Consider the following 56,944-nt stretch of genomic DNA (forward strand, 5'->3'; position numbering starts at 1 on the left):
GCAAGTGCCGCGATGTTCCGTTCAGCGTGTCCTCACATTCCGTCGACATCGTTGAAAAACGCAAATAGACGTCTGGACGGCTGATGTTTCAGGCGGGCCAGCGTTCGATGGTTGTCATCAGTAATGAGTCGTCGCCGTCGCCCAGCGTGATGTTGTCGTCGATGGCGTTATCGACGACGTCATCGCTGAGCACAACCAGTGCTTCGATGGTGTCGCCATTGACGACGTTCAGTACGATGCCGACTTCCTGTTCGCCACGACGCAACGTTTCGCCGGGGGCGATGGCACGCGATGCCGTGACGCTGCAGAGATGGCGTTTGCAACCGCCACGAAAATGTAGCCGCGCCACGATTTCCTGACCGGGATAGCAGCCCTTGTCGACGGCGACGGCCTGCAGCCGTTGCAACGACAGCATCGGTGCGAGGCACTTGTTCAAGGCCTCATCGGGCAACCATGGCCAGCCAAGCTTCAACTGCACGGGTTGCCATTGCACGTCGCCGGTCGTCGTGGACGGCACGATGCGCAAGGCGTGCGAGCCACAGCCCAGCGATATGGTCTCGCCTTCGATATGAACATCGTGCAGCGTCTGTGCTTCGCCGGTGGCCAGGGCGGCGGCGGGTGCTTCGCGAAGCGTTACGCGTGAACGGAAGACGAAGCGGCGCAGGCCGTCGGCCATGTCCGCTGCCTTGCCGCCGCGCAACAGCAGAAGCAGTTTGCCGTCAGCGATGCGGGCGAGGTGAAAAAGGGCGCGCACGCGTCCCTGCGGATCGAGCCACGCACCGAACGCCCATCGGCCAACGGCCAGTTCATTCACCTTGCTGCTGAATTGCGCATGCGCAAATGCAACCGCATCGGGGCCTTCGATCAACAGGGTTTGGGCGTCGCGGGTATTTGATGGCATAGGTCGTCGATGTGTGGGCGTGCGTGGCGCGACACAAGCGTTCGCCCGCGGTGCGGGGCAGGGGTCCAGGTTGTGCTGGTTTTGCGCAAGTATTAACCTTCGCTGGCTAACAAGACGACCATGTCCGAAACCCATCCCCCAGCACCGTCCTCACCTGCATCCGCTCCGGCGGAGGCTGTTGTGCCGGCGAAACCGGATGCGGACAAGGCCCCGCCGGAACGGCCGGCGCCGGATCCCACCCGCTACGGCGATTGGGAAAAGAACGGGCGCTGCATCGACTTCTGAATTCCGCTGTGGCGTTGTCGCCGCTGGCAGCGGCGGTACGGCACGGACATCAGCGATTCCACACAGGATAGCCGCCATGGCAGATATGCAACGACCGCTCTCTCCCCATATCCAGGTCTATCGATGGCAAGTGCAGATGGTCAGTTCCATCTTGCATCGCGCCACCGGCATCGCCTTGTCCGTTGGCAGCCTGGTCGTGGTGGGAGGCTTGCTGGCGCTGGCCGCCGGCGAAGAACAGTTCGGCTGCTTCAAGACCGTCGCCGGCAACCCGCTGGGGCTGGTGTTGCTGTTCGGCTGGAGCTGGTCGCTGTTCTATCACCTGTGCAACGGCATCCGTCACCTGCTGCAGGATGCCGGCGCCGGCTACGAGATCGTGCAGTTCGTGCGCTCGAGCTGGTTGTCAGCGACGGGCAGCATCGTGTTGACCGTGCTGGTCTGGGCCTATGTGTTGATGGCCGGAGGTGCGGCATGAACGCGAAGAGTGATGTCGTGAAGGATCGCCGCCATCCGCTGAAGGCCGCACGCGGCCTGGGTTCTGCCAAATCGGGCGTGGACCATTGGTGGGTCCAGCGTGTAACCGCCGCGGCGCTGGTGGCGCTGGGCATCTGGTTCGTGATCCTGGTACTCGGTCTGCTGCATGCCGACTACGCCACCGCGCGCGCTGCGGTGGCACGGCCGTGGAATGCGCTGCTGCTGATCGCGTTCGTGCTCACCATGTTCTGGCATGCGGTGCTGGGCCTGCAGGTGGTGGTGGAAGATTACGTGCACACCCGCTGGAAGGAAGTGGTGCTGTTGGTGGCGATCAAGTTTCTCGCCGTGCTCGGCGCGCTCGCCAGCGTGCTGGCCGTACTGCGCATTGCGCTGACCCCTTAAGACGAATACGCGAGGCCGCCATTTCATGGAAAGCTACAAGATCCAGCAGCACCTTTATGACGCGATCGTGGTCGGCGCCGGCGGTGCAGGCCTGCGCGCCACCTTCGGTCTGGCCGAGAAGGGCCTCAAGGCCGCCTGCATCACCAAGGTTTTTCCCACCCGCTCGCACACGGTGGCCGCGCAGGGCGGTATTTCCGCTGCGCTGGGCAACATGGGCGAGGATGACTGGCGTTTCCATTTCTACGACACCGTCAAGGGTGGCGACTGGCTGGGCGACCAGGACGCGATCGAGTACATGTGCAAGCACGCACCCGAAGCGGTGATCGAGCTTGAGCATTACGGCGTGCCGTTCTCGCGTACCGAGGAAGGCAAGATCTACCAGCGCCCGTTCGGCGGCATGACCACGCATTACGGCAAGGGCACCGCGCAGCGCACCTGCGCCGCGGCCGACCGTACCGGTCACGCGATCCTTCATACGCTGTACCAGCAGGCGCTGGCACACGACGCCACGTTCTTCGTCGAATACTTCGCGATCGACCTGATCTTCGATGAAGAAGGCGTTTGCCGCGGCGTGCTGGCGCTGGACATGAACGAGGGCACGCTGCACTTCTTCCGCGGCCAGGCCGTGGTGCTGGCCACCGGCGGTTACGGTCGCGCCTATTTCAGTGCCACCTCGGCGCATACCTGCACCGGTGACGGCGGCGGCATGGTGCTGCGCGCGGGCCTGGCGTTGCAGGACATGGAGTTCGTGCAGTTCCATCCCACCGGCATCTATGGCGCGGGCTGCCTGATCACCGAAGGCGTGCGCGGCGAAGGCGGCTTCCTCACCAACTCCTCCGGTGAGCGCTTCATGGAGCGCTACGCGCCGAACGCCAAGGATCTGGCCTCGCGCGACGTGGTCAGCCGCGCGATGACCATCGAGATCCGCGAAGGCCGCGGCGTGGGCGAGCACAAGGACCACATCTTCCTCAACCTCATGCATCTAGGCCCCGAGGTGATCCACGAGCGGCTGCCGGGCATTGCCGAATCGGCGCGCATCTTCGCCGGCGTGGACGTCACCAAGGAGCCGATCCCGGTGTTGCCCACCGTGCACTACAACATGGGTGGCATCCCCACCAACTATCACGGCGAAGTGGTGCAGAAGCGCGGCGACGACGTGGATGCGATCGTGCCTGGCCTGTTCGCGATCGGCGAGGCGGCCTGCGTCTCCGTGCATGGCGGCAACCGGCTGGGTTCCAACTCGCTGCTGGATCTGGTGGTGTTCGGCCGCGCGGTGGCGCATCGCTGCGCTGAACTGATCGAACCCGGCGCGGCGCACAAGGATCTGCCCACCAACGTGCTGGATAAGTCGCTGGCGCGCTTCGACGCGCTTCGCAACGCCGATGGCGGCACGCCGACGGCGCAGATCCGCATGGCCATGCAGCGCACGATGCAGAAGGATGCGGCCGTGTTCCGCACCGGCGAGACGCTGGCCGAAGGCAAGCAGAAGATCTCCGAAGTGTTCGACATGTTCCAGGACGTGAAGGTCAGCGACCGTTCGCTGGTGTGGAACTCCGACCTGATCGAGACGCTGGAGCTCTCCAACCTGCTGGCGCAGGCGGTGGCGACCATGCATTCGGCCGAGCAGCGTCCGGAAAGCCGCGGCGCGCATGCGCGCGAGGATTTCCCCGAGCGCGACGACGCCAACTGGATGAAGCACACCCTGGTGTGGGTGGATGAAGCGGGCAAGTCGCGCTTCGATTTCCGCCCGGTGCACATGAACCCGATGACCGATGAGGTCAAGGCCGTGCCGCCGGCGAAACGCGTTTACTGATCCTGCGTTTGCAGGTGGCATCACATCACACGTTGCGCGGCCGGATAGTGGTTCCGGCCGCCGAACCGAAGGGTCGAGGACATGGGTGAATTCGCGCTACCGAAGAATTCCAAAATTCAGCCGGGCAAGCATTACCCGGCGAAAGATGCGAAGAAGCCACGCACCTTCCGCATCTATCGCTGGTCGCCGGACGACGATCAGAACCCGCGCATCGACACCTACGAGGTCGATCTGGCCGCCTGCGGCCCGATGGTTCTGGACGCGTTGCTGAAGATCAAGAACGAGATCGATCCCACGCTGACCCTGCGTCGTTCGTGCCGCGAAGGCATCTGCGGCAGTTGCGCGATGAATATCGACGGCACCAACACGCTGGCGTGCACCTGCGCCATTGCCGATGCCGGCAAGGGTGGCGGCGACGTGAAGATCTACCCGCTGCCGCACATGCCGGTGGTGAAGGATCTGGTGCCCGACCTCACCCATTTCTATGCGCAGTTCGCTTCGATCAAGCCGTGGATCCGCACCCAGAGCCCGGCCCCCGATCGCGAGCGCCTGCAGTCGCCCGAAGAGCGCAAGAAGCTCGACGGCCTGTACGAATGCATCCTGTGCGCCTGCTGCTCCACCAGCTGCCCGAGCTACTGGTGGAACGGCGACAAGTACCTGGGCCCGGCGATCCTGCTGCAGGCCTACCGCTGGATCGTGGACTCGCGCGACGAGGACACCGGTGCGCGCCTGGACGACCTGGAAGACCCGTTCAAGCTGTATCGCTGCCACACCATCATGAACTGCACGCGTACCTGCCCGAAGGGCTTGAACCCGGCCAAGGCGATTGCCGAGATCAAGAAGCTGATGGTGGAGCGGCGCTCGGCATGATCCCTTCTCCCCGTTTGGGGAGAAGAAGGTGCCCTAAGGGCGGATGAGGGGTGGGTGCTCGCGGGAAAGTCGATCGAAGGGCGGTTTTTTGATGGTGGCTCCGCGCAAGATTGTCCCCCTCTCCTCAATCCTCTCCCCAGAGGGGAGAGGAAGCAAAGGCGGCTTCGCGGCGTTTCCTCATTGGAGCGCCCTCTCCTCAATCTCTCCCCGGTGGGGAGAGGAGGCAAACGAGGCGCTGCGCGCGGATTTGTTATGAATAAGGGCAGACTCCAATGGCGTGCCCGCCGAGGCACTCGCGAACTGGACGCCTTGTTCGGCGGCTGGCTCGACGAACGTTTCGACAGCGCCAGTGAGGCCGAACAGCAGGCGTTCGACGAGTTGCTCGACGTGCAGGACCCGGACCTGTGGGACTGGGTGATGGGCCACGCCAGGCCCGAGCGGCCCGACTGGCAGGCGATCATCGATGACATCCGCGCCCGCCATCGGCTTTGAATACGCACCATCGCGACTGCTGCGACGCTCCCTGATGGTGGTCGCGGCACTGGCCACGCTTGCCGTCGCGCTTTCGGGCCTGGCCATCAGCCTGAAGCTGATGTTGATTGCGGCGGTGGTGCTGGCCACCTGGCAAAGCCTGCAGCCTGCAGCGCAGTCGCCGCTGGCCGCCGCGGGTTGGGATGCCGAAGGCGACTGGACCTTGCGCACCGCCGATCACGAGGACATCGCCGCCACGCTGGCCACGTTCCGCGTGTTCGGCGGCTTCATCCTGTTGCGTTTGCTGACGGTGGAACGCGGCATGCAGATCCTGCTGCTGGCGCCGGACAACAGCGATCGCGATATTCGTCGTCGTCTGCGCATGCGTCTGGCCACCGTGCAGCCTGGCGAAGCACTGCCGCGAATCTGACTGGCGCGCAACGTGTCACAACCCCGGGTTTCGGCGCCCCTGCCGCCGCTGTGCGCCATGCGCTAACGTATACCGTTCCGGCGGCCGTCCGTATCGGCTTTCCCTGCCGCTCCCACGAATCAGGTTGCCATGTTCCGACCGTTAGAACTCTTCATCGGCCTGCGCTACACGCGTGCCAAGCGACGCAACCAGTTCATCTCCTTCATCTCCACCGTATCGATCGTGTGCATCGCGATCAGCGTGATTGCGTTGATCACGGTGATGTCGGTGATGAACGGCTTCGACTACCAGATGCGCGCGCGCATCCTGGGTGCGATCTCGCACGCCACCGTGTCCGGCGTGAACCAGAGCATGGAGGACTGGCCGCGCGCACTGAAAGTCGCCAGCACCAATCCGCATGTGCTGGGCGCCGCGCCGTATGTGGAAAGCGAGGCGATGTTGCTGGCGCGGCGTTCCAGCGGTGCGCTGGTGCGTGGCATCGAGCCTTCGCTGGAACCCAAGGTGGTCGACATCGACAAACACATGGTGGAGGGCTCGCTCGATGCGCTGAAGCCGGGCAGCTGGAACATCGTGCTGGGCAAGGAGCTGGCGATGACGCTGGGTGTCAGCGTGGGCGACCGCGTGACCATGGCCGTTCCCGAATTGCGCGCCACACCGATGGGCGGCGTGCCGCGCATGCGCGGTTTCCATGTTGCGGGCGTGTTCGAGCTGGGTATGGAGCAGTTCGATTCGGGCCTGGCGCTGGTCAACATGAGCGATGCCGAAAAGCTCAACAGCCTCACCGGCCCCACCGGCATCCGGCTGCGCCTGGACAATCTTTTCAATGCCCGCCCGGTGGCGCGCGAGCTGGCCGATCAGCTGGGCCAGGTGTATCGGGTGCAGACCTGGATGGACACCAACGCCAACCTGTTCGCCGCGCTGTCGATGGAAAAGATGGTGATGTTCGTGATCCTGTCGCTGATCATCCTGGTGGCGGTGATCAACCTGATCTCGATGCTGATGATGCTGGTCACCGACAAGCAGGCGGACATCGCGATCCTGCGCACGCTGGGTGCCACGCCGCGCAGCATCATGGGCATGTTCATGGTGCAGGGCGTGCTGGTGGGCTTCGTGGGAATCGGTTTCGGGGTGGGGCTGGGCTCGCTGTTGTCGTGGAAATTGCCCGGCATCATCAAGTGGATCGAGCACACCTTCCACGTGACCTTCCTGTCGCCCGACGTTTATTACATCAGCGAGGTCCCCAGCCGGCTGGACTGGCATGACGTGGGCTGGGTCGCCCTGCTCACGTTTACGTTCTCGCTGCTGGCCACCTTGTATCCCGCGTGGCGCGCTTCGCGCACGCAGCCGGCGCAGGCGCTGCGCTATGAATAAGGCCGTCATGAATTCCACGACTGAAAACGTGCTGCGCGCCAGCCACGTCGCCAAGACCTACCAGGAAGGCGGCTTGCGCACCGACGTGCTGAGCGACGTCAGCTTTGAACTCAAGCGCGGCCAGACGATGGCGATCGTGGGCGCGTCGGGCTCGGGCAAGAGCACGCTGCTGCACATCATCGGCGGGCTCGATACCTTGAGCGCGGGTGAGGTGGAGGTGGATGGACGCCTGCTGTCCACGCTGTCCGATGCCGAGCGCGGCCGCGTGCGCAACCGTTCGCTGGGTTTCATCTACCAGTTCCATCATCTGCTGCCCGAGTTCACCGCGCTGGAAAACGTGTGCATGCCGCTGCTGATTCGCGGCACCGCGATTGCCGAGGCGCAACGCCAGTCGGCCGCGCTGCTGGAGCGGGTGGGGCTGGGCAAGCGCCTGCAGCACAAACCCTCGGAGCTTTCCGGCGGCGAACGCCAGCGCTGCGCGGTGGCGCGCGCGCTGGTGACGCGGCCCGCCTGCGTACTGGGCGACGAGCCCACCGGCAACCTCGACGAAGACAACGCGGCGCAGGTCTACGGCCTGATGCTGGAGCTCAACCAGGAGATCGGCACCAGCTTCGTGCTGGTGACGCACGACACGCGCCTCGCCGCCCGGATGGATCGCACGCTGGTGTTGCATAACGGTATGTTGCAGGAAAAAACTGCCACCTGACCGAAAAGGCCACCACGCCTGTGGGAGCGACTTCAGTCGCGATGCTTCTGCTCTGGAACCCCAAAGCAAGAGCATCGCGACTGAAGTCGCTCCCACTTGAAGGCCGCTCCGACAATTGATATCCCATGCCAAGGCGGGGGCCTACACGTCTTTCGTCCGCTGTGTGGTTGGCGTCGCGCTACGCTCGTTGATCCGACCGCATGGAGCGCAGCGTGGCAAGAATGGGGGCAATACCCGCGGCAAGTATGGGTCTCGCCTTGCTGGTGGGCGTACTGGTCGTCCAGTGGTTGCCGTCGTTGCCGCCCCGTTGGTTCGCGCTTCTGCTGTTGGCTCTCGCCTTGTTGTTGGCGTGGCGGTGGCCACAGGGGCGGTGGGTCGGCTGCATCCTGATCGGTGTGGCGTGGGCGATGTTTCGCGGCGGCCTGGCCGTGGATGCGCGCCTGCCGCGTTCGCTGGAAGGCCGCGACCTGATCGTGATCGGCACCATCGTGGACCTGCCGTTGAAGCGCGATTACGCCAGCAGCTTCGAGTTGCGGGTGGATCGCGCCACGCTGGATGGTCGGCTCCTTCCATGGCGCGGGCGCGTTGCGGTGAGTTGGTACGACGATCCGCCAGTGCTCCATCCCTGCAGTCGCTGGCGCCTGCAATTGCGCCTGAAACGGCCGCGCGGGCTGCTCGATCCGGGCAGCGCGGACAGCGAGCGCACCGCGCTGCAGCGGGGCATCGTGGCGCATGGTTATGTGCGCGACGATGTCGACAATGCGCAGCTCGGCAAGCCCTCCTTGTGCGTGGATGGTGCCCGCGATGCGATCGCCCGTGGCATCGCGGCGCGGGTGCGCGACCCGCATGATGCGGCCCTGTTGCGCGCGTTTGCCGTAGGCGACACGCGTGGCTTGCAGCAGCGTGATTGGGCGGTGGCGCGTGCCAATGGCGTATCGCACCTGATCGCGATTTCCGGCTTCCATGTGGGCGTGGCGGCGGTGTTCGGGCTGGGCCTGGCGACGCTGCTGTATGGCCTGCTGCCACAGTTGGGCCACCGCTTGCCGCGGCCGCAGGCGCAGGCGGCCGCCGCCTTGCTGGCGGCCACGATCTACGCCGCGCTGGCGGGGTTCGGCCTGCCCACCGTGCGCACCTTGCTGATGATCGCGGTGGTCACGCTGGCCCGCTGCGGGCGACGCGGCAGCACCGGCGCGCAATCGCTGGGGCTGGCCATGCTGGCGATCCTGCTGGTCGATCCGCTGGCCGTGCTGGCGGCGGGATTCTGGCTGTCGTTCGTGGGTGTGGCATTCCTGATGTTGTGCCTGCAGGCGCGCGGTCGCGGGCTGCGCGCGTTTCTGCACGAGTTGTCGGCCGGGCAGATGGTGATGACGGTGGGGCTGTTGCCGTTGAGCCTGTGGTTCTTCGGGCAGGCCTCGCTGGTGGGCGCGTTGTCCAACCTGGTCGCGGTGCCGCTGGTCAGTTTCGCGATCGTGCCGTGTGCGCTGGGTGGCACGCTGTTGTTGGGGTTGTGCCCGCCTGCGGCCACGCCAGTGTTGTGGGTGGCCGCGAAGCTGGCCCATGCGCAATGGTGGTTGTTGGAGCAGACGGCTGCCTGGCCTGGCGCGCAGTGGTATCTACCTTCGGTACAACCCTTTGCATTGTTGCTGGCACTGGCCGGCGCGCTATGGTTGTTCATGCCGCGCGGTGTGCCGCTGCGCTGGCTGGGTGCACTGTTGTTCCTTCCGCTGCTGTATCCCGCGCTGGCGCCACCGCCGGCGGGTGCGTTCCGGGTGTGGGTGCTGGACGTGGGGCAGGGCCTGTCGGTGTTGCTGCGCACGCAACACCATGTGCTGGTTTACGACGCGGGCGCGCGTTATCCCTCGGGTTTCGATCTGGGCGAGGCGGTGGTGTTGCCGGCGATGCATGCGCTGGGCATCGGCGAGCTCGACATGCTGATGATCAGTCACGGTGACAACGATCACGCGGGCGGTGCGGAAACAGTTGCCACGGCGTTCCCGCAGGCAACGCGCTACGCCGGCGAACCGTCGCGGATGCAGATCCCGATGCAGCAATGCGTCAGCGGGCAGTCCTGGCGCTGGGATGGCGTGGATTTTCGCGTGCTGAACCCGGCACCCGGCCAGGGTGATCGCGACAACGACAGTTCCTGCGTGCTGCTGGTGCAAGGTCCGCGCGGCCGTCTGCTGCTGGCCGGCGACATCAGTTCGCGGGTGGAGCCGCAGGTGGCTGCGGCGGTCGGGCTGGGCATGGCGCCGTTGCTGGTGGTGCCGCATCACGGCAGCAAGACCTCGTCCAGCGCGGCGTTCATCGCCGCGATCCATCCACCCCTGGCGGTGGTTTCGGCCGGTTGGCGCAACCGTTTCGGGCATCCGAAACCCGAGGTGGTGGCGCGCTATGCGGCGGCTGGCGTGCCGCTGTTCAATACCGCGACCCAGGGCGCCATTCCGCTGGAATTTCCGGCCGATGCGCCCGCGCGGCGCGAACCGGGCTGGCGTTTGCGTCAGCGCCGCTACTGGCGCGAGTGAGCCACTTACTGCCACCTGTGCCGCAGTCGGGCGAAGCGGGACTGCTATCATGCGCGCTCTCGACAGGTCGTCCGATGGGGGCGCAACGTGCTGGAAATCCTGATGGCTGGTGGCTGGGCGATGGTGCCCATCCTGATCTGTTCCGCGGTGGCGCTGGCGATCGTGCTGGAGCGTTGTCTGACGCTGCGCCGCAAGGCCGTGCTGCCGCCCGGGTTGGGTGAGGAGGTACGCCAGTGGGCGCGCGCGGGACAACTGGATCCCAACCATCTGCAGACGCTGGCCAACGGCTCGCCGCTGGGCGAACTGCTGGCCGCGGCGCTGGCGGTGCGCAACCGTCCGCGCGAGCTGATCAAGGAGCGCATCGAGGACACCGGCCGCCATGTGGTGCACCGGATGGAGCGCTACCTCAACACGCTGGGCACGATCGCGCTGATCGGCCCGTTGCTGGGCCTGTTCGGCACCGTGGTCGGCCTGATCCGCATGTTCATGGAGGTGATGGGCGGCGGTATTGGCGACCCGGCAAAAATGGCCGGCGGCATCGGCGAGGCGCTGATCTGCACCGCATCGGGCCTTACCGTGGCGATTCCCGCGTACGTGCTGCATCGCTATTTCCGCTCGCGCGTGGCCGGTTATTGCGTGGATATGGAAAGGCAGGCCACCGCGCTGCTGGACGACCTGACCCTGACCACGCCCGCCGCCACGCCGCGGCCACGCCGCGCACCGGCTCCTTCGGCCACGGGCGCGGGCTGAGGTCACCACGATGCGTATCGGCAACGACCGTCGGCAGGACGATTTCGAGATCAACGTGATCCCGTTGATCGACGTGCTGCTCACCCTGCTGATGTTCTTCGTGCTCACCAGCACCTTCATCCAGCACTCGCGGCTGCAGGTGACCCTGCCCAACGCCAGCACCTCCGATCGCGACATGAACGCGCCCACGCTGACCGTGATGATCGATCGCGAAGGCCGCTTCTATGTCGGCAGCGACGAGGTCATGGGCGAGGGCATCGACCCGCTCAAGCAGGCCATCACCAGCCATGCGGGCAGTGACCGCGAGCGGCCGGTGACGATTCGCGCCGACGCCAACACGCCGCACCAGGATGTGGTGACGGCGATGGATGCGCTGGGCCAGCTCGGCTTCAGCCGGCTGTCGATCGCCACCACGCCCACGGCGACGGGCGCCACGGAGTGAAGCACCGCCCGGCCATGGCACCGGTGGCCGACAGCTGGGGCGTCTATCGCCGGCTGCTCGGTTACACGCGACGGTACTGGCCGGTCGCGCTGGTGGCGGTGGTCGGCATGCTGGTCGACGGTGGCGGGCTGGCGCTGTTCACCGGCCTGCTGCAGCCGATGATCGACACGTTGTTCACCCGCAAGGACCCGTACCTGATCTTCTGGATGCCGATCTGGATCATCGGGATCTTCCTGGTGCGTTCGTTCGGCACATTCGTCAGCGATTACGGCGTCTCCTATATCGGCCGGCATGTGGTGCAGGCGATGCAGCACGATGTCTTCGACGCCTATCTGCGGCTGCCCGCGCCTTATTTCGGCAGCGAGCCCTCCGGCGAGCAGGTTTCGCGCGTCACCTATACGAGCGAGCAGGTGGCCGCCGCTTCCAGCAGCGCCGCGAAGATTGCCATCACCGACGGTTTCACCGTGATCGCGATGCTGGGCGTGATGCTTTATTACAGCCCCTATCTCACGCTTTCGCTGCTGGTGATGGTGCCGGCGATCGCGCTGGTGGCCACCGTGGTGAGCCGCCGTTATCGCCAGATCAGCCGCCGCATCCAAGGCACCATGGGCTCGGTCACGGGCACGGTGGAGGAGTCGGTGGGCGCGCATCGCGAGGTGCGGATCTATGGCGGCCAGCAGCACGAGGCGCAGCGCTTCGACGAGATCACCCGCCACACCCGCCGGCTCAATCTGAAGATCGCCGCCACCAATGCGGCGTCCAGTTCCACCGTGCAACTGGTGGCCGCGATGGCGCTGGCGGCGCTGGTCTACCTGGGCACGCGACCGCAGGTGCTCAACGTGATGTCGCCGGGTGTGTTTTTCTCCGTGCTCACCGCGATGGGCACCATGCTGCCTTCGCTGAAGCGCCTCACCAGCGTGCAGGCGAACATCCAGCGCGGGCTGTCCGCGGCCGATGACATCTTCCAGGTGATCGACCTGCCGCCGGAAGTGGACCAGGGTGTTCGCGAGCTGTCGCGCACCCGCGGTGACCTGCGTTTCGAGGCAGTGCGGCTGGTCTACCCGCGCAACGGTTTCGAGGCGCTGCGCGGCGTGGATCTCCACTGCGCACCAGGTAGCGTGACGGCACTGGTGGGCCGCTCGGGTAGCGGCAAGAGCAGCCTGGTGGGCATGCTGCCGCGCTTCTACGAACCCAGCGCCGGACGCATCGTGCTCGATGGCGAGGACTACCGCGATTACACGCTGGCCTCGCTGCGCCGGCAGATTGCCTGGGTCGGCCAATCGGTGGTGCTGTTTGACGACACCGTGGCCAACAACATCGCCTACGGTGAACTGGCTGGTGCCAGCGAGGCGGAAATCATCGCCGCGGCCGAGGCGGCCAATGCGATGGAATTCATCGCGCGCATGCCCGAAGGCATCCATACCCGCATCGGCCAGAGCGGCAACATGCTCTCCGGCGGCCAGCGCCAGCGCATCGCGATTGCGCGGGCGATCCTGAAGAACGCGCCGATCCTGGTGCTGGACGAAGCGACCAGCGCGCTGGATACCGAATCGGAGCGGCTGATCCAGCAGGCGCTGCAGCGATTGATGCGCGACCGCACCACGTTGGTGATCGCCCACCGCCTGTCCACGGTGGAGGATGCCGACCAGATCGCGGTGATGGATCAGGGCTGCATCGTGGAGCGCGGCACGCATCCGGAATTGATCGCACTGGGTGGCCACTACGCCGCACTGCACCGGATGCAGTTCAGCGAGCAGACCATCGCCCAAGGCAGCGACTGAGGGTTCGTCATGGCGCTGGTCGACACGCTCGAAGCGGCCTGGTACGGCGATGCCCGCGCCCCTTGGTGGACGCGGCCGTTGGCGGCGCTTTACAGCACGGTCATCCATCTGCGCCGGGCGCTCTACCACCTGGGCTGGCTGCGGCGCGTGCAACTGGATGCGCCCGTGATCGTGATCGGCAACATCAGCGTGGGCGGCACCGGCAAGACCCCGCTGACGATCGCGGTGGTCGAGGCGCTGCGCACGCAGGGTTATCGGCCGGGCGTGGTAAGCCGCGGCTATGGCGGCAGCCAGCGCGAGCCGATGTTGCTGGGCGACAAACCCGATCCGGCGCAGGTGGGTGACGAGCCCTGCCTGATCCACGCCAGCGGCGTGCCGGTGGCGGTGGGGCGCGATCGTCCTGCCGCCGCGCAGTTGCTGCTCGACGCCGGCTGCAATGTGCTGGTTGCCGACGACGGCCTGCAACACTACGCCCTGGCGCGTGACGTGGAGATCGGCGTGGTGGACGGCACCCGCCGCTTCGGCAACGAGCGCCTGTTGCCCGCCGGCCCGCTGCGCGAACCGATGCAGCGCTGGGAGCGATTGAATTTTCGGGTATGCAACGGCGGCACGCCGGTAGCGGATGAATATCCGATGCGGTTGCGCGGCCAGGTGGCGATGTCGTTGACCGATGCGCGCAAGCAACCGCTGCGCGACTTCGGCGGCCAGCGGGTGCATGCGGTGGCGGCGATCGGTCACCCGGAGCGCTTCTTCGACAGCCTGCGGGCGGCGGGTATCGAGGTGATCGCGCATGCGTTCGCCGATCACCACGCCTTTGCGGCGGCGGAGCTGGATTTTGCCGATGGCCTGCCGGTGTTGATGACCGACAAGGATGCGGTCAAATGCCGTGCGTTCGCCCAGCCGCACTGGTGGCGCGTGCCGGTGCGCGCGGAGTTGCCGGCGGCGTTTTTCAAGGCGCTGGCCGCGCGCATGAGCCGGCTGTCACGCCACTGATTCACCACCCACAAGGACGGTCCGCACCAGCGCGCCGCCGATCCAGTAACACAGCGCCGCCGGCTGCTTCACGTTCCATATCACCAGGTCGGCCCGTTGCCCCGGCGCCAGCGTGCCGCAATCGTCCATGCCCAGCGCGCGCGCCGCGTTGACGGTGACGCCGCGCAGCGCTTCCTCCGGTGTCAACCGGAACAAGGTGCAGGCCATGCCCGCGGCCAGCCGCAGCGACAGCAGCGGTGAAGTGCCGGGGTTGCAATCAGTGGCGATCGCCATCGGCACGCCGTGCTGGCGCAGCAGGTCGATCGGCGGGCGCTTCGTTTCGCGCAACGCGTAGAACGCGCCCGGCAGCAACACGGCCACCGTGCCGGCGACGGCCATCGCCCGGATGCCGGCTTCGCCGAGGTGTTCCAGATGGTCGGCGGAAAGCCCGCCGTATTCGGCCACCAGCGCCGCGCCGTCCAGGTCGGACAACTGCTCGGCGTGCAGCTTCACCGGCAGGCCCAGTTGCTTCGCGCGCTCGAACAGGCGGCGGGTTTCCTCGCGGCTGAAACCGATGCTTTCGCAGAACGCATCCACCGCATCGACCAACCCTTCGGCGGCCAGCGCCGGCAGCATGGTGTCGCAGACCAGGCCCACGTAGGCATCGCGCCGGTCGCGGTATTCCGGCGGCAACGCATGCAGGCCCAGGAAGCTGGTGCGCACGCTGATGCCCAGTTCGCGGCCGATGCGCCGGGCCACGCGCAGCATGCGGCGCTCGCTGTCCAGATCCAGCCCATAACCGGACTTGATCTCCAGCGTGGTGACGCCATCGGCCAGCAGCGCCTGGGCCCGCGGTAGGGAGTGGGCGAACAGTTGCTCCTCGCTGGCGGCGCGGGTGGCGTTGACGCTGGCGACGATGCCGCCGCCGGCGCGGGCGATCTCCTCGTAGCTGGCGCCGTTGAGCCGCAAGTCGAATTCATGGACGCGATCGCCGCCGAACACCAGGTGGGTGTGGCAGTCGATCAGGCCCGGCGTCACCAATGCACCGTCCAGCGATTCCACGGTCACCGCCAGGGCACCGGGCGCGTCGGGCAACGCCTCCATGCGACCCAGCCACGCGATGCGGCCATGATGCATCGCGATGGCGCCGTGCTCGATCAATCCGTATGGCGCATCGCCGGCAAACGTGGCCAGTGTGGCGTTCAACAGCAGCCGATCCCAGCGTGATTCGCTCATGGTGGTGCGGACTCCGTGGCTGACTCAGGGCTTGTGAAGAAAACCACGTCCTGTGGTTTTCTTCTATTGGGTGTCCGATGGTTGGCGGCGAGCCGCGTTTTCGCCGGGTGCGGCCGGCTCCTCGAAGGCGCTGGTGCGCCCGACCGGCGTGGATTCGCTGTCGGCGTCATCGGCGTCGTCATCGCTTTCGGCGGCCGGGTGGCGCGTGGCGTGGCGTTGTTCGTAATCCTGCACCATGCGCTCGGCGAAATCGCGATAGACCGGGGTAGGGCAGAACAGCGATGCGGCCGCGCGGGCCAGCAGGCAGGCGGCCATGATCGGTATCACCATGTCCTGGTTGTCGCAGAGTTCCATGGCGATCACCGCCGAGGTCAGCGGTGAGCCGGTGACGCCAGCCAGGTACGCGCTCATGCCCAGCAACACCACGGCGGCGGCGGGTACGTCCGGCAGGAACTGGGTGATGTTCTGGCCCAGGCCGGCGCCGACCGCCAGCGCCGGCGAGAAGATGCCGCCCGGGATGCCAGCCCAGTACGACACCACGTTGGCCAGCAACTTGGCGATGCCGAAGGATTGCCCCGGCGTGTTGACGGCGTCCTGCACGATGGCGCGGGCCTGGTCGTAGCCGGTGCCATAGATGGCGTTGTGCGAACACAGCCCCAGCAGCGCCAGCGCCAGTCCGCAGCCCACTGCAAACGGCACAGGCCAGCGCGCGCGCAGGCGTCCGATCCGGGCCAGCGGACCGTGACGGCTGAGCAGGATCAGGCGCGCGAACAGGCCGCCAAGCAGGCCGCAGATGGCGCCGGTAAGCAGCACCGCCAGCCAGGCGCGCCCCAGCGGCAGGCTGGCCTCGACTTCGCCGAAATACGAGTAATTGCCCATGATGCCCAGCGAGACCACGCCGCCGATGATCACGGCCGTCAGCAGCAAGCCGCTGAAGCGATGCTCGAAGGTGCCGGCCAGTTCCTCGATCGCGAACACCACGCCGGCCAGCGGTGTATTGAACGCCGCCGCGATGCCTGCCGCGCCACCGGCCAGGATGAAGCGCGAGGCCGCCTTGGGATCGGTGAAGCCGAAGCGGCGACCGATCGAATAGAACAGCGCTGCACCCACATGCACGGTCGGCCCCTCGCGGCCGATCGAGGCGCCAACCGCCAGCGAGATCAGCGTCAGCACCATCTTGCCCACCGCGATTGGCAGCGACAGCATGCGCGCGCGGAAGCCCTCGTCCTCGATGTGCAGTGTGCCGATGACCTGCGGAATGCCGCTGCCGCGGGTCGCGCGCAGCCGCCCTTCGGTCACCCACGCCAGCAGCCCGAACACCAGCGGAGTGAGGATCAGCGGAATCCACACGCCGAACGCGAGGATGCGCAGGAACAGGTGGTACGACCACACACTGGCCTTGGCAAACAGGATCGCCGCCAGCGCCACCAGCACCGCACCCACCCACAGCACCAGTCGCCGTTTCCACTGGTGCGGTGCGAAGAACTCGTGGCCAAGCAGCGCCTGCAGGCGTGGATTCGACGAGGTGGCCACGGGTTCGGGAGAATCATCCATCGCGTGATTATCGCAGGCTGGCGTGGCCGGCGAGGTGGAGGCGCGTGTGTACGATCAGGTGGCGCCGGGAAGCGTGCGCCAGCGGGTCTCGTACAGATCGAAGCGGCGGTCCTTGAGGTTGGTCACCGCGCCCGCGTTGCGCGCGCGGGCCAGGCCTTCCAGGCGCAGGTCGGCAAACAGCACGGTTTCGATGTTCGGCGTCGAATCGGCCGCCACGCCATCGCGGGCGAAGCCGAAATCGCTGGGCGTGAGGATGCAGCTCTGGCCGTACTGGATATCGAAATTGTTGACGCCGGGCAGGTTGCCCACGTTGCCCGACATCACCACGTAGCACTGGTTTTCGATCGCCCGCGCCTGCGCGCAGTACCGCACCCGCAGGTAGCCTTCGCGCACGTCGGTGCAGAACGGCACGAACAGGATCAGCGCGCCCTGGTCCACCAGGTGCCGCGCCACCTCCGGAAACTCGCTGTCGTAGCAGATCATCACCCCGATCGGCCCGCAGTCGGTCAGTACCGTGGCCGCGCTCTCGCCGCCGCTGATGTTCCACACATTGCGTTCGCTGGGCGTGGGGTGCAGCTTCTCGCGCTCATGGATCGAGCCATCGCGCAGGCAGATGTAGCAGACGTTGTGGATGTCGCCGTTGGCCTGCTCGGTGGGGTGCGTGCCGGCGATGATGTTGATGTTGTAATGGACGGCCAGACGGCTGAACAGCTCCTTCACCTGCGGCGTGTAATGGCTCAGCTTGCGGATCGACTCCACCGGCGACAACTCGGTGTTCTCGATCGACAGCAACTGCAGCGTGATCAGCTCGGGGAAGGTGACGAAGTCGGCGTTGTAGTCGGCAGCGATGTCGGTGAAATACTCGACCTGGGTGGCGAATTCCTCGAACGAGGCAATGCGCCGCTGCAGGTATTGCACCGACGCCACCCGCACGGAATCGGGCAGGTGCTGGGTGGAGGGGATGGAAGGCACGTCCGGCTGGTTCAGCAAGCGCGGATTGCGCCACACCAGGTGCACGGCGAAGCCCAGCGATTCATGGTCGGACGGCACGTAGGCACGCAACAGCCCGATCATCTCGAAACCGTTGGACAGCTGGAAACTGAGCGTGGGATCGCGCCGCTGCCCGTCCAGCACCGCCTGCACATACGCGTCGGCGCTGCCATAACGAGTGATGTATTTGGCCAGCCCGGGAACGCGCCCGCCGAACACGATGCCGCGCAGTTTCAGGTCGGTGCACAACCGCTTGCGTGCGTGGTACAGCCGCTGGCCGATGCGCATGCCGCGGTAATCCGGATGCACCACCACTTCCATGCCGTACAGCCAATCGCCATCGGGCTTGTGCCGCGAGGCCATGCCGCCGCCGGTGATCTGCATCCACGTATGCGGTGCCAGCGCGGTGGCCTCGTCGATGCGGAAGGTGGCGCAGTAACCCACCACCTTGCCCTCGTACTCGACCACGAACTGGCCCTCGGGAAAGTGCGTCTGCTGGGACCGCAGCATCTCGCGCGAATGACCCCATTCGTCCGAATAGACACGGGCGGTGAGGTCGGCCAGTTGCGGCACGTCGGCCAGCACGGCCTGGCGCAGCGTCAGTTTTGGCGTGTTTTCATTGGGTTTCTTGGCCATACGGCGATTATGCACAGCGCGTTCCACGTGCGGGTGAAGATCGGTCGACGCCGCTACACTGCCGGCGATGCCTGTGGAGTCCACCGATGACTGATCACCATGGTTCCTATCGGGCCGGCCACTTGTGGCGGGCCGACGGCTGGCAGCAGGCGGCCACCTTCGGCGTCGACGGCGGGCGCGTGGCGCGCGCTGCGGACGCGACTGGCGAAGCCCTGGGTGACTGGGTGTTGCCCGGCATGCCCAACCTGCATTCGCATGCCTTCCAGCGCGCAATGGCAGGCTTGGCCGAGCGGCGTGGCAGCGCCGACGACAGTTTCTGGAGCTGGCGCGAAACGATGTACACCTGCGCCGTGGCGATCGGCCCGGACGCCTTGCAGGCCATCGCCGCCCAGCTTTACGTCGAGATGCTCAAGGCTGGCTACACCCAGGTCTGCGAGTTCCACTACCTCCACCACCAGCCCGACGGCACGCCCTACGCGCAGCCCGAGATCATGTCGCTGGCGCTGATCGAAGCCGCCCGCGAAGCCGGCATCGCGCTGACCTTGCTGCCAGTGCTTTACATCAGCGGCGGTTTCGACGGCCGTGCGCTGACCGCGCGCCAACGCCGCTTCGGCCACACCGTGGACAGCTATCTGCGGTTACTGGAAACGCTGCGCCGGCATCAGAGTGACGACCTGCGCGTCGGCATCGCCCTGCACTCGTTGCGCGCGGTACCGGAACACGCCATGCGCGAGGTGCTGGCCAGCGACGACGCGAAGGAAGCGCCGATCCACATCCACATCGCCGAACAGATTGGCGAAGTGCAGGATTGCCTGGCCCTGCGCGGCGCACGGCCGGTGGAATGGCTGTTCGACCATGCGGACGTCGATGCGCGCTGGTGCCTGGTGCACGCCACCCACCTCACGGCGGCGGAGACCACGCAGCTTGCCCGCAGCGGCGCGGTGGCCGGCCTGTGTCCCACCACCGAGGCCAACCTGGGCGACGGCCTGTTCCCGCTGGCCGCGTTCCAGGATGCCGGCGGCACGCTGGGCATCGGTTCGGATTCGCACATTTCGATCTCGCCGGTGGAGGAGTTGCGCTGGCTGGAATATGGCCAGCGTGTCGTCACGCGGCACCGCAATGTCGCCGCCCGGCAGCCGGGCGACAGCGTGGCCGAAACCCTGTGGCGCGCGGCGTTGCGCGGTGGAGCGCAGGCGTCCGGGTTTGCGGCCGGCGAACTGCGCGAAGGCGCGCGGGCCGATCTGATTGTGCTGGACGAAACGTCGCCGCTGCTGGCGGGGCGTGATGCGCGCGCGTTGCTCGACAGCTTCATCTTTGCCGGCAACACGCCATTGGTGCGCGATGTGTTGGTGGGTGGCTGCTGGCAAGTGCGCGGTTTTCGCCATCGCGATGAGGAGCGCATCGCCGCGCGCTACCGGCGCACCGTGGCACGACTCTCGTAACATGATGTAGGAGCGACTTCAGTCGCGATGCTCTTGTCGGATGTATCGAAGAGCATCGCGGCTGAAGCCGCTCCCACAGGGACATGCGGTCAGGCCGCGGCCATCCAGGCGGTCGTATCATGGGTCGGATGGAATCCCCCACGACGCCTGTTTCCGTCGCTGCGTCAGCCCCACATGACGCGGCGCACGCACCCTTCATCCACCACGGTACGCCCGCCTTCCGCCAGACCAACCTGGCGCTTTTCGCAGCCGGGTTTGCCACGTTCGGCCTGCTCTACTGCGTACAACCGCTGATGCCGGAATTCAGTCGCGACTATGGCGTGAGCGCGGCGGGCAGCGCGCTGTCGCTGTCGCTGACCACCGGCGTGCTGGCGGTGGCGATGTTGTTCGCCGGGGCGTTGTCGGACGCCTGGGGGCGCAAGTCGGTGATGGTGGCGTCGTTGCTGTCGTCGGCGCTGCTGGTGCTGGTGACGGCGGTGATGCCGAACTGGACGGCGCTGCTGGTGGTGCGCACCTTGCTCGGTTTGACCCTGAGCGGATTGCCGGCGGTGGCGATGACGTACCTGGGCGAGGAAATGCACGTCGAATCGATCGGCCTGGGCATGGGGCTGTACATCAGCGGCAGTGCAGTCGGCGGCATGGGCGGGCGGTTGATCACTGGCGTGCTGGCGGACTTTTTCGGATGGCGCGCCGGTGTCATGGTGGTTGGCATCATCGGCGTGCTGGCCGGCGCGATCTTCTGGCGCGCGCTGCCGCCTTCGCGGCATTTCGTGGCGCAGCCGTTGCGCTGGCGGCTGGTGGTCGGCCGCTTTGCCGGCATGTTCCATGATCGTGGCCTGCCGTGGTTGTTCGTCGAGGGTTTCTTGCTGCTGGGTGCCTTCGTCACCGTCTACAACTACCTGGGCTATCGCTTGCTGGCGGCGCCGTACAACCTCAGCCAGGCGGTGGTGGGGTTGATCTTCGGCATCTATCTGGTGGGCACGTTCAGCTCGGCGTGGATGGGCCACTTGGCCGGCAAGCTGGGGCGGCGCAAGGTGCTGTGGACGGCGTTCGCCCTGATGCTGGCCGGGGTGGCGTTGACGATGTGCCGGCCGTTGCCGCTGATCATGTTGGGCATCGTGGCGGTGACGTTCGGCTTTTTCGGCGGCCACTCCATTGTCAGCAGCTGGGTGGGGCGGCGTGCCGGGGCGGCCAAGGCGCAGGCGTCGTCCGTGTACCTGTTCTGCTACTACATGGGTTCGAGCGTGGCGGGCGCCAGCGGCGGGCTGTTCTACGCATCGCACGGATGGAACGGCGTGGCTTTGTTCGTAGGCGTGCTGGTGCTGGCCGGGTTGCTGATCGCGCTGCGGCTGGTGCGGCTGGCGCCACTGGTGAACGTGGCGACGCCGCCCACGCCGATGAGCCGGGGGGCGATGCCCTGAGAGCAGGGAATCGGGAATGGGGAATCGGAGAAGCGCGGGTCAGCGCGGCTTGGCGGGTTTGCCCAAGGTCAGGGAGATCTGTGCGGTACCCGGTTCGCTGGGCAGCAGTCGACGTACGAAGCCGAGCTCCTTGCACAGTTCCAGCATGGGGCGGTTTTCCAGCAGCACGTAGCCCCAGATCTCGGCCAGGTTGCGGCGGCGGCAATCGTCCACCAGACGCTGCATCAGCAGCGCGCCCAGGCCCAGGCGGGTCCAGTCGTGCTCCACCAGTACCGAGAACTCGGCGTTGTTGGCGGACTGGTCGACGTAGATGCGGCCGACGCCGCGCATCTCCGCCGGCGTGGTGGATTCGTCCATCAGCACGAAGGCGGTTTCCAGCGCAGGATCGACCTGGCACAGGCGCTGCGCCATCAGCGCGGGAAGCTCCGACATGGCATGCAGGAAACGGCGCCGGATGTCCTCCGGCGACAGTCGCGAGAAGCAGCGTTGCAGGGCAGCCACGTCGCCCGGCTCGATCGGGCGCAGTACCAGTTCGCGGCCGTCGCGGGTGGCGACGTGTTCGCCACGCGGATCGTCGTTGGCGGGGCGGCGGGCGAAGCGCTCGCTGCTGCGCGGTGGCAGCGGGGCGAAACGCAGCGGCGCGGAATACGTGATGGCAAGGCTCATGGGGAACGTCCGTACTTTCGCGTATTGTGTGCAATGCAGCATGAAATTGCAATGTCACTACAAGGCGTGACGAGCCAGATATGCTGCCGATTTGCTGCAATACGGAAAGGTTTGAGCAGCGCCGGCGCGTTACCAGATGAGGTCGTCGGGCACCTCGAACTTGCTGTAGAACGCATCGTCCGCGTCGGGCGTGCCGCCCGGTGCGGGCTGGCCGTGATCGAGCACGATCACCGTGGCATCGCGCTCGTACACCTTGTCGGCCGCCACGCGCGGCAGCAATTCGTAACCCTGGCCGTGGCGCACGATCACCAGCGTGCCGGCGGCCAGTTGCGCGCGCAGCGCCTCGTTCACCAGCACGTCGCGGATGCGGTCGCCATCGGTAAAGCGGTAGGCGATCTCGCCCTCGCGCTTCACCTTGTGCGCGTCCACGATCTGCTGCACCTGTGCCCGCGCCTCGGCAGCGCGCAACTGCGCATTGCGCTCGGCGGCGATGGCGCGGTCGCGCGCGGCCTTTTCCGCCTGCAAGCGCTGCGCTTCCAACTGTTCGGTGCTCGGCGCTGACGGCTGCTTGCCCTTGTGCTTTTTCGCCTGCTCACGCACCGCCTGGGCCACCTGGTTTTTCTTCACCAGCCCGGCTTTGAGAAGTTGTTCTTGCAAAGGGTTGCGCATGGGTCGCTTGCTGGCGTCGGAGGCCGCCATTGTAACGTGCCGCCTGCGACCGGCCCTGCGGCGTCAGGTCACGCCGGTCAATCCGCGTTGTCGGGCTCGAAGAAGCTCCACTTCACGTCGGTGAAACGGGCTTTCATCGCCGCTTCCACGGTGTTGATCGACGCGATCAGGGCCTGATCGCCGGATGTCCGCTGCATCCGCGCCTTGATCGCCACCATCACGTCCGGGCCCATCTGCAGGGTGATCAGGTTCAGCACCTCGGCCACTTCCGGACGCTGGCGCAGGAAGTCGAGCAGTTCCTCGCGACGACGGGGTTCCATGCCCTGGCCGATCAGCAGCGCCTTGACCTCGATGGCCACCAGTACGGCCACCACGATCAGCAACACGCCGATGGCGATGGTGCCGGCCGCGTCGAACATCAGGTTGCCGGTGAGCATGGTGGCGCCGACGGCGAGCGCGGCCAGGCACAGGCCGACCAGCGCGGCCAGATCCTCACCGAAGATCACCAGCAACTCGCTGGAACGGGTCTGGCGAAACCACGTCCACAGGTCCTGCTCGCCGCGGGCCTTGTTCACCTCCTGCAGGCAGCCGCGCATCGAGAGGCCTTCGGCGATGATGCCGAAGCCAAGCACGCCCAATGCCAGCCACGGCCATTTCAACGGTTCGGGATGGCTCAGCTTGTGCACACCCTCGTAGACCGAGAACATGCCGCCCACGCTGAAAAGCAGGATGGCGACCAGGAACGACCAGAAGTACAGCGCGCGCCCCCAACCCAGCGGGAACTCATCCGACGGCGGCCGCTTGGCCTGGCGGATACCCAGCAGCAACAGGCCCTGGTTGCCGCAATCGGCCAGCGAGTGCACGGCTTCGGCCATCATCGCGCCCGAGCCGGTAACGATGGCGGCGAACAACTTGGCCACGAAGATGGCGAAGTTGGCGCCCAGCGCCAGGAAGATTGCTTTGCGTGAGTTGGCGTGACCGGACATGCGTATCCATGCGTGGGAGTGGAAGCGAGGGCGGCAATTCTAGCGTCGCCCGACGGCTCTCAATCAATGCGTCAGTCGTGGACAACGGACTGGGGAACGTTGTCCCGACAGCCTTCGTCAGCGTATTCCCACGCCCAGCCCCACGCCGAAATGCACGTTGCTGTGGCCCTTGCGCATTTCCTCCGCGGTCCACACGTGCGACTCGTTCACGGTGACCAGCGGGAACACGTAGCTGGCTTCGCCCACCTTGCCGCTGCGGCTACCGTTGAGCGTGCCGCTCAGCGTCATCAGGGCGCCCGGCGGATAACTGAGCGGTTCGACATAGCCGGGCATCACCGCGATGAAGCGACCGTTGCCGGTGTCGTTGGCCTTGGGTCGCTGGGATGAATCCAGCGGGTAGGCCAGCAGTTCGATCTCGCTGTGATCGGCCAGGTTGCTGACGGCCACTACGCGGCCACCCCAGATCAGGCTGTTGCCGGTATACCGCTCGGGCGACTGCGCCACCTGGGCCGGCGTGGCGGCGATGGCGCTGGTGGTGTTCTTGTAGATCGGCGCCGGAGCGCAGGCGGCCAGCGCGAGCGCCAGCAGCGGGGCGGAAAACAGCAAGGAGCGGGCGGCGATACGCATGGTCGAACTCCTGTGGCGTGACGGCGTGGTTTTCGCGGACAACGGTATGGCGCAACGTGTGGCGGAAATGTGTGGCGACGGCTCAGCGTGGGCGCGACGGGCGCTCGCGGATGGACAGGCGCGATGCGGGCAGCGGGCTGGGTGCCGGCGGCTCGGCGCCTTCCTGCAGGATCCAGTCCAGTCGCGTCGTGGCCGGTTTGTCCTGCGCCAGCAGCTCACCCAGGGCGCGCAGCGGTTCGCGCAGCACGTCGTCCAGGTTCCACGGCGCGTTGAGGATGGCCATGCCCGAGCCGTTGAGGCGCAGCGGGGAATCGTCCGGGTGCACCAGCAATTCCACCCGCAGCACGCGACGGGCGCCGATGCGCTGCAGGCCACGCAGGAACGGTTGCACCTGGCTGCGCAGCTTGATCGGGTACCACACGGCATAGATGCCGGTCGGCCAGCGCTGCAGCGCGGTCTTCAGCGCCTGCTCGATCACCTTGTATTCGGCTTCCTGCGCCTCGTACGGCGGATCGATCAGCACCAGGCCGCGCTTTTCCTTCGGTGGCAGCAGGGCTTTCAGCGCCTCATAGCCATCGCGCTGGTGCACGTGCATGCGCGGGTCGCGGTGCAGCAGGTGGCGCAGTTTGGTCGCTTCCTCCGCATGCAGTTCGCACAGTTGCGCGCTGTCGTTCGGGCGCAGCAGGCGGGCCACCTGCAGGGGGGAGCCGGGGTAGAACTTCAGCCCGTCCTCGTTGCCTTCGCCCGACAGGACACCGGCGCGCCAGCGTTGCAGCAGTGCGGGGACTTTCTCGGCCGGATGCAGCCGCGTGATGCCGTCCTTGTGTTCGCCGGTCTTGCGCGCCTCGAAGCCCTCCAGCGGGTAGTTGCCACTGCCGGCATGGGTATCGATGTAGCAAAACGGGGCAGGTTTGGCCTGCAACGACTCGATCAGCGCGTGCAGCACGGTGTGCTTCAGGACATCGGCGAAGTTGCCGGCGTGATAGGCGTGGCGGTAATTCATGGGTGGTCACGGCAGGCGGGGAGTGGCCCAGTATAGGGGCGCGGACCAATCCTCTCCGTGACTTCACATGCGTGAAGACGCGTGTTTCCGGCGCATGGCACGTTACCTGCTTACACGGCACGTCTGCCTTTGGCTGAAGTGAAGGGATGGTTGATGAGGTTGTCCGGGCGCCGTCTGCTGCTGGCGATGGTCGCGCTGCTTTTGCTGGCAGGCGCGCCGCTGCGTGCGCAGCAGTATTCACTGCAGAACTACGACCGCAAGGCCGGGCTGGAAAGCCTGACCATCACCGCGCTGCTGCAGGATCGGCGCGGCTTCGTGTGGGCGGGTACCGAAATGGGCCTGTACCGGTTCAACGGCGGCAATTTCGAGCGGATGGGCGTTGCGCAGGGATTCGACAAGGGTGAGTACGTCACTACCATGGCGCAGGACCCGCGCGACGGGCTGCTGTGGGTGGCCACCCAGTCGGGGCTGCGACGGGGTGATGGCATGCATTTCACCAAGGTCGAGCCGAACGGCCAGCCGCTGGTGGTCGATGTTGGGCGCCCGCTGGTCATGTTGGATGACGGGCGCGTGCTGCTGGTGCGCAATGACGTGCTGATGGCGCTTTCGGGCGATGGCCGAGGGAAGGATGGCCAAGGACAGCCCTGGCGATTGCAGCCGATGTTCGACGCGGCGCAGCTCGCCGCACTGCCGGCGTTGCGTCGCATCACCACCGCCTATCTGGCGCAAGGCCGGTTGTGGCTGGGCTGTGGCACGGCGGTGTGCAGCCTCGATGCGTCCGGCCATGGGCAAGTCGTGTTGCACGGGCCGCGGCAGGGTGTGCCCGCGGATGGCTGGATGGGCATGCTGCTGGATCGGGCGGGCAACCTGTGGCTGCGCGGCACGCGGCATGTCAGCGTGCGGCTGGCCGGGGCGACGCGTTTCACCGCGCGTGACCTGCCCGAGAGCGCGACCGGCGTGGTCAAGGACGATGGCCGTTTCGTCGAAGACCGCCAGGGCCGCGTACTCACCACCGTCAATCATGGGCTCGCGCGCTGGAGCGACGCGGGCTGGACGCTGATCGACAGCCGCAACGGCCTGCCCGACATCAACATCAACGCGTTGATGTTCGACACGCAGGGAAGTTTCTGGCTGGGCACCTACGGGCGCGGCATCGCGCGCTGGGCCGGTTACGGCACGGTCGAGGGCTGGGGAGAAACACAGGGCATGCAGGGTCTGCCGAACTGGTCGATCCTGCGTGCCGACGCCACCCACATGTGGTTCGGCAACGAATTGGGCGGCAGCGTGCTGGAGCACGGAAAAACCCGGCTCCAACCCTGGCCGGTGCGCATCGATCCATTGCCGCGACAGGCGCTGTCGCTGGCCAAGGCGGCCGACGGCGGCATCTGGATCGGTTTGTACGATCACCGGCTGCTGCGTTTCGACCCGGCCAGCGGTCGCACCCGGCTGGTGGCGCGGCTGCCCGCTTTCATCAAGACGCTGCGCGTCGATCGGCAACAGCGTCTGTGGATCGCCACCGTCAACGGCATCTACTACCTCGATGGCGAAGACGCCGCCGTTCAGCGCGTTGCGGCGGCGCAGACCACCGATCGCCAATGCTCCGACATTGCCGAGGGCGACGATGGCACGCTGTGGTTTGCCTGCAATACCGGCGTGCTGCGCTATGCCGATGGGCAATGGAGCCGCATGCAAACCCGCGGCAAGGGCCCGGTGGCCGGGTTCAGCGCAGTGGCGGTGGATGCCGATGGCAGCCTGTGGCTGGGCGCCAATGAGCCGGGTGTCTGGCGCGCGTCGGTGCAAGGCGACCAACTGGATATTGCCCCGATCGTGGACGCCTGGCTGGACAACACGCTGGCGTATTTCATCCGGCGCGATCAGCGCGGATGGATTTGGGTGGGCGGTGGCGGTGGCGTGGATATTTTCGACGGCCGCTACTGGACCCACCTGTCACGCGATGAGGGCCTGCTGTGGGACGAGGCCGACCAGAACGCGTTTTTCGAGGATACCGACGGCTCGGTGTGGATCGGTTCGCCCGTCGGCGTGAGCCACATTCTGCATCCGCAGGAGATGGTCGCGCGCAGCCCGCACACGGTCGCCATCACCTCGGTGACGCAAGGCGACGCGCCGGTGGAAGCGGGCGGTGAGGTGAGCATGGATGGCCACGCCGCGCCGCTGACCGTGCGCTATGCCGTGCTGGGTGGGTCCGCCAACGGCAATCCGCGTTTCCGTTACCGGCTCAGCGGGTCGGACTGGGTCGACACGCATTCGTATGTCATCAATTTCACCGGTTTGTCCTCCGGCAACTACCGGCTGGAAATCCAGGCGTTGGACGACGACCATCGCACGACCTCGGCGTCGACCTATGTCGATTTCCACATTCCACGGCCGTGGTGGGAAATGTGGTGGGTGTACCTGGTCGAAATGCTGTTGCTGGCGCTGTTGCTGGCCATCATCTGGCGCTGGTATTCGCGCCGCTTGCTGCGCCAGAACCGTCAGCTCGAAGCCCTGGTGAGCGGGCGCACGGCCGAGCTCACCGAGGAGAAGCGCGAGCTCGAACGCACGCGTGCCGAGCTCTACCAGCAGGCCACCCACGACAGCCTCACCGGGCTGCACAATCGCCGCGCCATTCTGGAACGCCTCGCCGCCCGGCTGGAGTCGCCAGGGCGGCATGCCGCCGGGCTGGCGGTGGGTCTTGTCGACGTCGATCACTTCAAGCGCATCAACGATACGTTCGGCCACCAGGCTGGCGATGCCGCCTTGCTGACGATCGCCCAGCGCCTGCAGTCGCAATTGCGCGATGGCGACCGCGTGGGCCGCTATGGCGGCGAAGAGTTGCTGGTGGTGTTGCCGAACATCAGCCGGAAAGCGGCGATCGAGCGCATGGCCACCATCCAGTCGGCGGTGAGTGCCCAACCGCATCGCTGGGGCGCGCAACACTTCACGGTGACGCTGAGCATCGGCATGGTGTGGATCGGCGACGAAGCGGCGTCCGTCGAAGACGTGATCCGCCGCGCGGATACCGCGCTGTACCAGGCCAAGCACCGCGGCCGGGATCGCGTGTCGGAGTTCATGTCCGGTTGATGCGCCGGTACGGTCCGGCGGCTCAATCCACCATGCCGTGATGCTCGGCTGTGGCCAGCAGCTCCGGCTGCTTGGTGGCGCGTTGGCGCCGGTGCAGCAACGGGTGCACGAACACTGCAGCCAGAATCACCACCACGCCCGCATAAAATCCGTGATCCAGCTCGCGCTGCTCGCCCAGCAGCACGATCGCCAGCACGATCGCGTAGACCGGTTCCAGGTTCGTCACCATCTGCGTGCCGAACGCGCTCATGTGCCGCAACGCCACCAGCGCCAGTGCAAACGGCAACAAGGTGCAGCCGAACGACAGCACCAGCAGCAACAGCGAATCATGTAGGCCTGGCAGCACGAACGCCGGCCCGGCGTGCGGCAGCAGCGGCGCCAGCGCGGTGAGAAACACCGCGCCGGTACCCAGCTCGATGCAGGTCACCGTGAGCGGGTCGCCATGATCCACCAGCCGTTTGTTGAGTGAGCCGAACAAGGCCACGAACAGCGCCGACAGCACACCGACCGCCAGGCCAATGCGCATCTCGTGCGGCACGCCACCGACCACCAGCGCCACGCCCGGCACCACCGCCACGCCAATCAGCAATTCGCGCGGGTCGAACCGGCGCCGTGCCAGCCACGGTTCGATGAACGCCAGAAACACTGGCCCCAGCGCAATGCAGGTGGCGCCCACCGACGCGTTGGACAGCTTGATCGCGGCGTAGAACGTGAGCCAGTGCAGCGACACCAGCACGCCGATGCCGGCGTAGGCCCAGCGCAACCGCGCCGGCATCGCGCGCAAGCCGCGCCACACCCGCGGCATCGCCAGCAGCGCCGCCGCCACCAGCACCATGCGCCACCACACCAGCGGCAGCGCGGGCAGCGTGATCAGCTTGCCCAGGATGGCGGTAAATCCCCACAGCACTACGCAGAAGTGGATCTGCAGGCGGGCCCGGCTGACGGCTTGCATGGGGATTTCACAGGGAGAGGTGGCGGCATTCTAGCGCCTGGTCTGGCGGGTTGGCGGCCTTTTGTGGGAGCGACTTCAGTCGCGATGCTTCTGCTCTGGGACTACAAAGAAAGAGCATCGCGACTGAAGTCGCTCCCGCCGGTCTGGCCGCTATTTTGTGCCCTTGGTCGACGGCATCTTGCCGGATTGCCGAAGCTGTTCCAGCACCGCGCGGCAGGTGTTCTCGCCTTCCTCGTCGTGGCTGGGCGCAATCAACGCCAGCAGCGTGGCGGCCGGGGCCGCCACCACGCCCAGCGCGACTGCGCCGGCGCCACGCGCCAGCAGCGGGCCGGCCTGTACGCCCACGTCCGGATTCTTCAGCGTGCCCTTGACGTAGAGCGGCGAGCGTAGCGACAGGATGCGAAAACCCTTGGTGTGGGGTTTGACGTCCAGATCGAGTTGCTCGGTGGCGAAGTTCACCGTGCCGTCCACGTTGATCACCGCGTCGCTGGTGTCGAACACGAACAGCCGCATGTCGAACAAGCCGTCCTTCGCCGCCATGTCGGCGGCGGCGCAGTTGATCTGCACCGTCTTGTCGCCGAAAAGTTTCGCGATGATGACGTTGCCCACGTTGAGGCCGGCCGTTTCCAGCAGGGTCTTGCTGATCGCACCGTCATTCATCAGCAGCTTCAGCTCGCCGTCGGCGCTGCCCAGCAGCGCGGCCACCGAATTGCCATGCGCCTTCAGCGCGGCGTCGCCATTGATTTCGCCGAAGCTGGTGCGCATCGGTTCGAAGGTGGGAAACAGTTGTTTCAGTTTCAGGTGGCGTGCGTTGAGATCGATCGCGCCCTGCATCGGCGACTGGCTGCCATCCAGCATCAAGGTGCTTCCGACGCTGCCGCCAGCCAGGCCGAAGCGCAGCGGGTTGAGCCGGAGCAGGCCATCGTTCAACTGCAGGTGCGTGCTCAGCGAATCGATCGGCAGGCTTTCGCCGTGCACGATGCGATCGGCGCTGAACTTCACGTCCGCGTCCATCGCGCGCCAGCGATCCGTGCGGAACGGTTCCATCGGCAGCAGCTTGCCCGCCGGTTGCGCGGTGGCGTCACCACGCCGCTGCTTGGATGCGTTCGAATCGGCACCGATCAGCGGCGCCAGGTCGGCAAACTGCAGCAGCCTGGAATGCAGGTCGCCGCTGAGCTTGGGCCGCTCGCCGCCGGTGACGAACAACAGGTTGCCGGCCAGGTCGCTGCCGCCCACGCGGCCGCGGAAATCCTCGTAGCTATAGCGGCTGTTGCCCTTCTTCAACGTGGCTTTCAAATGGCCCTCGGTGGCGTAGGGCGGCGTGTCGGGCAGGGTGATGCCGGTCAGCGGATAGAGCTTGGCCATGCTGGTGCCGGAGAACCACAGCCGCACGTCGAGCGCGCCCAGATGCATCGGGTCGGTCAGCGTGCCGACCAGCGCGATATGGCTATCGCCGATATGCGCGTCGGCCTGCAGCGGAAACGGCTCSCTGGCGTCTTGCAGCGCCAGCACGCCGCCAGTCTTGCCGTGGCCCTTGGCCGGGTTGCCCTGGTAAGTTCCGGTGGCCGTCCAGCCAAACAGATAAGCGGTGGAAGCGCGCGGCTTGCCGATCTTGTGGTCGGCGTCGTCCTTGTCTGCGCTGATCGCCAGGGTTTTCTTCGCGGCGGCACCAACCGTCTTGCTGGCTTGGTCGCGCGCTTCGGTGGATTGCTGGGCCACGATCTGGTCGTACGGGATCGCGTCCTGCAACGGCTCGATCGCCACCTTCAGCTTGATGCTGCTGACCGCGTCATCCAGTGTCACGTTGCCGCGGTCGAACCCGATCGTGCCCAGGTTCAACTGCCACGCCGATGGCGCACTGCTTTTCGGCAGGGTGAAGTCCCACGTGGCACGTGACTGCTTGTCGCGCTGCAGGTCCACGGTCGGTTGAACGAGTTGCAGCCACGGCACGTCGATGCGATGCGCCAGCAGCGGCAGCGGCGACAACCGGAAGCGCAACGCCTGCAATGTGGCGAACCGCGGCTGCTCGGCCCATTCGGGGTTGGCGATGGTGATGTCGCGCGCAGTGAATTCCGGCCACGGCACCCACGCGGCGATCCCGCCGCCACCGCGCTCACGCTTCCAGTCCACGGTGAGGTCGCCATTGATGGCGAACGGTCGCCCGATCGCCTGGCTCACCTTGTCGTTGATGAACGGCTTCAGCCGGTTCCAGTCGAACAGCGCGATCACGATGACCAGCACCACGATCAGCGCCAGCAGCACGCCCACGATCCAGGCCACGATTTTCCGGCTGCGCGTCATCGCCATCTCCTGTTGCCGGCCGCCGGCGAATGTGCCGCGGCCTGCACGAAGTCAACGAATAGCGTGTGGCGTGAAAAAATTACGTGGTGAAGGGATGGGCGTGCTCAGGGGGGATTCATCACGGCGCGGTGAGTGGTGTGCAGCGTTGATGCTTCGGATTGCATGAGCCCTGCAGGAGCACACACCGCGCGCGATGCTCAGGGTCTCGGTAGGAGCGACTTCAGTCGCGATGCTTTTGGCTCGAGAGCCACACACAAAAGCAAGAGCGTCGCGACTGAAGTCGCTCCTGCAGAGATCAAAAGCATGGTGCACAGGAAAGCTGAGCAGGCCGCCATCACTCGCCGGGAGCACCACTGGCGATGTCCCTGGCAGCGGTTTCCAGAATGGCCGCCACGCGCTGCGCCTCGGCCTTGTCCCAGCGGGTGCCGCGCATAAGCAAGGCGTACTTGAGCGTGTGCATCGCCTTGCGCACCGTCATCGGTGCGGACATCTTTGCGGCCATGCGGGCGCTCTGCTCGGTGCGCGAGGTCACCGCTTCCACTTCGGCGCGGTTCTCGTCGAGAAAGCTGCGGCCCTCGTCGGTGATCGCATAGAGCTTGCGGTTGCCGGTGGTGTCCTCGACCTGTGCGTAGCCCAGTTCCTCGAGCATCGTGAGGGTGGGGTAGATCGCGCCGGGGCTGGGCGAGTAGTGGCCGTGGAACATCTCCTCGATGATGCGGATCATTTCGTAGCCGTGCCGAGGCTGTTGTTCGATCAGCGCCAGCAGCAACAGCTTGAGGTCACCGTGGCCGAACATCCGGCCACCGCCGCCCCGCCGGCCGCCGCCACGCATGTCGTCCCATCCACCGAAGAAACCGCCACCGCGGTGGCCGCCGAAACCGGGGCTGGCGTGGCGCTCGTGGCCGGCGTGCCCGGCGTGACCGCACCAGTCGACGTGGCGGCGATGATGCATGGCGCGAAAGAAGTGGTGCAGGCCCATGATGAGTTCCCATTCGTATCAAGAGTGTTCTACGATATATCGCAAGAATGTCTTGAACAATACCCCGGCGGTCGATTTCCCCGGGCCGCCTTCGCGCCGGCACCACGCCTTTTCGCATGAAATGGCATGCTCGCCCGGTTGCCACATCAAGGATGCCGAATGCCACGTGAGTACAGCATGGGAGGGCGGGTTGGCCGTGGCGCGGCGCAGCCGGGCAGGCACGGTGAGCCGCCGCCGGCGCAGAGCCTGCGCGAGCGGTTTGCCGCGTTGCGCAATCTGCCGCCGTTCCTGAAGAGCATCTGGCAGACCAGCCGGCTGCTCAGCACATCCAGCATCGTGCTGCGGCTGCTGCGCGCTCTGCTGCCGGTGGCCACGTTGTATGTGGGCAAGCTGATCATCGACGAGGTGGTGCGTTTGCTCGCGATCGGCAACGTGCACGCCAGCGTGGGCGACTGGCTGGCCAGTGGCGTGCTCGATCACCTGTGGCTGCTGCTGGCGCTGGAGTTTGCGCTGGCGGTGGGTGCGGACATCCTGGGCCGCATCGTCTCGATGATCGACTCGCTGCTGTCGGAGCTGTACGCCAACAGCACCAGCATCCGGCTGATGGAACACGCCGCCTCGCTGGACCTGGAGGATTTCGAGGACGCCGACCTGCAGGACAAGCTGGACCGCGCCCGCCGCCAGGTGGCCGGGCGAAGTTCGCTGCTGTCGCAGCTGCTGGGCCAGGCGCAGGACATGGTCACCATCGCGAGTTTTGCGGTGGGTCTGCTGGTCTACGCGCCGTGGCTGATCGTGCTGCTGCTGATCGCGCTGGTGCCGGCGTTCCTGGGCGAGTTCCACTTCAACGCGCAGAGCTACGCGGTGAATTACCAGTGGACGCCGGAGCGGCGCGAACTGGATTACCTGCGGCAAGTGGGTGCCAGCGCCCAGAACGCGAAGGAGGTGAAGAGCTTCGGCCTCAACGCCTTCCTGATCGAGCGCTACCGTGTGCTGTCGCAGTCGATCTATGCCGCCAACCGGCGCATCGCGCTGCGCCGCGCGGGCTGGGGCGGCTTGTTCACCACCGTCGGCACGATCGGCTATTACGCGGCCTACGTGATCATCGCCTACCGCACGGTCAGCGGCGATTTCAGCGTGGGCGATCTCACCTTCCTGTCCGCCTCGTTCCGCCGCCTGCGCAATCTGCTGGAAAGTCTGCTGGTCGGTTTCTCCCAGGTGGCGGGGCAGGCGTTGTACCTCGACGACCTGTTCTCGTTTTTCCGCATCGAGCCGGAGATCCTGTCGCCGCCCAATCCGCGGCCGTTCCCGCAGCCGATCCGCGAAGGCTTCGTGTTCGAGGATGTGGGCTTTCGCTATCCGGAGGCGGAGCGCTGGGCCGTGCGCAATCTCAGTTTCACCTTGCGCGCCGGCGAGGTACTGGCGCTGGTGGGCGAGAACGGCGCGGGCAAGACCACGTTGGTGAAACTGCTCTCACGCCTGTACGACCCCGACGAGGGCCGGATTCTTCTGGACGGCCATCCGCTGGCGGATTACGACCTCGAGGAGCTGCGGCTCAACATCGGGGTGATCTTCCAGGATTTCGTGCGCTACTACCTCAGCGCCGCCGACAACGTGGCAGTGGGCCGCATCGACGCCCGCGAGGATCAGCCGCGCATCATCGAGGCCGCCCATCGCAGCATGGCCGACGAGGTGATCGCGAAACTGCCTCAAGGCTACGAGCAGATGCTGGGCAAGCTGTTCAAGAGCGGCGTGGACCTGTCCGGCGGCGAGTGGCAGAAGATCGCCATCGCCCGCGCCTACATGCGCGATGCGCCACTGCTGATCCTGGACGAACCCACCGCGGCGCTGGATGCGCGCTCGGAGTTCGAGGTGTTCCAGCGCTTCAAGGAGCTGTCGCAGGGCAAGACCGCGGTGATCATCTCGCACCGCTTCTCCACCGTGCGCATGGCCGACCGCATCATCGTGCTGGATGGCGGGCGGATCGAGGAGATCGGCAGTCATGCCGACTTGCTGGCCGCGAATGGGCATTACGCGGAGTTGTTCGAGTTGCAGGCCGCGGGTTATCGGTGAGGGGCCGGGATTCGGGATTGGGGATTCGGGATTTGCGCGCTGCGGCCGCCGGACCTTTTGTGCGAGAGGCTGGCTGTGGGAGCGGCTTCAGCCGCGATGCTCTTGGCTCTTCCGAAATCCCCAATCCCCAATCCCCATTCCCCAATCCCCAATCCCCAATCCCCAATCCCCAATCCCCAATCCCGTAAAGCATCGCGACTGAAGTCGCTCCCACAGAATCAGCGCGGGGCCGTTTTCACCTCGCGTACCGGCGCCTCGATGCCGCACACATCGAGCTTGCCCACGGGCGTGGGATAGAACGCGTTGTGGCCGTGGCGCTTCGCGTCGATCAACGCGGCGAAAGTGGGGCTGTCGGTACGCAGCACTTCAATGGGAACGCGCTCGCTGGCGGGCACATCGGCGGCCAATCGTACGGACGTGATCGGCACGCGTTGCACCGGTTTCGTATAGAAGCCCATCGGTTCGGCGCCGCGCGGCAGGGCGGACAGCAGTGGCATGCCTTGCAGGACGCGGCCGGCGATGGCGAGGTTGTGATCCAGCCGGCGTGGCGCCTGGCCGATCACCGCATACAGCGAACTGCCGCTGCCGGTTTCCGGCGCCACGTCGCGCGCCACGCCCACCATGCCGTAGCAATGGATCAGCCACTCGCGCCCGCTGGCCGGGTCGCGCCCCACCGGGAAGCCTTCGGAGAAACCCACTTCCGGCGCGTACACGTCGCCGTCGGTCAACGGCGTCCACGGCAGGGTCGGGTCGATCGCGCGGCTGAATTCCGGCGGCAGCGTGGCCTTCGCGCTGCCCAGCGAGTGCAGCTTGCTCTTGTCGCCGGCGTCGTCATCGTTGGGGTCGCCCCACTGGGTGACGAAGTTGTCCTGCACCCGCACGATGGCCAGCCCGTCGAAGTAGTGCTCGCGCACCAGGGTGCGGATGTTCGCCGCATGCAGTGGCGTGAAATCCGGCGCCAGCTCGATCACCACGCGCCCCTGCGGCAATTGCATATACAGCAGGTTTTCCGGGGCGGGCGTGCGCCATTCGGCGGGTTGCGAGCGGGCCAGCAATTCGCTGGCGGTCGGGGTGGCTTTCTCGGCGGCGAAAGCCGGCATGGCGGCAATCAGCGCGAGTGCGATCGTGAGGTGGCGGATCATGCGTAGTCCAGTGGGTGGCCGAAGGGGCGTGGCCTCGCTGGCGGTGAGTTCACCGCCCCGCGCGAGGCCTTGCGTATCGTAGGCCCGGTTCCCGTCGGCGTGCATCGTCCGCGGCAAGCGGCGAGGGGTTCTACAGCGCCTCGGCCACCGCCACCGCGTCCGCACCGGCCGGAATGCGCAGCGGGCACGAGGGATCGTTCACCGCACGCCACACCGCTTCGGCCACATCCTGCGGCGTCGTGATCAGCGATGACTGCGCCATCCCGGCGAAGATCTTCTGCGCGAAATCGACGTACGGCGCCGGGAAACCCTCCCGCATCAGGGACCGCGCATTGTCGCCAAAGGCCGTGTCCGGCGCCCGTCCCGGCAGCACCAGGTTCACCTGCACATGGAACGGCTCCAGCTCCAACGCCAGTGATTCGGTGAACGCGTTGATGGCCGCCTTGCTGGCGGTGTAGACGGAGAGCAGCGGCAACGATTTCAGGGTGACGCTGGAGGTGACATTCACGATGCGTCCCGCCTGCCGTTCGCGAAACTGCGGCAACACCGCCCGCGTCATCGCGATCGTGCCCAAGGTGTTGGTTTCGAAGACGGCGCGGGCGATATCCATGCTGGTGCCTTCCAGCGCGTTCAGCACGCCGATACCCGCGTTGTTCACCAGCACATCGATCGGCCCGGCTGCATCCACCGCCTCGGCAATGCTTTGCGGATCGGTGACGTCGAGCGCGAGCACGCGCAGGCGCGCGGAGCGGGGCAGCACGTCCTGGCGCGGCGTGCGCATGGTGGCGATGACGTTCCAGTCGCGATCGAGAAAATGGCGGGCGGTCTCCAGACCGAAGCCGGATGAGCAGCCGGTGATCAGGACGGTTTTCATGGTGACTCCATAAGTGGTGGGTGGAGTCGAAACGATAGGTGGCTGCGGATGGACTTGCTACAATGGCGAATCCATTTTTCTTTCGCAGGAGTCCGACATGGTCGATCCGTTTGCGGAGATTGTCACGCTACTGCAGCCGGCCGCCCGTTTCTCCAAGGTCGTGGTGGGCGCCGGTCGCTGGCGTGTGCATCGCGAGGAACTCGGGCAACCGTTTTACTGCGTGGTGATTGACGGGGCATGCCGTCTGACGGTCGACGGCGACGCGCCGATGGCGCTTCGCGCGGGCGATTTCGTGCTGATACCCGCCGCACAGCAGTTCACCATGACCAGCCAGGAGCCGCTGGCACCGGGAGACATCGACGCGCCGCCCGCGCCCTTGCCCGATGGTGAATTCCGGCTCGGCATACCGACCGGCGCGCCCGATGTCCGGTTGCTGGTGGGCCACTGCAGTTTCGGTTCGCCGGATGCGGCCCTGCTGGTTTCGCTGCTGCCGCGACTGGTGCACGTGCGCGACGACCACCGGCTGGCCACCGTGGTGCAACTGGTTGCCGACGAATCCCGCGCCGGGCGCCCCGCGCGCGATGTTGTTCTCGCCCACCTGGTGGAAGTGCTCTTCATCGAAGCGCTTCGATCCGCCGCCGTCACGGCCGCATCACCTGGCCTGTTGCGCGGCCTTGCCGATGTGCGCCTGGCCGGGGCGATACGACAGATGCATGAAAACCCGGCACGTCCGTGGACGGTGGCCCAACTGGCGAAAGCGGCGGCCCTGTCGCGCTCGGCCTTCTTCGAGCGCTTCAACCGCACCGTCGGCGTCGCCCCGATGGCCTATCTGCTGGCCTGGCGCATGGCCTTGGCCAAGCAGCTGCTGCGGCGCCGGGAAGGCGCGTTGACCGACGTGGCCGGGCGCGTCGGCTACAGCTCCGCCAGCACCTTCAGCGTGGCCTTCGCGCGCCACGTCGGGCAGTCGCCGATGCGCTATGCGCGGGTGGCGGTGGCAGCCGGCCCCGGGTAGGCGGGGCACCTGACATGGTGATGGCATGTCCTGACAGGAAACCTATATGCCGCGGTGAAGCTTTTTGTATCAACTATTCTGTGCGGGCATAGGTTGCCGCCTGGAGAGCACCATGATCCAACCTGACGCACGCCGTCTCGGCATCACCCGCCTGAAAACCCGCCACTTGTCGCTGCTGCTGTACCTGCACGAACACCGCTCGGTGTTGCGCGCCGCCGAGGCCGCCAACATGACCCAGCCGGCTGCGTCGAAGATGCTGGCGGAGATGGAAAGCCTGCTGGGCGTGCCGCTGTTCGAGCGCCACGCGCGCGGCGTGGAACCGACGCGCTACGGTCAGGTGCTGATCCGGCGCGCGCGTTCCGCCTTGTCGGAGATCGGCCGCGCCCAGGACGAGATCATCGCGTTGAGCAGTGGCCGCATGGGCCAGGCGTCGATAGGCACGGTGGTGAACCCGGGCACCAACCTGGTTCCGCAGGCCATTGCGATGGTCAAGCGCGACTGTCCCGACATCCTGATCAAGGTGGAGATGGATTACAGCCGCCCGCTGGTGGCCAAGCTGCTGGATGGCCAGCTGGACATTGTCGTGGGCCGGATCATGGGGCCGGAAGGGGCGGGTGAGCTCGATTTCGAATCGCTGGCCGACGAGCCGCACGCGGTACTGGCGCGGGCCGACCATCCGCTGGCACACCAGTCGCAGATTACCCATGCGGACCTGGCCGCCTACGGCTGGATCATGCCGCCACCGGGCAGCGTGCTGCGTTCGCGACTGGACATGGTGTTTCTCGAACACGGCCAGCCGCCACCGCAGAACATCGTGGAAACCGGTTCCCTGCCGATCATCGTCCACCTGCTGCGCAACAGCGACATGCTGACCGCGTTGCCGCCGGAGTCGGTGCAGTTCTACCTGCAGATGGGGCATATGTGCGTGCTGCCGATCAACCTGGGCGTGCGCATGGAGTACTTCGGCATCGTGCGCCGACGCAACCACCAGCTGTCGCCCGGCGCCGAGCGGGTGCTCGAGGCCTTGCGGGCGGCGTCGCACAAGCTCTACCAGGCACGCAGCGGTAGCCATTGGCCCGGTGTTTGAGCGGTCGGGATGTATTCCCTTTTAATATGGTTAATGGCCAATATTTCATTGGTATGGCATGGCGCCCGGCTTCTACCCTGCAGAAGGCTGCCGCCAACGGGCAGCCATAGCCACCGCTGGTTGATCGCGCGCGCCACTCCGCAAGGGTGACCGTTGCGAAAACCCCTCGGGGAAGGTGACGACGACCGCAGCGGAGGGGCTGCGCCGGCGTTGCTTCCAGCGGGCACACCGGTGTCAACGCACCGATCAAATCAGAATTTCCGGGGAGGAATATTCATGTCAATGCGTCTTGGCCGCTCTGCGGCCGCTTATCGTGCACGCCGTGTCACCAGGCTCGGCCTGCAACCCACGGTGCTGGCATTGGGCATCGCCCTCGTGCTCAGTGGCCCTGTACATGCGCAGGACACCACGCAAGACACCACGCAAACCACGTCGCAGGATGGCGCACAGCAAAAGACCGCGCAGGAAAAGAAGCAGGCTACCGAGCTCAGCGCGGTCAGCGTCACCGGCATCCGCGCATCGGTGGAGCGGGCGCAGGACATCAAGCGCTATGCCGACACCTTTGTCGATTCGGTCACCGCGCTGGACATCGGCGCACTGCCGGACCGCAGCGTCACCGAGACGCTGTCGCGCATTCCCGGCGTCACCATCGACCACTTTCTTTCCGTCGGCGATCCGGAGCATTTCTCTGCCGAGGGCAACGGCGTGCAGGTGCGCGGCCTGACCCAGGTGCGTTCCGAACTCAACGGCCGCGACAGCTTCTCCGCCTCCGGCGGCCGCAACCTCAGCTTCCAGGACGTGCCTTCCGAATTGATGGGCGGCGTGGACGTCTACAAGAACCAGACCGCCGAGATGATCGAGGGCGGCCTGGGCGGCACGGTGAACCTGCGTACGCGCATGCCTTTCGACTTCGAGGGGCAGAAGGTCAGCTTCTCGCTCAGCGAAAACTACGGCGACTTCGTCAAGAAGTACAAGCCCTCCGCCTCGGCGCTGTACAGCAACCGCTGGAAGACCGACGCCGGCGAGTTCGGCATCCTGGTCGATGTGGCCCACTCCGAGCTGGCCACGCGCACCGATGGCCTGTTCGTGCGGCCGTTCTTCAAGAACGCCAACACCGACGTGGATGGCGACGGCACCGGCGACGAACTGTGGCTGCCCCGCGGCGCCGACTGGCGCGCGTTGCAGTACGAGCGCAAACGCGACGGCGCCTACGTGGCCTTCCAGTGGAAGCCCAACGACGACATGGACCTCGCCGCCACCGTCTTCCAGAGCCGCTATGACGAGCTGTGGAACGAGGATGCGATCTTCGTCTCCAACGACCCGACCCAGGTGGCGCTGGACACCAGCCAACCATACGACCTCGACGGCAACGTGTTCCAGTCCGGCTACCTCACCCAGCCGGGCGGCGTGCCGATGGGCACGGACATCCGCGCCTCGCACCGCAAATCCAAGACCACGGATTACGCGATCAACTTCAAGTGGCGCATCGCCGACAACACCGAGTTCTCCACCGACCTGCAGTACATCAAGGCCGATACGCGGGCGCTGGACTCCACCATCGCGCTGGGCGTCAACGTGCCCTACATCGACGTGGGGCTGGGTGGCGTGCCCTCCATCGGCGTGGATCAGGGCTTCACCACCAACCCGGCCAACTACTACTGGGGCTTCACCATGGAAGACGTGGTGAAAAACCGGGCCGACGAGTTTGCCTGGCGCGCCGACATCAAGCAGAGCTTCGACAGCACGTTCTTCCGCTCGATCAAGGCCGGCGTGCGCACCACCACCCGCAAGGCCACCAATATCGACACCGGCTACAACTGGCAGCCGGTGTTCCAGACCTGGATGGCGTGGTGGGCAGTGCCCACCGACCAGATGCCTTCGCTGGATCTGAACGACAAGGTCAACTCCGACCTGGTGCACCTGGACACCTTCGACAACTTCTATCGCGGCGGCGCCGGCGTGCCCGGCGCGTTCTACGCCCCGGTGCTGGCCACCGCGCTGGGCTATCCGGGCAGCTACCACGCGATCCACGATGCGGCCAGCCCGTATTACGTCCCGGGCAGCGGCTATGAGAACGGCTTCGCCGAACGCGAGCCGGGCGGCGAGTACACCAACGACCAGCACGAGAACACCCGGACCGCGTACGCCATGCTCAATTTCGGCGTGGACGAATGGCGCTTCGACGGCAACGTGGGTGTGCGCGTGGTGCGTACGGAGAATGAGGCCAAGGGCTTCCTGATCTATCCGAACGTGGCTTATGCGCCTTATCTCGGCAGCGGCCAGTCCGAGCCGATCAACGCCAAGAACGCCTACACCGACGTACTGCCCAGCCTCAACGCGAGTTGGGAAATGGCGGACAACCTGATCCTGCGCGTGGCGGCGTCCAAGGCCATCGCCCGTCCCAACTTTGGCGACATGCAGGCGTACCAGATGCTCACCGCCGGCACCAAGCAGGGCGTTACCGCACCCACCGACGGCAGCAGCCTGCCGGTTTCGCAGCTGGACCTGGCCGGCAGCTCCTACGACAACCCGTACCTGAAGCCGATGCGGGCCAACCAATACGATCTCTCGCTGGAGTGGTACTTCGACCCCGATCACGGCGGCATGGCATGGGCGAATTTCTTTTACAAGGACGTGAAGGACTATTTCCGCCGTGAAGCCCGCCAGGTGGCTTTCCCGGGCGCGGACGGCAACAGCTACGACTACCTGATCACCCGCCCGGTCAACGTGGGCAAGGCCAAGATCCAGGGCGTGGAGCTGGGCTGGAACCAGTTCTTCGATTTCCTGCCGGGCGCCTTCAGCGGCCTGGGCATGTCGGCCAACTACACCTATATCGACAGCACCACCAAGGTGCCCAACAGCTCGGACACCGTTCCGCGTGACACGGATGGTTCGTTGTTCGGCACGCTTCCTGCCGATGGCCTGTCGAAGAATTCCTTCAATGTGGCGGCGTTCTACGAGAAGGGTCCGTGGCAGATCCGCCTGGCCTACAACTGGCGCAGCAAATACCTGCTCTCGGTGGGCCCGAACGGCTACAACGGCGGCGACGGCGGCATCGACTGGAAACTGCCGGTGTACAGCGACGACTTCGGCCAGCTCGACGGCTCGATCTTCTACAAGTTCACCGAGCACCTGCAGCTTGGCCTGGAAGTGAACAACCTCAACAACGCCGAGCAGCGCACGATCATGGACCAGAACGGCGCCGGCAGCCGCGTCACCTCGTGGTACGTGAATGATCGTCGCTACGCGGCGACGCTGCGGATGACGTTCTAGGCGGGGATGTTTTCGGGGGCGCTGGGAAAGAGCGCCCCCATTCGCCCTGCGGGCACCTTCCCCCGTTGCACGGAGGAAGGAAGCCTTCAGGCTCCTCGAAACAGCCAGCTTCCTTCCCCCGCTCGCGGGGGAAGGTGCCCGACAGGGCGGATGGGGGCACTCCACCGATAGAGCCCCCTCAAGCTCGCAGCCTCACCAAACCACCACCTCACCAAACCGGTCCAGATACTCCAAGCCAGGCTTGCCCTGCTTGCCGATGACCACATCCACGATGTCCGGAACGGTTTCCTCCATGCTGAACCGCGCATCCGGCCCGCCGAGGTCGGTGCGGATCCAGCCCGGGGCCATCAACAACAAGGCGCGCCGTTCACCCGCATGGCGGGCGGCGTAGCTGCGCATGCACTGGTTCAGCGCGGCCTTGCTGGCCCGATAAATTTCACGCCCGCCCTTTTCGTTGTTGCCAACGCTGCCCTGGCCGGATGACATCACGCCGATCAACCCCGTGACGGTCACCAGATCCTGCAGCGCTTCGATGACACGCATCGGGCCGAGTGCATTGGTCACCATCACCTCGACGAACTCCTCCGTCGAGACATCGGCGATCGTCTCATCCTGATGCTTGTTGGCTGTGCCGGCATTGACGAACAGGATGTCGAAGCGGCGCGAGGCGAAGCGGTCATGCAGCGCCGCCATCTGTTGCGGCGCCATGATATCGAGACAGGCGATCTCGACCCGGCCCGGGTTTTCATCCGCCAACTCGTGCAGCAACGTACGACCCGTTCCCCGAACCGTGCCAACCACCTGCCACCCTCTATCCAGAAATTCGGTAGCCATCGCATGCCCCAGCCCGCGCGATGCGCCGATGATGAGCACGCTGCCGCCGGTGGATTCAGCTGCCATGATTTTCTCCGCTTGATGTAGACCGCGGCGATCGTGGCAGGTGAACAGGGAAGGCGCCAGACGCATCAGATGCAACCCATGGTTGTGTGCAACGCCATGTATTACGGGCTGGATGACTTAAGCTCGCCGCATGGAAAACGTGGATTTGAATCTTCTGGTTGCACTCGACGTGTTGCTTGCCGAGGGCAGTGTTACGGCTGCAGCGCGCCGTCTCGGTTTGAGTACGTCGGCGATGAGCCGCACGCTCACGCGCCTGCGCGCGGCCACCGGCGACCCGTTGCTGGTGCGCGCGGGGCGCGGACTGGTACCGACGCCCTACGCGGCATCGCTGCGCGATCGCGTCCATGCGTTGACGCGGGAGGTGCAGACAACCCTGCGGCCGCGCAACGATCCGCTGGACGTCGCCGCGCTGGAGCGCACGTTCACCATCCGCGCCAACGAAGCCTTCATCCAGTTCTTCTCCGTGCCGCTGTGCGCCGCCATCGCGGAAGCGTCTCCACGCGTTCGCCTGCGCTTTGCGCCGAAACCGAACAAGGACGCCGCGCCATTGCGCGAAGGTCTGATCGACCTGGAGATCGGCGTGATCAAGTCGGCCGCACCGGAGATGCGCAGCCAACTCCTGTTCCATGACCGCTTCGTCGGCGTCGTCCGCACAGGGCATGCCCTGTTGGCGGGGCGTAGCGTGACCGCCAGGCGCTACGCCGCCTGCCGTCACGTGGTCGTGTCACGAAAGGCAAACGTCGCCGGCCCGGTCGATGACGCCCTCGAAGCATTGGGACTGCATCGCACGATATCCGTCGTGGTGCCGGCACACGCCGATGCGATGCGGCTGGCAAGTCATTCCGACCTGGTAGCCCTGGTGCCGAGTTTCTGTCTCGGCCATGGCCTCGCGAACCATCCGGCGATGACAGCCGGACTCCAGAGCTTCGAACTCCCGGTGCATACGCCGGAAATAAGCATCTCGGCCCTGTGGCATCCGCGAATGGACGCCGACCCGGCGCATGGCTGGCTGCGGCAGATGGTGACGTCTTTGTGCCGCGTGGCTTATCCAGACGCTTGAAACCAACGGGACATTCGCTGCGCCGAGGCAGGTCTTGAGCGATGGAACTGTTGTGCGGCGAGCCGCCATCAATTCCTTGTTGTCGCTGCCCACCCAGTTCGCTTCTTCTCGTTGTCTGGATCGCAGTTTCGGCGTAGTTTTGGCGGCTTGGCTGAATCCCCGTTGAGCGTTGCCAATGCGGGTGGGGCGCGACCGCAGGCCGAACAAATCAAGGGGACAAACATGTCGAGATTCTGGGACAAGCCGCAAACGCTGGGGCCTTCAGCGGGGCTGGTGCAGCAGCACTTCGTCAAAGCGCGGCAGACGGAACTCTACCGGCGTGATCCGGCCCTGGAGGAGCGCATCAAGGTGATTCTGGCAAAAGAGTTGCCCGGGGTGGATATGAAGGGCGACAAGTGGCTGGAGGTCTACCACAAGATCCAGAAGCGGCTGCAGAGCTCGGAGCTCACCATCAACTTCAAGGCCGACGCGTGGTTCACCGAGGAAAACAACTACGACTCCTACACGCAGACCTACGAACGGAACAGCGCCGCCCTGGGCCGCGGCGTGCTTGCATCGACCGCCCAGGATCCCGCCGCCGTTCGCGCCAGGGTCGATGATGTGGTGACGTTGCCGAAGGCCTGGAATGGCCCCGCCCGGCCAAGCCAGCCTTCACCGGGCGCTGTCACTCGCCGAGGCTTGATGCCTGGCCTGCAGAGCGGCCAGCGTATCCGGAACCAGATGGCGTTTGGTCGCCAGGACCCGCATCTGCAAAAGGATGTCTACGCCGACGACTTTGGCCAGCAGATCGCGACCACCATCGAATCCGGAAACCCGTACTTCAATCCCAAGACCAAGCAGGTTTTCGCGGCACTCAATTGGGCCTTCAGGCCCAACGGAAGCTCAGTGTCGTACGGGCACAGTTTTCTGGTCCTCAATCCCAAGTTCAAGGTCAATGCACTGTATTTCCCCGGCGATACGTTTTACAGCGAGTCGCTGGGCCAGGATACGAGCCTGCAGGTGCCCTATGGCACGCTCGGAGCCATCATTGCCACCAACACCAGCGCACAGTACTTACCCGACCTGGTGAAGACCTGCTACTACGGCAAACAATTGGGCAACACGACCGATGTGTACAGCCTGCTTGAAGCGCACGTGTTCTCGGCGCTGCCGTTCAAGGGCAACATCAAGGAAGTATGCGTGGCGATCCAGCGTGGGACCACGATTTACCGCAATGCGCAGAAATTTTCTGAAAGAATCGGCGCCAAGCTTTCGCTGGTAGCTTCCAGCGGGTAAGGGAAAAGCGGGCCGCGCGACCGATCGCCAATCGTGTGGGCGTTCTCGATCACCACCAGCGGATTGGGCACGTCGCCCGCGAACGGGCCCGGTGCACGGCAGGGCAGGCGATCTTGTCGACCACATCATGCCCTTGGTGACCTTGCCGAACACGGCTAACCCCAGCTCAGCCCGCTCGGGCTACCCACAAAATCCAGCCCGCGGTTGTCGACCAGGTTGAAGAAGAATTGGGTGGTGCCGGAGTTGGGATCGGCGCCGATCAAACCGCGTGCCCTCAGCACGCTATTCGTACTCGTGTTCTCGCTCAACGCGCTCAAGAGTTGATGCCATGGTGAGCGCACGCATGACTTCCGGCTCATCCACTATGCATAACTTCATACTATCGTTGACTCCACCATGTTCGGTGGGGAGGGCCAACTTGTGGATGACAATGCCAACCAACTGAAGAAATTCCAGAAGGAGCTTTCCAGCGGGACGGTATCGCTGGTGCTGCTGGCGATTCTGGGGCAGGCGCGCCGGCCCATGTATGGCTACCAGATCGCCAAGCAACTGGAGGCATCGGGGGAGGGCGTGCTGGCGGGCAAGCAGAGTGCGCTGTATCCGGTGTTGCGCAACCTGGAGGCAGCGGGGTTGCTGGCCAGTGAGGTGGAGCCGTCCATCAGCGGTCCGCCGCGGCGCTATTACCGCATCACCAAACCGGGACGCGAGGCCTTGCGTGCCTGGGCCGCGGCGTGGCGTGCCACGCGCGATTGTGTCGACAACGTTTTGCAAGGAGGGGTGTCATGAGTACGCCACACAGCATCGTCGAATACCTCAGCCAGTTGCGTGCTGCCTTGCGTGGCGCCGACCCGGCGTTGATCCAGGATGCGTTGTATGACGCCGAGGAGCATCTACGCGCGGAGCTGGCCGATCAGCCTGGCCGTGACGAAGCGACCATGCTGGAACAGGTGGTGGGCAGCTATGGCGCACCGGATGAAGTGGCCGAAATCTACCTGGACCAGGAGGTCACCATCCAGCGTGCATTGCGCCCGCCACCGGTACCGCGGCGGCGCTCGCTGATCGGGCGTTTCTTTGGTGTGGCGGTCGATGCGCGCACCTACGGCGCCCTGTTCTACATGGTGCTGGCGTTAGCGACCGGCATTTTCTATTTCACATGGACGGTGACCGGGTTGGCGTTGTCGGCGGGGTTGTCGGTGCTGATCATCGGGTTGCCGTTCATCGTGTTGTTCTTCGGCAGCGTGCGCGTGTTGTCGTTGGTGGAAGGGCGCATCGTGGAGGCCATGCTCGGTGTGCGCATGCCGCGCAGGCCGGTGTATCCCACGCAGGGCACGACGCTGATGCAACGGATCGGCCGCATGTTCAGCGATGTGCATACCTGGACCACGCTTTGCTACATGTGGCTGATGCTGCCGCTGGGCATTGTCTATTTCACCCTTGCCGTCACCCTGCTCGGCGTCGCGATGGGACTGGTCGCGTTTGCGCTGGCGCTGCTTTTCCGCAACGACTGGCTTGGCGGGCTGTATGTGGACCACCGCATCATGATCGATTGGGGATTTGGCCCGCACGCGCCGGGCTGGGGTGATGCGCTGGTCGCGAGCGTGGTCGGTGTCTTGTTGTTGTTCGCCACGTTGCACCTGGCGCGGGGAGTCGGGCGGCTGCACGGGCATCTGGCCAAGCACATGCTGGTGCCGCGCGCGGCCGATTGAAGCCGCCGCGTCGGGAGAAGCGTGCGCGCCTTCAGAATTCGTCGGTGAATTCGATGCCGGCATCCAGCTCGTGGGCGATCGCCTCGGCGCTGCCGCGAACGGTGTCGGCAAGCTGGTCGTTGGGTGCGTCGACCTCGATGCGGTACAGCTGGGCTTCGCTGTCGCTTATCGAATCGCTGGAGCTGGAATCATCGCGCATGCCGGTCATCAGGTCGTCGATTTCCTCGACGTGTTCGATGTCGTTGATGCCGTGCAGGGCGGCGATCATGGCGTCGGCGTCGGCACGGCCGCCGGTCAGGCGAAAGCGAACCATGGGCATGGGGCGATACTCCGGTTTTCGGTGGAGCCCCGATGCTGGTCAGCGGCGCGTATGCGCAAGGTGATGCCGTTGGGATGGCGTCAGTCGGCGCCCAGGCCGTGCAGCGTGACGCCGTTGTCGTCGACCTTCAGCACCGAGCCGTGCTCGTACCAGTCGCCCAGCACGATGCGCTCGGCCGTTTGGCCGTCCAGTTGAAACCGGTGCACGGCGGGGCGGTGGGTATGGCCGTGGATCAGTCGCGTCACGCCGGCCTGGCGCATGCTGTCGGCGACGGCTTCGGCGTTGACGTCCATGATGGTTTCCATGGTGCTGCCGGTGTGGGCGCGACTGTCCTCGCGCGCCTTGGCGGCGAAGGCGCGGCGCGCGTCCAGCGGCATCGACAGGATCTGCGCCTGCCACTGTGGCGTGCGCACTTGCTGGCGCACGGCCTGGTAGGCGACGTCATCCGTGCACAGCACGTCGCCATGCATCAGCAGGGTGGGCTTGCCGTGCAGGGTGTGTACGGTGCCGTCATCCAGCAATTCGAAGCCGGCGCGGTTGGCGAAATCCTGGCCCAGCAGGAAGTCGCGGTTGCCGACCATGAAGTACACCGGTACGCCGGCGTCACGCACACCGTGGATGGCGCGGGCGATGCGGGCAGGAAGTTCGGCGTCGTCGTCGTCGCCGATCCACGCCTCCACCAGGTCGCCGAGGATGTACAGCGCGTCGGCCTGGCGCACTTCATCGCTGGCCAGATAGCGCTCGAACAGTTCGGTGATCTGTGGGCGGGCGGGGTCAAGGTGCAGGTCAGCGATGAACAGGGTGGTCATCGCCGATCAACCATTGGCCGGTTTGGCGGATTTCTTTCCCTTGCTGGCAGCCGGTTTGGCGGGCGCCGCTTCGGCTGGCGCCGCGCTGCTGGCCGCCGGGGGTGGCTCTTCGCCGATCACATGGGCGTTTTCGATCACCACCAGCGGGTTGGGTACATCGCCCGCGAACGGGCCCAGCGCGCGGGTGGGCAGGGCGGCGATCTTGTCGACCACATCCATGCCCTTGGTGACCTTGCCGAACACCGCGTAGCCCCAGGTCAGGCCGCTCTGGCTGCCCACGAAATCCAGCCGGCGATTGTCGACCAGGTTGAAGAAGAACTGGGCGGTGCCGGAGTTGGGATCGGCGCCGCGCGCCACTGCCACGGTGCCGCGCAGGTTGGACAGGCCGTTGTCCGCCTCGCTGGCCACGGCCGGGCGCGTGCGCTTGGGCTGCAGGTCGCGGGTGTACAGGCCGCCCTGCACCAGATAACCGGGGATCGCCCGGTGCAGCAGGGTGCCGTTGTAGAAACCGTCGCGCACGTACTGCAGGAAATTGGCCACGCTTTTCGGTGCCTTGTCCGGGTACAGCTCCAGCGTGATGTCGCCCTGGGAGGTTTTCAGCAGCACCTGCGGAGGTGGCGCGGGGGCGGTCGTTGCGGGTTCGGCTGGTGATGCGGGCTTGGCCGTTTGTGCCTGCAAAGACAGCGGCACGATCAGCAGGAGGGCGGCGAGAACGGTCTTGAACATGGGCAATCAACGTTTTGGGACGTGCCGGCCATGATACGCGGCAGGCTTGCTGGAAGGCACGGGCGCAGGGGATTGATCGGCAGGAGGTTGCCTGGGTTGGGTGGGGAGAGCAAAAGCTGCCTTGTCCCCAGCCCTCCCCTGCGCTGCAGGGGAGGGCTGGGGAGTCGATCAGCTACGGGTGATTTCGAGGGTGAGGCCGAGTTCCGTCATCGGCGCCTGCTCGTGCTGCAGGTCGGCTTCGCTCAGCGGGTGCTGATCGAGCCAGCTGGCGGGAAGTGCCAGCCGCAGGCGCTGGCGCGTGGCGGTCAGGCGCATTGGCGGCAGCGACTCGGCGCGGCGGGCGCGACGGAACAGCACGGCTAGCCGCAGCAACGCGGTGATATGGCGTGCCAGTTGCCGGTAGCGCTGTGGCAGCGCGGAGACCACGCTCTTGTCCGGCTTGCGCCGGTGCAGTTCGACCACCGCGGCCAGCAGTTGCTGCTCCTGTCGCGAGAAACCGGCCAGGTCGGCGTGGCGCAGAATGTACGCCCCGTGGTGGTGGTGCTGGCTGTGCGCGATAGCCAGGCCGATCTCGTGCACGCGCGCAGCCCAGGACAACCACTCGCGCGCATCGGCGGCCAGTTTCCAGGGCTTGGCCGCCTGGTCGAACAGATTCAGCGCGGTCGCTTCCACCCGTCGTGACTGCGCGCGATCGACGCCGTAGCGGGCGGCCAGGGCGTCGATGCTGGCGGTGCGCGGGTCGCTGCCGCCGGCGCGGCCCAGCAGATCCCACAACACGCCTTCGCGCATCGAGCTTTCGCAAACCTGCAGGCGCTCGATGCCCAGTGCGGCGAAAGCAGCCTCGAATACCACCAGGCCGCCGGCGATCACCGGCACGCGTTCCTCGACCAGGCCGGGCAGCTTGATCGCGTTGATGTTGCCCTGTTCCAGCAGCACATCGCGCAGTGAAGCCAGCGCTGCGGGAGTGATGCCGTCGTCGGAGAATTTCATCGCCTGCACCACCGCGCCAATCGACTTGGCGGTGCCCGATGAACCGAACGCGTCGCGCCAGCCCGATTCGCGGAAATCCTCGGCAAACTGCTGCAGCAGCACGCCGATGTCGCTGGTGGCGCGCTGCCAGCGCTTGCGGGTGAGCTTGCCGCCGGGGAAGAAGCGCAGGGTGGAGGCGATGCAGCCCGCCTGCACGCTCTCGGTGTGCAGCGGCGCCAGGCCACGACCGATGATGAACTCGGTACTGCCACCGCCCACGTCGATCACCAGCCTCGGTTCGCGCGAGGCGGGCAGGTCGTGCGCGGCGCCGAGGAAAATCAGCCGGCCCTCCTCACGCCCGGAGACAATCTCGATCGGGTGCCCCAGCGCCGCCTCGGCCGCGGTCAGGAAAACCTGCGGCGACGCCAGCCGGCGCACGGTGTTGGTGGCGACCGCACGCACCCGCAGGGCCGGAAGCCCGGCGATGCGCTGGCCGAAACGGGCCAGGCAGGCCAGCGCGCGGGTACGGTGGGCGGCGTCGAGCGAACCGTCCGCACGCAGGCCGGCGGCCATGCGCACGGTGTCGCGCAGGCGGTCGATCACGCGCGGTTCGCCGTGTTCGACCCGGGCCACCACCATGTGGAAACTGTTGGAACCCATGTCCACCGAGGCGATCAGTTCGCCGTCGCGAATGGGGGTTTGTTCCGCCGGGCTCAAGCGCGTACTCCGTGGGGTGCCGGGCGCGCATTCTCGCACGCGGATGGCGCAACGCAGCAATAGCCGCTCATGCGCAGAACCGCTGCAGCAAGGCCCGCTGGGCGCTGTACGGCGGATCGTCGCCGGGTTCGGCGCGGACGTAATGGCCATCACTGTCGAGCAGCCAGGCCTGGGTGTTGTCGGCCAGGCCGTTCGCCAGCGTTTCCTCGAACACGCGGGCGGCCAGGTCCGGGTCGAGGATGGGAAAGGCGATCTCGATGCGGCGCATCAGGTTGCGCTCCATCCAGTCGGCGCTGGCGCAATACAGGTCGGGGTCGCCATCGTTGGCGAACCAGTACACGCGGCTGTGTTCCAGGAAGCGGCCCACGATGGAGCGCACCCGGATGCGTTCGGAAATGCCGGGCAGGCCAGGCCGCAGGGTGCAGGCGCCGCGTACGATCAGGTCGATCTCCACGCCGGCCTGCGACGCGCGGTACAGCGCGCCGATCACCCGCGCGTCGTTCAGCGCATTGAGCTTGGCCACGATACGGGCCGGGCGGCCGGCGCGGGCGTGCTCGGTTTCGCGCTCGATCTTCGCCACCACGCTGGGGTACAGCGTGAAGGGCGAATGCAGCAGCCGTTTCAGCTCGATCACCGGCCCCAGGCCCGACAGCTGCTGGAACACCTTGTGCAGGTCCTCGCCGATTTCCGGGTTGGCGGTCATCAGGCCGATGTCGGTGTACACGCGGCTGTTGCCCTGGTGGTAGTTGCCGGTGGACAGGTGCGCGTAACGGCGCAGGACCTCGCCCTCGCGGCGCACGATCAGCAGCATTTTGGCGTGCGTCTTGTAGCCCACCACGCCATACACCACCTGCACGCCGGCCTCCTGCAGGCGCGTGGCCAGGTGGATGTTGGCCGCCTCATCGAAACGCGCGCGCAGCTCGATCACCACGGTCACGTCCTTACCGTGGCGCGCTGCCTCCACCAGCAGGTCGACCAGCGGCGTGTCCTCGCCGGCGCGGTACAGGGTCTGCTTGATCGCCAGCACCTGCGGGTCGACCGACGCCTGGCGCAGCAGGTCGATCACCGCGCCGAAGCTCTGGTACGGGTGGTGCAGCAGCACGTCGCGTTGCGCGATCAGGTCGAACTTGTTGTGGCTGGCGTCCAGCGCGGGCGGTGTGTGCGAGACGAAGTGGGGAAACTTCAACTCCGGCCGGTCGACCCACTCGTAGATCATGCCCGCGCGGATGATGTTGACCGGGCCGTCGCAACGGTAGACGTCCGCTTCCTCCAACTGGAAATTCCGGGTCAGCATGGTGGTGATCGACTTCGGACAATCGTCGGCGACTTCCAGCCGCACCGGCCGCGCATAACCGCGGCCGATCAGCTCCTCGCTCAACGCCAGCGCCAGGTTCTCGATCTCCGCCTCTTCCACCATCAGCTCGCTGTTGCGGGTGACGCGGAACTGGTACGAACCCACCACCTTGAAGCCCGGAAACATCAGGTCGACAAACGCCTGCAGCAGCTCGGCCAGGAACACGAAATGGTCGCCCTCGCCGCATACCTCGTCGGGCAGGCGGATGATCCGCGGCAGCGAGCGCGGCGCCCGCACCAGCGCCATGTGACCCTCGTGGCCGAACGCATCGCGCCCCTTCAGCACCACCGCGATATTCAGTGTCTTGTTGAGGATGCGCGGGAACGGATGCGACGGGTCCAGCCCCAGCGGCGACAGTACCGGCAGCACTTCGTGCTCGAAATAACCCTGCAGCCAGCGGCGCTGGCGCGGCTCCCACTGCTGGCGGGTGAGGATGTGGATGCGCGCCGCATCGAGCTGCGGGCTGAGTTGCTCCTGCCAGGTGGCGTATTGCAGCGCCACCAGGTCCAGCACCCGGCTGCGGATGCGCGACAGCAACTCGCCCGACAACAAGCCATCCGGCCCCGGCGCGGCGGAGCCGTAGGCGTGGTGATGCTTGAGCATTGCCACGCGCACTTCGAAGAATTCGTCCAGGTTGCTGGCCACGATGCTGAGGTAGCGCAAGCGCTCCAGCAGCGGCACGGTGGCGTCGCGCGCCATCGCCAATACCCGGAAGTTGAATTCCAGCGCGGCCAGCTCGCGGCTGAAAAACAGCTCGGGGGCGGACCAGTCCACGTCGGCGGGAACAGGGGGAGTTTGATCGGGCATACGTGCATTCTGGCCCATGTACCGGCCCGGCACATCCGGGCGGCGAATTACGCTCGCGCGGGTTTCCGCACAGGCGCGCCACGTGGCATCAAGCGCCCTCCGGCGGCAACAGGCGGGCGCGTCCGAAATGGCAGACGAAGGTGGAGCCGATGCCGGGCGTGCTGTCGATCTGCAATCGCGCCTGGTGCAGGTTCAGTACGTGCTTGACGATGGACAGGCCCAGGCCGGTGCCTCCGCTTTCGCGCGAGCGGCTGGACGACACGCGGTAGAAACGTTCGGTGAGGCGCGCCAGGTGCGCGGCGGGAATGCCGAAGCCGGTGTCGCTGACCGAATAAAGCGCGCCCTCGGGCGTGCGCTGCCAGCGGATCGTGATGCTGCCGCCCTTCGGCGTGTAGCGCACCGCGTTGCTGACCAGGTTGGACAGCGCGCTATGCAGGTCGCGTGGCGAACCGAGCAGGTCCATTCCCGCAGTGGATTCCAGCGCGATCTGGTGCCGCCCCTGGCTCAGCGCCAGCGCCTCCTTGTGCACGATCGCCAGCAGCGCGGCCATCGGCACGCGTTCGTCGGTGACCTCGTGCTGGGTTTCCAGCCGTGACAGGGTGAGCAGGTCTTCCACGATCTGGCCCATGCGCCGGGATTGTGAGCGCATCTCGGTCAGCACCGGTGCCAGTTCGGGCACATCCTCGGGATCGAGCAGTTCGAGGTAGCCGTGGATCACCGTCAGCGGCGTGCGCAATTCGTGCGACACATTGGCCACGAAATCGCGGCGGATCTGTTCGAGCCGGCTGATGTGGCTGACGTCGCGCGCCAGCAACAGTTGCTGCTGATCGCCAAACGGCAGCAGGTCGACGCTGAGCTGACTTTCGGGTTGGCCGGGCGCGGTGACTTCGTACGGCAGTCCACTGCTGCCTGGATCCAGGCATGCGGCCAGCTCGGTGCCGGCCATGCGCTCGGGCCAGCGCACGGCGCGGTCGGTCGGGCGGTGCAGCCCCAGCAGTGTTTCCGCGGCCCGGTTGAACCAGCGGATGCGCTGATCCTTGTCCAGTATCACCACTGCGTCGGGCCACTGGCGGGCGGTGGCATGCAGGTCGCGCAGATGGCTGGCCAGCAGGCGCGACTTGCGCGGCGCGGATACGTCGACGGTGGTTGTCGTTTGTGTCGAGCGAAGGATGTGGATCAGCAACACCAGGATTTCGACGATCGCGACCAGGGCGATGCCGGTCATGACGCGCCCGCCCGCCAGCCAACCGACCAATGCGCCCGCAACGAGGCCGGCGAGGAGCAGGGCAGGCAATTGCCAGAACGGTTTCGTGGAAGGCATCGGGCGTTTCAGTCCGGTGGCGCGGAAGAGTGCATCAGGCGCGGGTGGAGAAACGATAGCCGCTGCCACGCACCGTCTGCACCAGGTCGTCGAGCTTCCACGGCTCCAGCGTCTTGCGCAGGCGGCGGATATGCACGTCGACCGTGCGCTCCTCCACGTAGACGCTGCCGCCCCACACGTGATCCAGCAGTTGCGCGCGCGAGTAGACGCGTTCGGCGTGGGTCATGAAGAAATGCAGCAGGCGGTATTCGGTGGGGCCGATAGGCACCGGATCGTCACCGGCAAACACGCGGTGGGCGGGGCCATCGATGCGCAGGCCGCCGCCTTCCAGCATGCCGTCGCCATCATCGCCATGGCTGCGGCGCAGCACCGCCTTGATGCGGGCGATCAGCTCGCGGGTGGAAAACGGCTTGACCACGTAATCATCCACGCCGGCCTCGAGCCCGTTGACGCGATCCACTTCCTCGCCGCGCGCGGTGAGCATGATGATCGGTATCTCGCGGCTCAACTCTTCCTTGCGCCAGCGCCGCGCCAGCTCCAGCCCGCTGGTCCCGGGCAGCATCCAGTCCAGCAGGATCAGGTCGGGCACCCGTTCGGCGATGGCCAGTTGCGCCTCGCGCGCATCGCCGGCCATGGCCGCGTCCATGCCGGCCTTGCGCAGGGCAAAGGCCACCATGTCACGAATGGATGCTTCATCCTCGACGATGAGAATACGTTTGTGCACGGTTCTGCCGTTGGCTTGTGACGGGGATATTTCAGGGGATGAATGTTACGTGGGGATGACAACAGGCGCGTGAATGTTGCGGGCTGCCGCAATCACCGCACTTCAGCGTTGTACCTTCGGGCCCCCCGGTGTGGCGATGCAAGCCAAACAAAGACCGCAAACGCTACGCCTCAGCACCGAAAGATGCCGTAATCCCCTCTCCCCTGCGGGGAGAGGGCAGGGAGAGGGGGACACGCTGCGGGGAAGCCGCAGCGAAGTTGCCCCCAAGACGCCGAAAAGCTGCAGTACAGGTCTTTCCCGCGAGCACCAGCCCCCTCTCCCCAACCCTCTCCCCCGCAGGGGAGAGGGGGTTACGGTGCCTTCGGGCTCAGTTCGCGTTGTGCAGGCTGGTTCGAAAAATTTTCCGCCCGCTTATTGGCCGCCATCAGGCCGATCCGCCGTCTGGATCTTGCGCTTGTGCAGTTCCAGCACCAGCGGCGTGAGTTCGGCGATGCGGGCCTGGATGCGGACGCGGGCGTAGTAGTCCAGGTCGTCGCGCTTGAGCAGGCGCTTGAGTTGTTCCATCGCGTCGAAAGGGCGGCCCGAGTAGTAGCTGGCATCCGCGAATGCTTCGCCTGCGCGCTCGGTGTCGCCGGCTTTCTCACAGGCGCGGGCGTAGGCGGTGTAGAGCTGTGGCTCCACCGCATTGCTCAGCAGGGGTCGCAACAGTTCCGCGGCGGTCGCCGCCTGTGCGGGCGCGCCACCGGTGGTGAGTGCCTGGGCGTACGCCAGTGCCACCGCGCGATTGCGTGGCGAGTGCAGGTTGAGCTTTTCGTAGAGGGCCAGCGCGGCGGCGCGCTGGCCAGCCTGGAAACGGGCGTCCGCCATCGCCAGTTGCAGGATGAGGTTCTCCGGCTGGTTTTCGATCAACGGCTGCAACTGCGCGATGGCCTGCGTGCCATCACCACTGCGGGTGAGCGCCAGCGCGTAGCCATAGCGCGTGGCGAGCGTGTCGAAGCCGCGCTTGTCGAAATTCGAGCGGTAGCGCAGCGCTTCCTTGGAGGCGTCGCCAGTCAGCACGCGCAGGCGCTCGCGCATCAGCGCATATGTTTCGCCACGCTGCTGCGCCGAGGGGCTGAACAAGGTGGTGACATCGTGCACGAACGGGATCGGCGCGGTGGTGCTTTCCCACTGGCTCTTGACCAGGGTGCTGCCGCTCGGCCGCAGCTTCTGTGCGGCGATCAGGCCGCCCGCGCGCGACTTGGCGTCGCTGATGCGGGCCGAGGTCACCGGGTGATCCTGCAGCATGCTGGGTGTATTGCCCATGCCGCCTGTGTTGGCGCTGAGCACGTCCTGCATGTGCGAGAAGAAACCGGCCATGCCGCGCGGGTCGAAACCCGCATTGGCCAGGGTCTGGATGCCGGTGCGGTCGGCCTCGACCTCATCCTTGCGGGTGAAGTTGATCGACCGTTGCGCGATCAGCCCCTGGCCGCCGGCCAGCACCGCCATCGGCGCGTCGCCGGCATTGTTGGCGGCGCCCGCGGCAAGCGCGCCCAGCAACACCAGCGCCATCAGCGGGGCATCCTTGCGCGATGCCTCGAAGGCCCGTTCCAGATGGTTCTGCGTGATGTGGCCGATCTCGTGCGCGATGACGCCGGCCAACTCGCTTTCGTTGCGGGTGATTGCCACCAGGCCTGCGTTCACCGCCACGTACCCGCCCGGCGCCGCGAAGGCGTTGATCTCCGGGTCCTTCACCACGAAGAACGAAAAATGCTCGTCCGGCTTGGCACTGGCGGCAACCAGCCGGAAGCCCAGGTCGTTGATGTAATCGTCCACCAGCGGGTCGTCGACCACCATGTCCAGTGCGCGCATCTGGCGCAGCATGGAGGCGCCGTAGGCCTGCGCTTCCTGCTTCGAAATCAGTGCATTCGCCGAACTGCCCAGATCCGGCAGGCGAACGTTGTCCTGCGCCATCGCCACCGGCGCAAGCAAACCCGCGCACAGCAAGGCGCGAGTCAAGGCGGACAGGAGGCGTGGAGCGCGGCGGTGTGCTGGCATGGTCATGAGGGGTCGACAATATCATTCAGACC

Annotated in this window: 49 protein-coding genes; 25 read left to right on the top strand and 24 right to left on the bottom strand. The window is 66.0% G+C overall.

Annotated features, from left to right (window positions below; all coding sequences use genetic code 11):
- Positions 1-88 precede the first annotated feature (88 nt).
- Positions 89-901, bottom strand: coding sequence for a folate-binding protein YgfZ (locus tag ASD68_RS01825; RefSeq protein ID WP_056602829.1), 813 nt, complete (start codon positions 899-901; stop codon positions 89-91).
- 120 nt (positions 902-1,021) lie between these two features.
- On the opposite strand from ASD68_RS01825, the gene ASD68_RS16440 reads away from it, so the two are divergent.
- From ASD68_RS16440 to lpxK, 14 genes are all read left to right on the top strand, one after another.
- Complete coding sequence (locus ASD68_RS16440) at positions 1,022-1,186, top strand: DUF1674 domain-containing protein (protein ID WP_082520090.1); 165 nt, start codon at positions 1,022-1,024, stop codon at positions 1,184-1,186.
- A gap of 76 nt (positions 1,187-1,262) precedes the next feature.
- Positions 1,263-1,658 (top strand): succinate dehydrogenase, cytochrome b556 subunit, encoded by a 396-nt coding sequence (gene sdhC / locus ASD68_RS01830; RefSeq protein WP_056078118.1) that lies wholly within the window; start codon positions 1,263-1,265, stop codon positions 1,656-1,658.
- A complete protein-coding gene (gene sdhD, locus ASD68_RS01835; protein WP_056602831.1) occupies positions 1,655-2,059 on the top strand; it encodes a succinate dehydrogenase, hydrophobic membrane anchor protein in 405 nt (134 codons plus the stop codon). The genes sdhC and sdhD overlap by 4 nt, the downstream gene beginning before the upstream one ends.
- A 25-nt stretch (positions 2,060-2,084) precedes the next feature.
- Positions 2,085-3,872 (top strand): succinate dehydrogenase flavoprotein subunit, encoded by a 1,788-nt coding sequence (gene sdhA / locus ASD68_RS01840; protein WP_056602834.1) that lies wholly within the window; start codon positions 2,085-2,087, stop codon positions 3,870-3,872.
- Positions 3,873-3,953: 81 nt separating this feature from the next.
- The gene (locus ASD68_RS01845; RefSeq protein WP_056078128.1) at positions 3,954-4,742 is read left to right on the top strand and encodes a succinate dehydrogenase iron-sulfur subunit; all 789 of its coding nucleotides are present in this window, start codon (positions 3,954-3,956) and stop codon (positions 4,740-4,742) included.
- Between the two features lie 252 nt (positions 4,743-4,994).
- Positions 4,995-5,234, top strand: coding sequence for a succinate dehydrogenase assembly factor 2 (locus ASD68_RS01850; protein ID WP_056602837.1), 240 nt, complete (start codon positions 4,995-4,997; stop codon positions 5,232-5,234).
- The gene (locus ASD68_RS01855; RefSeq protein ID WP_056602840.1) at positions 5,206-5,643 is read left to right on the top strand and encodes a protein YgfX; all 438 of its coding nucleotides are present in this window, start codon (positions 5,206-5,208) and stop codon (positions 5,641-5,643) included. The genes ASD68_RS01850 and ASD68_RS01855 overlap by 29 nt, the downstream gene beginning before the upstream one ends.
- A 129-nt stretch (positions 5,644-5,772) precedes the next feature.
- Positions 5,773-7,014, top strand: a complete 1,242-nt coding sequence (locus tag ASD68_RS01860) for a lipoprotein-releasing ABC transporter permease subunit (RefSeq protein ID WP_056602843.1) — start codon at positions 5,773-5,775, stop codon at positions 7,012-7,014.
- Positions 7,015-7,021: 7 nt separating this feature from the next.
- Positions 7,022-7,720 (top strand): lipoprotein-releasing ABC transporter ATP-binding protein LolD, encoded by a 699-nt coding sequence (gene lolD, locus ASD68_RS01865; RefSeq protein ID WP_056602846.1) that lies wholly within the window; start codon positions 7,022-7,024, stop codon positions 7,718-7,720.
- 245 nt (positions 7,721-7,965) lie between these two features.
- Positions 7,966-10,242 (top strand): DNA internalization-related competence protein ComEC/Rec2, encoded by a 2,277-nt coding sequence (locus ASD68_RS01870; protein ID WP_235578605.1) that lies wholly within the window; start codon positions 7,966-7,968, stop codon positions 10,240-10,242.
- A gap of 102 nt (positions 10,243-10,344) precedes the next feature.
- Positions 10,345-10,992 (top strand): MotA/TolQ/ExbB proton channel family protein, encoded by a 648-nt coding sequence (locus ASD68_RS01875; RefSeq protein WP_056605019.1) that lies wholly within the window; start codon positions 10,345-10,347, stop codon positions 10,990-10,992.
- Between the two features lie 10 nt (positions 10,993-11,002).
- Positions 11,003-11,434, top strand: coding sequence for a biopolymer transporter ExbD (locus ASD68_RS01880; protein WP_056602848.1), 432 nt, complete (start codon positions 11,003-11,005; stop codon positions 11,432-11,434).
- Positions 11,435-11,448: 14 nt separating this feature from the next.
- A complete protein-coding gene (gene msbA / locus ASD68_RS01885; protein WP_056605021.1) occupies positions 11,449-13,215 on the top strand; it encodes a lipid A export permease/ATP-binding protein MsbA in 1,767 nt (588 codons plus the stop codon).
- A 9-nt stretch (positions 13,216-13,224) separates the two neighbouring features.
- On the top strand, positions 13,225-14,208 hold the full coding sequence (gene lpxK, locus ASD68_RS01890; RefSeq protein WP_056602851.1) for a tetraacyldisaccharide 4'-kinase: 984 nt from the start codon (positions 13,225-13,227) through the stop codon (positions 14,206-14,208).
- On the opposite strand, the gene hutI is transcribed toward lpxK, so the two are convergent.
- The 3 genes from hutI to ASD68_RS01905 all read right to left on the bottom strand — a co-directional run bounded on the left by hutI (position 14,197) and on the right by ASD68_RS01905 (position 18,603).
- Entirely contained in the window at positions 14,197-15,423 is a 1,227-nt protein-coding gene (hutI, locus tag ASD68_RS01895; RefSeq protein ID WP_056602854.1) for an imidazolonepropionase, read from the bottom strand. The genes lpxK and hutI overlap by 12 nt on opposite strands.
- A gap of 63 nt (positions 15,424-15,486) precedes the next feature.
- Positions 15,487-16,977 carry a chloride channel protein gene (locus ASD68_RS01900; protein WP_056602856.1) on the bottom strand — a complete coding sequence of 497 codons (1,491 nt, stop codon included), beginning with the start codon at positions 16,975-16,977 and terminating at the stop codon, positions 15,487-15,489.
- Between the two features lie 54 nt (positions 16,978-17,031).
- Entirely contained in the window at positions 17,032-18,603 is a 1,572-nt protein-coding gene (locus ASD68_RS01905) for a bifunctional GNAT family N-acetyltransferase/carbon-nitrogen hydrolase family protein (RefSeq protein ID WP_056602859.1), read from the bottom strand.
- A gap of 86 nt (positions 18,604-18,689) precedes the next feature.
- Here ASD68_RS01905 and ASD68_RS01910 point away from each other — a divergent pair, with 86 nt between their 5' ends.
- A complete protein-coding gene (locus tag ASD68_RS01910; protein WP_056602862.1) occupies positions 18,690-20,045 on the top strand; it encodes a formimidoylglutamate deiminase in 1,356 nt (451 codons plus the stop codon).
- Between the two features lie 128 nt (positions 20,046-20,173).
- Positions 20,174-21,466: an MFS transporter gene (locus tag ASD68_RS01915; protein WP_235578662.1), complete on the top strand. Its 1,293-nt coding sequence runs from the start codon at positions 20,174-20,176 to the stop codon at positions 21,464-21,466.
- A gap of 39 nt (positions 21,467-21,505) precedes the next feature.
- Here ASD68_RS01915 and ASD68_RS01920 read toward each other — a convergent pair whose 3' ends face one another.
- From ASD68_RS01920 to rlmJ, 5 genes are all read right to left on the bottom strand, one after another.
- Positions 21,506-22,132: a GNAT family N-acetyltransferase gene (locus ASD68_RS01920; protein WP_056602865.1), complete on the bottom strand. Its 627-nt coding sequence runs from the start codon at positions 22,130-22,132 to the stop codon at positions 21,506-21,508.
- A 129-nt stretch (positions 22,133-22,261) separates the two neighbouring features.
- A complete protein-coding gene (locus ASD68_RS01925; RefSeq protein WP_056602868.1) occupies positions 22,262-22,801 on the bottom strand; it encodes a DUF2058 domain-containing protein in 540 nt (179 codons plus the stop codon).
- Between the two features lie 77 nt (positions 22,802-22,878).
- The gene (locus ASD68_RS01930) at positions 22,879-23,787 is read right to left on the bottom strand and encodes a cation diffusion facilitator family transporter (protein WP_056602870.1); all 909 of its coding nucleotides are present in this window, start codon (positions 23,785-23,787) and stop codon (positions 22,879-22,881) included.
- Between the two features lie 117 nt (positions 23,788-23,904).
- Positions 23,905-24,414 carry a Slp family lipoprotein gene (locus ASD68_RS01935; protein ID WP_056602873.1) on the bottom strand — a complete coding sequence of 170 codons (510 nt, stop codon included), beginning with the start codon at positions 24,412-24,414 and terminating at the stop codon, positions 23,905-23,907.
- 82 nt (positions 24,415-24,496) lie between these two features.
- Positions 24,497-25,417 carry a 23S rRNA (adenine(2030)-N(6))-methyltransferase RlmJ gene (gene rlmJ, locus ASD68_RS01940; protein WP_056602876.1) on the bottom strand — a complete coding sequence of 307 codons (921 nt, stop codon included), beginning with the start codon at positions 25,415-25,417 and terminating at the stop codon, positions 24,497-24,499.
- A 153-nt stretch (positions 25,418-25,570) separates the two neighbouring features.
- On the opposite strand from rlmJ, the gene ASD68_RS01945 reads away from it, so the two are divergent.
- Positions 25,571-28,498 (top strand): ligand-binding sensor domain-containing diguanylate cyclase, encoded by a 2,928-nt coding sequence (locus tag ASD68_RS01945; RefSeq protein ID WP_235578606.1) that lies wholly within the window; start codon positions 25,571-25,573, stop codon positions 28,496-28,498.
- A 22-nt stretch (positions 28,499-28,520) separates the two neighbouring features.
- Here the strand turns inward: ASD68_RS01945 and ASD68_RS01950 are convergent, their stop codons facing one another.
- From ASD68_RS01950 to ASD68_RS01960, 3 genes are all read right to left on the bottom strand, one after another.
- Entirely contained in the window at positions 28,521-29,450 is a 930-nt protein-coding gene (locus tag ASD68_RS01950) for a DMT family transporter (RefSeq protein WP_056602879.1), read from the bottom strand.
- Between the two features lie 150 nt (positions 29,451-29,600).
- Positions 29,601-31,751, bottom strand: coding sequence for an AsmA family protein (locus ASD68_RS01955; protein WP_056605027.1), 2,151 nt, complete (start codon positions 31,749-31,751; stop codon positions 29,601-29,603).
- Positions 31,752-32,085: 334 nt separating this feature from the next.
- Positions 32,086-32,730 carry a PadR family transcriptional regulator gene (locus tag ASD68_RS01960; protein ID WP_056602882.1) on the bottom strand — a complete coding sequence of 215 codons (645 nt, stop codon included), beginning with the start codon at positions 32,728-32,730 and terminating at the stop codon, positions 32,086-32,088.
- Positions 32,731-32,889: 159 nt separating this feature from the next.
- Between ASD68_RS01960 and ASD68_RS01965 the strand changes: the two genes are divergently transcribed.
- Positions 32,890-34,800 (top strand): ABC transporter ATP-binding protein, encoded by a 1,911-nt coding sequence (locus tag ASD68_RS01965; RefSeq protein WP_235578607.1) that lies wholly within the window; start codon positions 32,890-32,892, stop codon positions 34,798-34,800.
- Positions 34,801-35,018: 218 nt separating this feature from the next.
- Here the strand turns inward: ASD68_RS01965 and ASD68_RS01970 are convergent, their stop codons facing one another.
- Positions 35,019-35,942, bottom strand: a complete 924-nt coding sequence (locus ASD68_RS01970) for a peptidylprolyl isomerase (protein ID WP_056602885.1) — start codon at positions 35,940-35,942, stop codon at positions 35,019-35,021.
- Between the two features lie 130 nt (positions 35,943-36,072).
- Complete coding sequence (locus ASD68_RS01975; protein WP_056602888.1) at positions 36,073-36,816, bottom strand: SDR family oxidoreductase; 744 nt, start codon at positions 36,814-36,816, stop codon at positions 36,073-36,075.
- A gap of 97 nt (positions 36,817-36,913) precedes the next feature.
- Between ASD68_RS01975 and ASD68_RS01980 the strand changes: the two genes are divergently transcribed.
- The 3 genes from ASD68_RS01980 to ASD68_RS01990 all read left to right on the top strand — a co-directional run bounded on the left by ASD68_RS01980 (position 36,914) and on the right by ASD68_RS01990 (position 42,188).
- Complete coding sequence (locus tag ASD68_RS01980) at positions 36,914-37,828, top strand: AraC family transcriptional regulator (RefSeq protein WP_056602890.1); 915 nt, start codon at positions 36,914-36,916, stop codon at positions 37,826-37,828.
- Positions 37,829-37,940: 112 nt separating this feature from the next.
- Complete coding sequence (locus ASD68_RS01985) at positions 37,941-38,915, top strand: LysR substrate-binding domain-containing protein (RefSeq protein ID WP_056602893.1); 975 nt, start codon at positions 37,941-37,943, stop codon at positions 38,913-38,915.
- Positions 38,916-39,191: 276 nt separating this feature from the next.
- Positions 39,192-42,188 (top strand): TonB-dependent receptor, encoded by a 2,997-nt coding sequence (locus tag ASD68_RS01990; protein WP_235578608.1) that lies wholly within the window; start codon positions 39,192-39,194, stop codon positions 42,186-42,188.
- A 192-nt stretch (positions 42,189-42,380) separates the two neighbouring features.
- On the opposite strand, the gene ASD68_RS01995 is transcribed toward ASD68_RS01990, so the two are convergent.
- Positions 42,381-43,088: an SDR family NAD(P)-dependent oxidoreductase gene (locus tag ASD68_RS01995; protein WP_056605035.1), complete on the bottom strand. Its 708-nt coding sequence runs from the start codon at positions 43,086-43,088 to the stop codon at positions 42,381-42,383.
- 130 nt (positions 43,089-43,218) lie between these two features.
- On the opposite strand from ASD68_RS01995, the gene ASD68_RS02000 reads away from it, so the two are divergent.
- Complete coding sequence (locus ASD68_RS02000) at positions 43,219-44,148, top strand: LysR family transcriptional regulator (protein WP_056602896.1); 930 nt, start codon at positions 43,219-43,221, stop codon at positions 44,146-44,148.
- A 162-nt stretch (positions 44,149-44,310) separates the two neighbouring features.
- A complete protein-coding gene (locus ASD68_RS02005; RefSeq protein WP_156458307.1) occupies positions 44,311-45,423 on the top strand; it encodes a hypothetical protein in 1,113 nt (370 codons plus the stop codon).
- Between the two features lie 155 nt (positions 45,424-45,578).
- On the opposite strand, the gene ASD68_RS17375 is transcribed toward ASD68_RS02005, so the two are convergent.
- Positions 45,579-45,704 carry a hypothetical protein gene (locus ASD68_RS17375; RefSeq protein WP_255357715.1) on the bottom strand — a complete coding sequence of 42 codons (126 nt, stop codon included), beginning with the start codon at positions 45,702-45,704 and terminating at the stop codon, positions 45,579-45,581.
- A 115-nt stretch (positions 45,705-45,819) separates the two neighbouring features.
- Here ASD68_RS17375 and ASD68_RS02010 point away from each other — a divergent pair, with 115 nt between their 5' ends.
- Entirely contained in the window at positions 45,820-46,209 is a 390-nt protein-coding gene (locus ASD68_RS02010) for a PadR family transcriptional regulator (RefSeq protein WP_200945313.1), read from the top strand.
- Positions 46,206-47,129 (top strand): sensor domain-containing protein, encoded by a 924-nt coding sequence (locus ASD68_RS02015; RefSeq protein WP_056602902.1) that lies wholly within the window; start codon positions 46,206-46,208, stop codon positions 47,127-47,129. The genes ASD68_RS02010 and ASD68_RS02015 overlap by 4 nt, the downstream gene beginning before the upstream one ends.
- Positions 47,130-47,160: 31 nt before the next feature.
- On the opposite strand, the gene ASD68_RS02020 is transcribed toward ASD68_RS02015, so the two are convergent.
- The 8 genes from ASD68_RS02020 to ASD68_RS02055 all read right to left on the bottom strand — a co-directional run bounded on the left by ASD68_RS02020 (position 47,161) and on the right by ASD68_RS02055 (position 56,918).
- Positions 47,161-47,448 (bottom strand): hypothetical protein, encoded by a 288-nt coding sequence (locus tag ASD68_RS02020; RefSeq protein WP_056602905.1) that lies wholly within the window; start codon positions 47,446-47,448, stop codon positions 47,161-47,163.
- An 80-nt stretch (positions 47,449-47,528) separates the two neighbouring features.
- A complete protein-coding gene (locus tag ASD68_RS02025) occupies positions 47,529-48,257 on the bottom strand; it encodes a UDP-2,3-diacylglucosamine diphosphatase (RefSeq protein ID WP_056602908.1) in 729 nt (242 codons plus the stop codon).
- A 6-nt stretch (positions 48,258-48,263) separates the two neighbouring features.
- The gene (locus ASD68_RS02030) at positions 48,264-48,983 is read right to left on the bottom strand and encodes a peptidylprolyl isomerase (protein ID WP_056602911.1); all 720 of its coding nucleotides are present in this window, start codon (positions 48,981-48,983) and stop codon (positions 48,264-48,266) included.
- A 168-nt stretch (positions 48,984-49,151) separates the two neighbouring features.
- Complete coding sequence (locus ASD68_RS02035) at positions 49,152-50,669, bottom strand: Ppx/GppA phosphatase family protein (protein WP_056078215.1); 1,518 nt, start codon at positions 50,667-50,669, stop codon at positions 49,152-49,154.
- Positions 50,670-50,736: 67 nt separating this feature from the next.
- Positions 50,737-52,830 carry a polyphosphate kinase 1 gene (gene ppk1 / locus ASD68_RS02040; RefSeq protein ID WP_082545981.1) on the bottom strand — a complete coding sequence of 698 codons (2,094 nt, stop codon included), beginning with the start codon at positions 52,828-52,830 and terminating at the stop codon, positions 50,737-50,739.
- An 88-nt stretch (positions 52,831-52,918) separates the two neighbouring features.
- Entirely contained in the window at positions 52,919-54,151 is a 1,233-nt protein-coding gene (gene phoR, locus ASD68_RS02045) for a phosphate regulon sensor histidine kinase PhoR (protein WP_056602916.1), read from the bottom strand.
- A 34-nt stretch (positions 54,152-54,185) separates the two neighbouring features.
- Positions 54,186-54,875 (bottom strand): phosphate regulon transcriptional regulator PhoB, encoded by a 690-nt coding sequence (gene phoB, locus ASD68_RS02050; RefSeq protein WP_056602918.1) that lies wholly within the window; start codon positions 54,873-54,875, stop codon positions 54,186-54,188.
- Positions 54,876-55,286: 411 nt separating this feature from the next.
- Positions 55,287-56,918: a M48 family metalloprotease gene (locus ASD68_RS02055; RefSeq protein WP_056602921.1), complete on the bottom strand. Its 1,632-nt coding sequence runs from the start codon at positions 56,916-56,918 to the stop codon at positions 55,287-55,289.
- Between the last annotated feature and the right edge of the window lie 26 nt (positions 56,919-56,944).

Origin of the sequence: Rhodanobacter sp. Root627 (genome assembly GCF_001427835.1) — a bacterium.
GTDB classification, from domain to species: Bacteria; Pseudomonadota; Gammaproteobacteria; order Xanthomonadales; family Rhodanobacteraceae; genus Rhodanobacter; species Rhodanobacter ginsenosidimutans.

Excerpts from the sequence above, each read along its gene's own strand:
- ASD68_RS01825 (WP_056602829.1), bottom strand. The coding sequence starts at position 901 with ATGCCATCAAATACCCGCGACGCCCAAACCCTGTTGATCGAAGGCCCC.
- ASD68_RS16440 (WP_082520090.1), top strand. The coding sequence starts at position 1,022 with ATGTCCGAAACCCATCCCCCAGCACCGTCCTCACCTGCATCCGCTCCG.
- sdhC (WP_056078118.1), top strand. The coding sequence starts at position 1,263 with ATGGCAGATATGCAACGACCGCTCTCTCCCCATATCCAGGTCTATCGA.
- sdhD (WP_056602831.1), top strand. The coding sequence starts at position 1,655 with ATGAACGCGAAGAGTGATGTCGTGAAGGATCGCCGCCATCCGCTGAAG.
- sdhA (WP_056602834.1), top strand. The coding sequence starts at position 2,085 with ATGGAAAGCTACAAGATCCAGCAGCACCTTTATGACGCGATCGTGGTC.
- ASD68_RS01845 (WP_056078128.1), top strand. The coding sequence starts at position 3,954 with ATGGGTGAATTCGCGCTACCGAAGAATTCCAAAATTCAGCCGGGCAAG.
- ASD68_RS01850 (WP_056602837.1), top strand. The coding sequence starts at position 4,995 with ATGAATAAGGGCAGACTCCAATGGCGTGCCCGCCGAGGCACTCGCGAA.
- ASD68_RS01855 (WP_056602840.1), top strand. The coding sequence starts at position 5,206 with ATGACATCCGCGCCCGCCATCGGCTTTGAATACGCACCATCGCGACTG.
- ASD68_RS01860 (WP_056602843.1), top strand. The coding sequence starts at position 5,773 with ATGTTCCGACCGTTAGAACTCTTCATCGGCCTGCGCTACACGCGTGCC.
- lolD (WP_056602846.1), top strand. The coding sequence starts at position 7,022 with ATGAATTCCACGACTGAAAACGTGCTGCGCGCCAGCCACGTCGCCAAG.
- ASD68_RS01870 (WP_235578605.1), top strand. The coding sequence starts at position 7,966 with ATGGGTCTCGCCTTGCTGGTGGGCGTACTGGTCGTCCAGTGGTTGCCG.
- ASD68_RS01875 (WP_056605019.1), top strand. The coding sequence starts at position 10,345 with ATGGCTGGTGGCTGGGCGATGGTGCCCATCCTGATCTGTTCCGCGGTG.
- ASD68_RS01880 (WP_056602848.1), top strand. The coding sequence starts at position 11,003 with ATGCGTATCGGCAACGACCGTCGGCAGGACGATTTCGAGATCAACGTG.
- msbA (WP_056605021.1), top strand. The coding sequence starts at position 11,449 with ATGGCACCGGTGGCCGACAGCTGGGGCGTCTATCGCCGGCTGCTCGGT.
- lpxK (WP_056602851.1), top strand. The coding sequence starts at position 13,225 with ATGGCGCTGGTCGACACGCTCGAAGCGGCCTGGTACGGCGATGCCCGC.
- hutI (WP_056602854.1), bottom strand. The coding sequence starts at position 15,423 with ATGAGCGAATCACGCTGGGATCGGCTGCTGTTGAACGCCACACTGGCC.
- ASD68_RS01900 (WP_056602856.1), bottom strand. The coding sequence starts at position 16,977 with ATGGATGATTCTCCCGAACCCGTGGCCACCTCGTCGAATCCACGCCTG.
- ASD68_RS01905 (WP_056602859.1), bottom strand. The coding sequence starts at position 18,603 with ATGGCCAAGAAACCCAATGAAAACACGCCAAAACTGACGCTGCGCCAG.
- ASD68_RS01910 (WP_056602862.1), top strand. The coding sequence starts at position 18,690 with ATGACTGATCACCATGGTTCCTATCGGGCCGGCCACTTGTGGCGGGCC.
- ASD68_RS01915 (WP_235578662.1), top strand. The coding sequence starts at position 20,174 with ATGGAATCCCCCACGACGCCTGTTTCCGTCGCTGCGTCAGCCCCACAT.
- ASD68_RS01920 (WP_056602865.1), bottom strand. The coding sequence starts at position 22,132 with ATGAGCCTTGCCATCACGTATTCCGCGCCGCTGCGTTTCGCCCCGCTG.
- ASD68_RS01925 (WP_056602868.1), bottom strand. The coding sequence starts at position 22,801 with ATGCGCAACCCTTTGCAAGAACAACTTCTCAAAGCCGGGCTGGTGAAG.
- ASD68_RS01930 (WP_056602870.1), bottom strand. The coding sequence starts at position 23,787 with ATGTCCGGTCACGCCAACTCACGCAAAGCAATCTTCCTGGCGCTGGGC.
- ASD68_RS01935 (WP_056602873.1), bottom strand. The coding sequence starts at position 24,414 with ATGCGTATCGCCGCCCGCTCCTTGCTGTTTTCCGCCCCGCTGCTGGCG.
- rlmJ (WP_056602876.1), bottom strand. The coding sequence starts at position 25,417 with ATGAATTACCGCCACGCCTATCACGCCGGCAACTTCGCCGATGTCCTG.
- ASD68_RS01945 (WP_235578606.1), top strand. The coding sequence starts at position 25,571 with ATGAGGTTGTCCGGGCGCCGTCTGCTGCTGGCGATGGTCGCGCTGCTT.
- ASD68_RS01950 (WP_056602879.1), bottom strand. The coding sequence starts at position 29,450 with ATGCAAGCCGTCAGCCGGGCCCGCCTGCAGATCCACTTCTGCGTAGTG.
- ASD68_RS01960 (WP_056602882.1), bottom strand. The coding sequence starts at position 32,730 with ATGGGCCTGCACCACTTCTTTCGCGCCATGCATCATCGCCGCCACGTC.
- ASD68_RS01965 (WP_235578607.1), top strand. The coding sequence starts at position 32,890 with ATGCCACGTGAGTACAGCATGGGAGGGCGGGTTGGCCGTGGCGCGGCG.
- ASD68_RS01970 (WP_056602885.1), bottom strand. The coding sequence starts at position 35,942 with ATGATCCGCCACCTCACGATCGCACTCGCGCTGATTGCCGCCATGCCG.
- ASD68_RS01975 (WP_056602888.1), bottom strand. The coding sequence starts at position 36,816 with ATGAAAACCGTCCTGATCACCGGCTGCTCATCCGGCTTCGGTCTGGAG.
- ASD68_RS01980 (WP_056602890.1), top strand. The coding sequence starts at position 36,914 with ATGGTCGATCCGTTTGCGGAGATTGTCACGCTACTGCAGCCGGCCGCC.
- ASD68_RS01985 (WP_056602893.1), top strand. The coding sequence starts at position 37,941 with ATGATCCAACCTGACGCACGCCGTCTCGGCATCACCCGCCTGAAAACC.
- ASD68_RS01990 (WP_235578608.1), top strand. The coding sequence starts at position 39,192 with ATGTCAATGCGTCTTGGCCGCTCTGCGGCCGCTTATCGTGCACGCCGT.
- ASD68_RS01995 (WP_056605035.1), bottom strand. The coding sequence starts at position 43,088 with ATGGCAGCTGAATCCACCGGCGGCAGCGTGCTCATCATCGGCGCATCG.
- ASD68_RS02000 (WP_056602896.1), top strand. The coding sequence starts at position 43,219 with ATGGAAAACGTGGATTTGAATCTTCTGGTTGCACTCGACGTGTTGCTT.
- ASD68_RS02010 (WP_200945313.1), top strand. The coding sequence starts at position 45,820 with ATGTTCGGTGGGGAGGGCCAACTTGTGGATGACAATGCCAACCAACTG.
- ASD68_RS02015 (WP_056602902.1), top strand. The coding sequence starts at position 46,206 with ATGAGTACGCCACACAGCATCGTCGAATACCTCAGCCAGTTGCGTGCT.
- ASD68_RS02020 (WP_056602905.1), bottom strand. The coding sequence starts at position 47,448 with ATGCCCATGGTTCGCTTTCGCCTGACCGGCGGCCGTGCCGACGCCGAC.
- ASD68_RS02025 (WP_056602908.1), bottom strand. The coding sequence starts at position 48,257 with ATGACCACCCTGTTCATCGCTGACCTGCACCTTGACCCCGCCCGCCCA.
- ASD68_RS02030 (WP_056602911.1), bottom strand. The coding sequence starts at position 48,983 with ATGTTCAAGACCGTTCTCGCCGCCCTCCTGCTGATCGTGCCGCTGTCT.
- ppk1 (WP_082545981.1), bottom strand. The coding sequence starts at position 52,830 with ATGCCCGATCAAACTCCCCCTGTTCCCGCCGACGTGGACTGGTCCGCC.
- phoR (WP_056602916.1), bottom strand. The coding sequence starts at position 54,151 with ATGCCTTCCACGAAACCGTTCTGGCAATTGCCTGCCCTGCTCCTCGCC.
- ASD68_RS02055 (WP_056602921.1), bottom strand. The coding sequence starts at position 56,918 with ATGACCATGCCAGCACACCGCCGCGCTCCACGCCTCCTGTCCGCCTTG.